General features: G+C 68.2%; 44 protein-coding genes and 1 tRNA gene (2 of these 45 cut by a window edge). 20 read left to right on the top strand and 25 right to left on the bottom strand.

From position 1 onward, the window contains the following. From AC1DBX_RS08415 to AC1DBX_RS08405, 3 genes are all read left to right on the top strand, one after another. Nucleotides 1-1,221: the 3' portion of a molybdopterin oxidoreductase family protein gene (locus AC1DBX_RS08415; RefSeq protein WP_476931521.1), read on the top strand. Its footprint begins 1,071 nt before the window's first position; only the last 1,221 of its 2,292 coding nucleotides appear in the window; its start codon lies off the left edge, out of view; it ends in the stop codon at nt 1,219-1,221. Next, complete coding sequence (locus AC1DBX_RS08410; RefSeq protein ID WP_230007967.1) at nt 1,218-2,777, top strand: FAD-dependent oxidoreductase; 1,560 nt, start codon at nt 1,218-1,220, stop codon at nt 2,775-2,777. The genes AC1DBX_RS08415 and AC1DBX_RS08410 overlap by 4 nt, the downstream gene beginning before the upstream one ends. Before the next feature lie 91 nt (nt 2,778-2,868). Further along, complete coding sequence (locus tag AC1DBX_RS08405) at nt 2,869-3,582, top strand: hypothetical protein (RefSeq protein ID WP_476931520.1); 714 nt, start codon at nt 2,869-2,871, stop codon at nt 3,580-3,582. A 305-nt stretch (nt 3,583-3,887) separates the two neighbouring features. On the opposite strand, the gene AC1DBX_RS08400 is transcribed toward AC1DBX_RS08405, so the two are convergent. Beyond that, the gene (locus AC1DBX_RS08400) at nt 3,888-4,241 is read right to left on the bottom strand and encodes a hypothetical protein (RefSeq protein WP_476849025.1); all 354 of its coding nucleotides are present in this window, start codon (nt 4,239-4,241) and stop codon (nt 3,888-3,890) included. A gap of 606 nt (nt 4,242-4,847) precedes the next feature. Between AC1DBX_RS08400 and AC1DBX_RS08395 the strand changes: the two genes are divergently transcribed. From AC1DBX_RS08395 to AC1DBX_RS08385, 3 genes are all read left to right on the top strand, one after another. Continuing rightward, nucleotides 4,848-5,069, top strand: a complete 222-nt coding sequence (locus AC1DBX_RS08395; RefSeq protein WP_230009052.1) for a hypothetical protein — start codon at nt 4,848-4,850, stop codon at nt 5,067-5,069. A gap of 337 nt (nt 5,070-5,406) precedes the next feature. Further along, the gene (locus tag AC1DBX_RS08390; protein ID WP_476872726.1) at nt 5,407-6,045 is read left to right on the top strand and encodes a hypothetical protein; all 639 of its coding nucleotides are present in this window, start codon (nt 5,407-5,409) and stop codon (nt 6,043-6,045) included. A gap of 76 nt (nt 6,046-6,121) precedes the next feature. After that, nucleotides 6,122-6,814, top strand: a complete 693-nt coding sequence (locus AC1DBX_RS08385) for a hypothetical protein (protein ID WP_476849027.1) — start codon at nt 6,122-6,124, stop codon at nt 6,812-6,814. Nucleotides 6,815-6,817: 3 nt separating this feature from the next. Here the strand turns inward: AC1DBX_RS08385 and AC1DBX_RS08380 are convergent, their stop codons facing one another. After that, nucleotides 6,818-7,363: a flavodoxin domain-containing protein gene (locus tag AC1DBX_RS08380; RefSeq protein WP_223914120.1), complete on the bottom strand. Its 546-nt coding sequence runs from the start codon at nt 7,361-7,363 to the stop codon at nt 6,818-6,820. Nucleotides 7,364-7,551: 188 nt separating this feature from the next. On the opposite strand from AC1DBX_RS08380, the gene AC1DBX_RS08375 reads away from it, so the two are divergent. Beyond that, entirely contained in the window at nt 7,552-9,009 is a 1,458-nt protein-coding gene (locus AC1DBX_RS08375) for a benzaldehyde dehydrogenase (protein ID WP_476872725.1), read from the top strand. 451 nt (nt 9,010-9,460) lie between these two features. Here AC1DBX_RS08375 and AC1DBX_RS08370 read toward each other — a convergent pair whose 3' ends face one another. The 3 genes from AC1DBX_RS08370 to AC1DBX_RS08360 form a co-directional block, all read right to left on the bottom strand. Continuing rightward, nucleotides 9,461-9,934: a DUF805 domain-containing protein gene (locus AC1DBX_RS08370; protein WP_476856537.1), complete on the bottom strand. Its 474-nt coding sequence runs from the start codon at nt 9,932-9,934 to the stop codon at nt 9,461-9,463. A 174-nt stretch (nt 9,935-10,108) separates the two neighbouring features. Continuing rightward, nucleotides 10,109-10,834: a hypothetical protein gene (locus AC1DBX_RS08365; protein ID WP_476849031.1), complete on the bottom strand. Its 726-nt coding sequence runs from the start codon at nt 10,832-10,834 to the stop codon at nt 10,109-10,111. A gap of 53 nt (nt 10,835-10,887) precedes the next feature. Continuing rightward, on the bottom strand, nt 10,888-12,303 hold the full coding sequence (locus AC1DBX_RS08360) for an NAD(P)H-quinone dehydrogenase (RefSeq protein WP_028278354.1): 1,416 nt from the start codon (nt 12,301-12,303) through the stop codon (nt 10,888-10,890). 108 nt (nt 12,304-12,411) lie between these two features. On the opposite strand from AC1DBX_RS08360, the gene AC1DBX_RS08355 reads away from it, so the two are divergent. Then, nucleotides 12,412-13,230: a purine-nucleoside phosphorylase gene (locus tag AC1DBX_RS08355; protein WP_028278355.1), complete on the top strand. Its 819-nt coding sequence runs from the start codon at nt 12,412-12,414 to the stop codon at nt 13,228-13,230. Nucleotides 13,231-13,281: 51 nt separating this feature from the next. Here the strand turns inward: AC1DBX_RS08355 and AC1DBX_RS08350 are convergent, their stop codons facing one another. Next, a complete protein-coding gene (locus tag AC1DBX_RS08350) occupies nt 13,282-13,761 on the bottom strand; it encodes an RrF2 family transcriptional regulator (protein WP_028278356.1) in 480 nt (159 codons plus the stop codon). Between the two features lie 128 nt (nt 13,762-13,889). Here AC1DBX_RS08350 and AC1DBX_RS08345 point away from each other — a divergent pair, with 128 nt between their 5' ends. After that, a complete protein-coding gene (locus AC1DBX_RS08345; protein WP_476931519.1) occupies nt 13,890-15,629 on the top strand; it encodes a phospho-sugar mutase in 1,740 nt (579 codons plus the stop codon). On the opposite strand, the gene nirD is transcribed toward AC1DBX_RS08345, so the two are convergent. Further along, nucleotides 15,626-16,006: a nitrite reductase small subunit NirD gene (nirD, locus tag AC1DBX_RS08340; RefSeq protein WP_476931518.1), complete on the bottom strand. Its 381-nt coding sequence runs from the start codon at nt 16,004-16,006 to the stop codon at nt 15,626-15,628. The genes AC1DBX_RS08345 and nirD overlap by 4 nt on opposite strands. Before the next feature lie 256 nt (nt 16,007-16,262). Between nirD and nirB the strand changes: the two genes are divergently transcribed. From nirB to AC1DBX_RS08310, 6 genes are all read left to right on the top strand, one after another. Then, a complete protein-coding gene (gene nirB / locus AC1DBX_RS08335; RefSeq protein WP_476931517.1) occupies nt 16,263-18,971 on the top strand; it encodes a nitrite reductase large subunit NirB in 2,709 nt (902 codons plus the stop codon). A 2-nt stretch (nt 18,972-18,973) separates the two neighbouring features. Further along, nucleotides 18,974-20,008, top strand: a complete 1,035-nt coding sequence (cobA, locus tag AC1DBX_RS08330) for a uroporphyrinogen-III C-methyltransferase (RefSeq protein WP_476931516.1) — start codon at nt 18,974-18,976, stop codon at nt 20,006-20,008. A gap of 92 nt (nt 20,009-20,100) precedes the next feature. Next, nucleotides 20,101-21,255 (top strand): uroporphyrinogen-III synthase, encoded by a 1,155-nt coding sequence (locus tag AC1DBX_RS08325; RefSeq protein ID WP_476856642.1) that lies wholly within the window; start codon nt 20,101-20,103, stop codon nt 21,253-21,255. A gap of 243 nt (nt 21,256-21,498) precedes the next feature. Beyond that, nucleotides 21,499-22,398, top strand: coding sequence for an FAD-dependent oxidoreductase (locus AC1DBX_RS08320; RefSeq protein ID WP_476931515.1), 900 nt, complete (start codon nt 21,499-21,501; stop codon nt 22,396-22,398). Nucleotides 22,399-22,558: 160 nt separating this feature from the next. Continuing rightward, complete coding sequence (deoC, locus tag AC1DBX_RS08315) at nt 22,559-23,257, top strand: deoxyribose-phosphate aldolase (RefSeq protein ID WP_476849037.1); 699 nt, start codon at nt 22,559-22,561, stop codon at nt 23,255-23,257. A 52-nt stretch (nt 23,258-23,309) separates the two neighbouring features. Further along, entirely contained in the window at nt 23,310-23,534 is a 225-nt protein-coding gene (locus tag AC1DBX_RS08310) for a hypothetical protein (protein ID WP_230010712.1), read from the top strand. Between the two features lie 71 nt (nt 23,535-23,605). Here AC1DBX_RS08310 and AC1DBX_RS08305 read toward each other — a convergent pair whose 3' ends face one another. Continuing rightward, entirely contained in the window at nt 23,606-24,436 is an 831-nt protein-coding gene (locus AC1DBX_RS08305) for a metal-dependent hydrolase (RefSeq protein ID WP_018774647.1), read from the bottom strand. Nucleotides 24,437-24,440: 4 nt separating this feature from the next. Further along, nucleotides 24,441-28,112 carry a transcription-repair coupling factor gene (gene mfd, locus AC1DBX_RS08300; RefSeq protein WP_476931514.1) on the bottom strand — a complete coding sequence of 1,224 codons (3,672 nt, stop codon included), beginning with the start codon at nt 28,110-28,112 and terminating at the stop codon, nt 24,441-24,443. A gap of 247 nt (nt 28,113-28,359) precedes the next feature. Here mfd and AC1DBX_RS08295 point away from each other — a divergent pair, with 247 nt between their 5' ends. The 5 genes from AC1DBX_RS08295 to AC1DBX_RS08275 all read left to right on the top strand — a co-directional run bounded on the left by AC1DBX_RS08295 (nt 28,360) and on the right by AC1DBX_RS08275 (nt 32,579). Then, entirely contained in the window at nt 28,360-29,925 is a 1,566-nt protein-coding gene (locus AC1DBX_RS08295; protein WP_476931513.1) for an SDR family oxidoreductase, read from the top strand. 48 nt (nt 29,926-29,973) lie between these two features. After that, a complete protein-coding gene (locus AC1DBX_RS08290; protein ID WP_223914131.1) occupies nt 29,974-30,471 on the top strand; it encodes a DUF2505 domain-containing protein in 498 nt (165 codons plus the stop codon). Between the two features lie 4 nt (nt 30,472-30,475). Continuing rightward, the gene (locus AC1DBX_RS08285) at nt 30,476-30,697 is read left to right on the top strand and encodes an SCO4848 family membrane protein (RefSeq protein ID WP_018774651.1); all 222 of its coding nucleotides are present in this window, start codon (nt 30,476-30,478) and stop codon (nt 30,695-30,697) included. A 95-nt stretch (nt 30,698-30,792) separates the two neighbouring features. Continuing rightward, a complete protein-coding gene (locus tag AC1DBX_RS08280; protein ID WP_230009621.1) occupies nt 30,793-31,236 on the top strand; it encodes a VanZ family protein in 444 nt (147 codons plus the stop codon). Nucleotides 31,237-31,265: 29 nt separating this feature from the next. Continuing rightward, nucleotides 31,266-32,579, top strand: coding sequence for a UDP-glucose dehydrogenase family protein (locus tag AC1DBX_RS08275; RefSeq protein ID WP_476931512.1), 1,314 nt, complete (start codon nt 31,266-31,268; stop codon nt 32,577-32,579). A 10-nt stretch (nt 32,580-32,589) separates the two neighbouring features. Here AC1DBX_RS08275 and sufU read toward each other — a convergent pair whose 3' ends face one another. The 16 genes from sufU to AC1DBX_RS08195 form a co-directional block, all read right to left on the bottom strand. After that, nucleotides 32,590-33,045, bottom strand: coding sequence for a Fe-S cluster assembly sulfur transfer protein SufU (gene sufU / locus AC1DBX_RS08270; RefSeq protein ID WP_230009833.1), 456 nt, complete (start codon nt 33,043-33,045; stop codon nt 32,590-32,592). Nucleotides 33,046-33,056: 11 nt separating this feature from the next. After that, nucleotides 33,057-34,364 (bottom strand): aminotransferase class V-fold PLP-dependent enzyme, encoded by a 1,308-nt coding sequence (locus AC1DBX_RS08265; RefSeq protein WP_476931511.1) that lies wholly within the window; start codon nt 34,362-34,364, stop codon nt 33,057-33,059. A 1,133-nt stretch (nt 34,365-35,497) separates the two neighbouring features. Continuing rightward, nucleotides 35,498-38,221, bottom strand: a complete 2,724-nt coding sequence (locus AC1DBX_RS08260) for a helix-turn-helix transcriptional regulator (RefSeq protein WP_476931510.1) — start codon at nt 38,219-38,221, stop codon at nt 35,498-35,500. Nucleotides 38,222-38,292: 71 nt separating this feature from the next. After that, nucleotides 38,293-41,034, bottom strand: a complete 2,742-nt coding sequence (locus tag AC1DBX_RS08255) for a LuxR C-terminal-related transcriptional regulator (protein ID WP_476859125.1) — start codon at nt 41,032-41,034, stop codon at nt 38,293-38,295. Between the two features lie 284 nt (nt 41,035-41,318). Next, entirely contained in the window at nt 41,319-44,057 is a 2,739-nt protein-coding gene (locus AC1DBX_RS08250; RefSeq protein WP_476931509.1) for a LuxR C-terminal-related transcriptional regulator, read from the bottom strand. After that, entirely contained in the window at nt 44,035-46,779 is a 2,745-nt protein-coding gene (locus AC1DBX_RS08245; RefSeq protein WP_476849061.1) for a helix-turn-helix transcriptional regulator, read from the bottom strand. The genes AC1DBX_RS08250 and AC1DBX_RS08245 overlap by 23 nt, the downstream gene beginning before the upstream one ends. Nucleotides 46,780-47,018: 239 nt before the next feature. Continuing rightward, nucleotides 47,019-47,606: an aminoacyl-tRNA hydrolase gene (pth, locus tag AC1DBX_RS08240; protein WP_026537746.1), complete on the bottom strand. Its 588-nt coding sequence runs from the start codon at nt 47,604-47,606 to the stop codon at nt 47,019-47,021. 193 nt (nt 47,607-47,799) lie between these two features. Then, nucleotides 47,800-48,399: a 50S ribosomal protein L25/general stress protein Ctc gene (locus AC1DBX_RS08235; RefSeq protein ID WP_028276489.1), complete on the bottom strand. Its 600-nt coding sequence runs from the start codon at nt 48,397-48,399 to the stop codon at nt 47,800-47,802. A 277-nt stretch (nt 48,400-48,676) separates the two neighbouring features. Continuing rightward, nucleotides 48,677-49,657 (bottom strand): ribose-phosphate diphosphokinase, encoded by a 981-nt coding sequence (locus AC1DBX_RS08230; RefSeq protein WP_018774662.1) that lies wholly within the window; start codon nt 49,655-49,657, stop codon nt 48,677-48,679. A 5-nt stretch (nt 49,658-49,662) separates the two neighbouring features. Beyond that, a complete protein-coding gene (glmU, locus tag AC1DBX_RS08225; protein ID WP_476931508.1) occupies nt 49,663-51,189 on the bottom strand; it encodes a bifunctional UDP-N-acetylglucosamine diphosphorylase/glucosamine-1-phosphate N-acetyltransferase GlmU in 1,527 nt (508 codons plus the stop codon). Between the two features lie 43 nt (nt 51,190-51,232). Then, nucleotides 51,233-51,304, bottom strand: a tRNA-Gln gene (locus AC1DBX_RS08220). Between the two features lie 745 nt (nt 51,305-52,049). After that, on the bottom strand, nt 52,050-53,879 hold the full coding sequence (locus tag AC1DBX_RS08215) for an ABC-F family ATP-binding cassette domain-containing protein (protein ID WP_028276491.1): 1,830 nt from the start codon (nt 53,877-53,879) through the stop codon (nt 52,050-52,052). A gap of 72 nt (nt 53,880-53,951) precedes the next feature. Next, nucleotides 53,952-54,914: a 4-(cytidine 5'-diphospho)-2-C-methyl-D-erythritol kinase gene (locus tag AC1DBX_RS08210; RefSeq protein WP_028276492.1), complete on the bottom strand. Its 963-nt coding sequence runs from the start codon at nt 54,912-54,914 to the stop codon at nt 53,952-53,954. Nucleotides 54,915-54,995: 81 nt separating this feature from the next. Then, entirely contained in the window at nt 54,996-55,835 is an 840-nt protein-coding gene (gene rsmA, locus AC1DBX_RS08205) for a 16S rRNA (adenine(1518)-N(6)/adenine(1519)-N(6))-dimethyltransferase RsmA (protein WP_476871292.1), read from the bottom strand. 217 nt (nt 55,836-56,052) lie between these two features. After that, entirely contained in the window at nt 56,053-57,198 is a 1,146-nt protein-coding gene (locus tag AC1DBX_RS08200) for a ubiquitin-like domain-containing protein (protein ID WP_476849065.1), read from the bottom strand. A gap of 304 nt (nt 57,199-57,502) precedes the next feature. Beyond that, nucleotides 57,503-57,671, bottom strand: the 3' end of a protein-coding gene (locus AC1DBX_RS08195; RefSeq protein WP_476931507.1) for a TatD family hydrolase. Its footprint extends 719 nt past the window's final position; 169 of the gene's 888 nt are visible here — the last part of the coding sequence; its start codon lies beyond the right edge, outside the window — the gene reads right to left on this strand; its stop codon occupies nt 57,503-57,505.

Raw genomic sequence — 57,671 nt, 5'->3', positions numbered from 1 at the left:
ACGCTCACCGGCCAGGGCAACGGCCAGGGCGGCCGCGAACACGGCCAGAAGGCGGACCAGCTCCCCGGCTACCGGAAGATCACCGATCCCGCCGCCCGCGCCCACATGGCCAGGGTCTGGGGCGTGCCCGAACCCCTGATTCCCGGCCCCGGCCTTCTCGCCGTCGAACTGCTCAAGTCGCTGGGACAGCCCGACGGCGTCCGGTGCCTCTTCGTGCACGGCGCCAACGTGGCGGTGTCCGCCCCGGATGCGAATGCCGTGATCGCGGGCCTGCGCAGCCTGGACTTCCTGGTGGTGTGCGACTTCTTCCTCTCCGAGACCGCCGCCGAGGCGGACCTGGTCCTGCCGGTGACCCAGTGGGCCGAGGAAGAAGGAACCCTCACCAACCTCGAGGGCCGCGTGCTCCGCCGCCGCCGGGCCCTCACTCCCCCGCCCGGTGTCCGCAGCGAGCTGTGGATCATGACCCGGCTGGCCGAAATGCTGCACGCGCCGTCCACCTTCAGCGAGGATCCGGAAACAGTGTTCGAGGAGCTCCGGCTCGCGTCCTCCGGCGGCCTGGCCGACTACTCCGGGATCGACTACGCCATGCTGGACCGCGGCGAGGCCGCCTACTGGCCCTACCCCGCCGGGAGCGCGGGCACGCCGCGGCTCTTCCTGGACGCCTTCGCCCATGCGGGCGGCCGGGCAGTGTTCACGCCGGTGACGCCCCGGCGTCGTTCTACTTCTGCGGGCGTCCCGTCCGCGGCGGACCGCCGGGAGGACCAGCGGGCCGACCGGGCCGGCGACGATCGTCCCGGCACGCCGATGACCCTTATTACCGGCCGCCTGATGGAGCACTACCAATCCGGCGCGCAAACCCGCCGGGTGGCCGCCCTGGCCGAGGCACAGCCGGAGGCGCGGCTCCAGCTCCACCCCGCCGCGGCCGCCGCCCAGGGCATCGCCGACGGCGACTACGTCTCGATTTCCAACGAACGCGGCGTGGTCAGCTGCCGCGCCGAACTGAGCACGGACATCCGGCCGGAGACGGTGTTCCTGCCGTTCCACTTCCCGGAGCTCGAGAGCGCCAACCGGCTCACGGAGGCGGCCACGGACCCCATTTCCGGGATGCCCGAGTTCAAGACCAGCAAAGTGTGGATCCGCCCGGCAGCTTCCCTGGATGCCCTGGCCGGCAAGCACAGCGGCGTTCCAGCCCGCGTTCTTCAAGCAGAGGAGACCTCATGACTGAGCGGATTGTGGTGGTGGGCTTCGGGCCCGTCGCCGCGAGGCTGATCGACGAGCTGCTGCCGGCCGTGCGCAGCGGCATCGCACACCTGACCGTGGTCGGCGAAGAGTCCGAGGCGGCGTACAACCGAGTGCTGGTGGCGGATCTTGGCGTCGGCCGGACGACGCCGGCCGCGCTCGCCCTCGCGGACGCGGCGGCACTGGTGGCCGACGGCGTCGATGTCCGGCTGGGCGTCCGCGTCCGCCGCGTGGACCGCGCCCGGCAGCAGGTCTTGTTGAGCGACGGCACCTCCCCCGGCTACGAGCGGCTCGTCTTCGCCACCGGTTCACGGCCGGTCATCCCCAACCTGACCGGGCTCAATCCGGACCCGGCCGCGCCGGTGCTGCCGCCGGGCGTGACCGCCCTGCGCGATCTCCGCGACGCGTCCGTGCTGCACTCTGCCGTGGCCGGCGGCAAGCGCGTGGTGGTCCTGGGCGGCGGTGTGCTGGGCCTGGAGACGGCCCTCGCCGCGGCCGAGGAAGGCGCCACGGTGACCGTGGTGCACAACGGCCCGCATCCCTTGGGCCGGAACATCGACCGCGGCGGCGGCGCCGTGCTCGCGGCGTCCCTGCGGAACTGCGGCGTGCGGGTGGCCGGCAACGCCCGCTCGGTCGGCGTCGAACACAACGCGCCCGACGGCGGTTTCTCCGCCTTGTTGCTGGATGACGGCTCCGCGATCGACGGCGACCTCCTGGTCCTCTCCTGCGGTGTCCGGCCGCGGACCGAACTGGCGGAGGGCTGCGGGCTCTCCACCGGTGCCGGGATCCTGGTGGACCACAAGCTCCGCGCCCACCACGAGCCCCACATCTTCGCGATCGGCGACTGCGCCGAGGTCCGCTGCCCGGACCCCGAATGCGTTCAGTGCCGGACTGCGAGGGGACCCTCCGGGCTGGTCGGCCCGGGCTGGCGGCAGGCCGAATGGCTCGCCGACTATCTGACCCTGCTGGCGTCCGGGCCCGAGGCGGAGGCCGAGGCTTTGCCGTCCCTGCCGGCGGAACTGCCGGGCGTGATCGTGCTCAAGGCCCGCGGCATGAACATGGCCGTGGCCGGGGACGTGTCCGCAGATCCCTGGGACGAGGAAGCCTTGAACTCAGGGGCCGTGAACGGCCGACCCCGGCTGCAGATCGCCCAGTGGGCCGATCCCGAGCACGGCCGCTACGTCAAGATGACCACCCGCGCCGGCGTGCTGGAAGGGCTCGTGGCCGTGGGCATGCCGCGAACCTCGGCCGAGCTGGTGCAGCTCTTCGAACGCGGCGCGGAACTGCCCGCCGACAGGTCACTGCTGCTGCGCCTGGACGGGCCGGACCAGATCGCTTCCGCGGGTGCCGCCGACCCCGCCCGGACCGTCTGCCGGTGCGCCGGCGTCAGCGGCACGGCGATTGCTACGGCCGTGTCCGAGGGCTGCGGAACGGTGCCCGAGGTATCGGCGTCCACCCGCGCCGGCACGGGCTGCGGCGGCTGCCACGAGGACATCAAGGGCATCATCGAGGCCCACTTTCAGGGGGCGGCTGCCTGATCATCCGGCCACTGCTGCGCCCCAACACCGACGAAGGCCGTCAGCATCTTGTGTCTGGCGTCCGCCCGACAATGCGACACATGTCGCAACGATGGCCGCGGTAGTCGATCTCGGCGATGATGGTCCGGTGAACAGCGCTGAGGAATCAATTTTAAAGATCGTGACGGTACCGGACTCCGCAGATGCTCGGTTGTTCGTCGAGTTGTCGAGCTACGGGGCGGATCTTGCTGAAGCTCGCCATGCGCTCGATCTCGCGATCAAGTCCCGTGGGGAGGGCTCTCAGCTCGAGGACGCGGGCGCCTATCTGATCGCCTTCGCCGTCGTCGCATACTGCCGCACCTACTTCCACTCGAACGTGCGCAAGCCACTGACCGACCACATCGCCATCCCCGATGAGCTCTTAGACATTCACCAGCTGGTGGGGGCATTCAGGAACACCACGATTGCGCACTCGCAATCAAACGTGGCGACAACTTTTCCGGTGGGTGTCCTCGATGCCTCAACCCTTCGAGTGCGGGATGTGTCGGCAATGACCGCGTCGCAGACGCTGCCGCCTCCGCTCGTGGAGCTTTTCCGCGAACTCGTCGAAACAGTGGACGATCGCCTCTTCGAGGTGACCGAGGCAGTCCGGCAGAGGCTGGCCGAGCAGTTGAGCAGGGCCGACCTTGCGAGGATGGTTGACGAGGGCGGCCAGCTAAAGATAGTCGACGCCACGGACGAGGACTTCACCCCACGAACGAGGCGGCGTCCTTATCCCGCCTCACACACGTGGTACTGGTCGGCAACGTCGCAGATGGGCGACTGACTCCGCGTGCGCAACAACAATGTTGCCGGTACCAGGTGTGGGTCGTACGTTTACCACCTACAGCTAATCGGGCGTGTGGTCGGCAAGGTCGAACAAGCCTGAGGCCCAGTTCAGAAACGTTGCCCGCGTATCGGTGAACGGGCAGCCGTGTTGGGCGTGGCGGCGAACTATATCCGCGGGGTTTCCGCCATCGGTGCCCGCGAGGCACAGCTGGACCGGGCCATGGTTCCGGCGCCCCGGAATACGCTCTCCGCCGGACACCGATGCGGCCCCGCTACCCCTTTTAGACCCCGGGCCGGCGGGGTTTACTGCGCTGCGTTGTCGAAATTCTTCTGCCACTGGGCATGCTCGCGGGCGGCATCCAGCCGGCGGCTGGCAGTCCACCTGGGCAGATAGTCGGGCCGTGGCAACTCGAGGGCAGGCCTGGGCTTGGCCGCTGGCCGGGTCTGGATGGACTTGGCAACAGGGCGAGCCTGGACGGGCCTGGCCACAGGCCGGGTCTGAACGTGCTCCCGGCGGTAGTTCGGCTTGGGGTCGGCGATCGTCCAATTGATCAAGGTGCGCATGATCAGCACGAGCACCCACAGGCCGATCCCAGCCACGATGTATTGCCAAAACAAGACCAGCAGCAAAATGGCTACTAGCACGAATAGGAACATGACGCCATTATGCATTTTCGACGCACCAGGAGGTAGAGGTCTTTTTTCCTGATCGCCCCGCAGGTGAGTTGTCGTCCTCATGGTCATCACAATGTCGGGCCGGATGATGAGAAGGAACTGAGGAGAGGCCCGACCACCGTGAGTGCTCTGGCGTGGACCCTCCGCTTGGGGTACGCCGCCTACCAAACCACACCGGAACGAACACGTACAGGGCAGCCCGGACATAGTCAGCGTGGGAATATCGATCGCTACTTCGAAGCGGTCATGCTCTACCAATGCAATCCCCGTCCTGGTCTTGACGTCGTGCGTGAATTGGGGAGCCCGGACCTTGTTGAAACGCAGTGCACCAACCTCCCGCCAGCTGTAACCGCACGTCGGGCAAGTCCGAGTCCGAGTCCGGCCATTGTCAGTCAGACGCACGCTTGCGACACTTGGGGGCTTAGAAGGACGAAGGTCTCACCTGTTTTCCCTACCGGCGAACAGAACTCCTGTTCGTGCGACAACGGTACGGGCAGTGGCACTGCCGGTGGGAAGCGGCATGCTTCGTTATCCGGCGCTACTTGGATTAAACTGGGGGCATTAAACCCCTTCGAGGACTGGTTGCCCGTGGAGACAGTATTCTTCCTGGTCGTAATTCTCATCGCAGTGTGGATCCTGCTCGGCCTCTTGCTGAGACTCAAGAAGAGAACCCACCGCAAGGGCTCCAATTACTACGTGCCCACCTTCAAGGCCAACTTCGACACATGGGAGAGTAAATGGACCATGGACCGAAAGCTGCAGGAGAGGTGGGATAAGGCACGGTGGCAGCAGGAGTTTAACCGTCCGTAACTTTGGAGCAGGCGGTCACCATTCCCCCGAAGAGGAACATTAAAGCCGCGGATGCTGTGAAGCGCATTCATGACCGCACGGGTCACCCTGCGGACGAGGTGCATCCCATTCCCCTCTCGGTATAGTGCGTCCGGCCACCCCGGACTGCGGGGCAGGCCAAGTTGCCACATACGGTTCGGCTGTCCCACGCCATCTGGGTTGAACAATAATCGGGAAGCCCGGAGTTCAGGGCACTCAGCAACTCCACTAGCTCCGAAGCGGGCCTTTCTCCCCTTGGCACGGCCGAGGGGCGGGGCTGCAATGAACGTAGGTTCCGTTCAGCCGCAGGAGGCATCCCATGAACGTCCCGGTCATTTTGGCGCTCGGCGCGATCATTGTGTTCGCCGTCGTGATGGGCGTTGTCATGTCGCGCGAAAAGGATCCGCAACGTCGGGCGGCCGCGCTGACGCGCACGGGAGCGGCCGTCATGGCGGCGTTCACCATCATCGGGGGAATCTTCATCGGCGGCTTCGCGATGCAGGACCCGGGCGGATCATCCGGAACGCTGATCACGCTCGCCTGGGTGGTTCCGATGCTCATCCTCGCGGTCTCGGCCTGGTTCTGGCCGGCGGCAACCGCTCCCCTGCTGCTCGCCCTCGCCTCGGCCTTCATTGCCGCGTGCGTGTGGCTCGCCTTCGACCCCGCTGCCCTCAGCGCCTTCCTCAACGACAACGGCCCCCTCATCGCCGTCAGCGTTCTCGCGCTGGCGTTCCCGGCCGCAATCCTCGGCCTGAAAGTTACCGCACTGGCCGGCTGGCTGTTAGTGGGCTTGGGGGTGTTGCCGCTGTTGATCACGATCATCGGAAGGTCGGGTGCGGTCGGATCGCTGATCGCGGCCAGCCTGGTTCCCCTGGCCTGCGGGATCGCCTATCTGCTGTCCGTCCGGATGGCCAGGGCGGGTTCGACGTCGGGAACCATCCACCCCGCGGCCGCCTAAGGCTGCCGCACCGCCGCCAAACCCGGCCGCGTAACGCAAATCGGGCCGCGGGCCAACGGCGGGTAGCATCGGGGCCATGAGCGCCGACGACGACGACATCACCGAAGAACTGCTGGCCGACGCCCGGAAGCTGACCGGGTTGAGCCTGGAACTGCTTGGGCTCGACCCCCACCCGGACGACATGACAGCCGAGCAGCGGCTCCAGTTTGATCCCGAGGACCTGGCCGAAATGGCCTCCGTCTCCTCCGAAGACCGGCGCAAAGCCGTGGGCCAGACCCGTCTGCTGGCCGGACTCCTGTGGAACTCGTCCAGCATTCTGATCGACCAGTTGTTCCGCGATCTCGGAACGCTCAGCACGCTGGATGTTCTCACGCCGGCCGACATCGCCGGGACCTCCGTCCTGTCCTCGCTGCCGCCACAGTTCGCCGCCAGCTACGACGCGAAGTTCACCCAGAAGTTCATCGTGGTCGCGGCCGACGTCACCGCGTCGCTGGTCCGGGGCTGGACCGCCCCCGGCTGCCTTGCAGCGGAACTAGCCGTCCGCTGCCTGCTCGATCAGGCGGAAATCACCGAGGACATCTACGAACTGGATCTTCCGGAGGACTGGCGGGCCGACGTCGAGGAAGTCCTGTTGGAGGATGCCGACAGTGACGCGCTCTACTCCGACAACCTTGACGTTCTCGAGGACGACGCCGCAAGTCTGGATTTCGAGCAGTGGTTCATACCCTTCACCCCCGGCGACACGGTTCCGCCGTACGCCTACTCCTGAGCCCTACGGCTGGGCGGGCGGCTCGGCGAACCGGGCCAGGAAGTCCTCCGTGAAGCGCCGGACGCCGTCCCACTCGGTGTACACGTAATCACGGGACGTGTCCGTGTCCGGGGATCCCTTGTCGCTGGCGATCTTCTTCATGACGTGCTTCTTGATGAACCCGTAGTGGGTATAGAGCACGGCGCCGGCGAACAACCCGACGTGGGCGGGCCGCCAGCCCGTGTCCTGCTCGAACTTCTCCACGTAGCCCTCCGCGGTCTGCTCGTCTCCGTGTGCGGCCATGCTCACCGAAACCAGGGCCGACGGCAAGCGTTCGAGCTCAGCGCGGTTCTTCTTCACGAAGTCTGCGACGTACCCCTCGTGTTTTCCCACGTGCACCGAGGCCGCCACGATCACGCCGTCATAGCCGCCCGGAAGAGGGTCCGGGGAATGCTTGAGGTCCGCCGTCTCCGCCTGGTGCCCGTTCGCCCGGACCACCTCGGCGATGTACTCCACGATCTGCGCGGTTTGTCCTTCGACAGTCCCGTAGGGGATATAGATTTTGGCCATGTGCCAAGTTGACCTCGCCCGGCTGTGACGCACTACGGCCGAAGGTCCCGCGGGCGGCGACGCACGGCCCTCTTGACGCCCGCACTCTTGACGGCGGCGGCCTACCGACATGAGATGGACGAAGGCCCGGTGCGGTTCTGTTTCGACCGGCCGGTACACAAGCAGAACCCTCGATGAAAGGACGCAACATGTCCCTGCTCGACTCCGCCCTCTGGGACGGCAAGATCTACCTCAGCGGCTGGCGGCCCGGGCGCGGCGGGACCGGTGACGCCGTCGAACCAGCCACCGGAGAAACGCTGGGCCGCTATGGCGTGGCCTCCGTGGAGGATGTCCGCGAAGCCGCCGCGGTAGCCGCGAAAGCGCAAAAGGACTGGGCCGCCCGCAACCCGGAAGACCGCGCCGCCGTGCTCCGCCGCGCGGGACAACTCTGGGAGGAACACTCGGCGGAAATCCAGGCCTGGATCGTCCGCGAATCCGGCGGCATCCCGCCCAAAGCCGGGCTGGAAACCCACATCGCGGCCAACGAATGCTACGACGCCTCCGCCCTGCCCTCACTCCCGGCTGGCGACGTGCTGACCTCAAACGAGAGCCGCTGGTCCTTCGCCCGGCGCCGGCCCGTCGGCGTCGTTTCGGTGATTGCACCCTTCAACTTCCCGCTGATCCTCTCCATCCGCGCAGTCGCCCCGGCGCTGGCCCTTGGCAACGCCGTCCTGCTCAAACCGGACCCGCGCACTGCGGTCTGTGGTGGCGTCACCTTGGTCCGGGTGTTCGAGGAGGCGGGTCTTCCGCCCGGCCTGCTCTCCCTGCTGCCCGGCGGCGCCGAGATCGGCTCGGCCGTCGTAGAGGCACCCGAGGTCCGCGTCATCGCCTTCACGGGGTCGACGGCGGCAGGGCGCAAAGTGGGCGAGGCGGCCGGCCGGCTGCTCAAGCGCGCCCACCTGGAACTCGGTGGGAACAACGCAATGATCGTGCTGCCCGGCGTCGACCTCCCCAAAGCTGTCTCCGCCGCCGCGTTTGGCTCCTTCATGCACCAGGGTCAGATCTGCATGGCGTCCGGCCGGCATATCGTGCACGAGGACATCTACGAGGACTACGTCAGCGCCCTGGCGGAAAAGGCCCGCCATCTACCGGTAGGCGACCCAAAGAGCGGAACAGTGGCGCTGGGCCCGGTAATCGACGAGAAGCAGCTCCACCGGGTGGACACGATCGTTCAGGACGCGGTGCAGGGCGGCGCGCGCCTGGCCGCCGGCGGCAGCCACGACGGCCGCTTCTACCAGCCCACCGTGCTCGCCGACCTCGACCTCGCCAGCCCTGCGTGGAAGGACGAAATCTTCGGCCCCGTGGCGCCGGTGATGAAGTTCTCCACCGTGGACGAGGCCGTGGCCCTGGCCAACGACAACGAATACGGGCTCTCCATCGGGATTCTTGGCGACGTCGGCATGGCCATGACGATCGCCGACCGGCTCGACTCCGGCAAGGTCCACATCAACGAACAGACCGTATCCGACGAGGCCAACTCGCCCTTCGGCGGGGTCAAGAACTCGGGCAACGGCTCGCGGATCGGCGGCCATCACGCCAACATGGAATCCTTCACGGAAATCCAGTGGCTGACCGTGCGGCCGGACATCGCGCCGTACCCGTTTTAGGCCGGGTAAATGCGGGAGTTCCACGCCGCAGATGGCGCGGAGCCGGACTCCGCGGGCAGATCGGGGCGAATGTCCGGCGGTCATTCGCCCCGATCTGCCCGCACGATGGCCGGAGCCGGTCCGCCCGTCAGCCCGAAGTGCACCGCCCCCAGCGCCGGGCCGGCTACGGCTCCCTGTGTTCCGGCTGGTCCCGAGGATCCTTCATGCCGCTAAGTTCGAATGCCCGCCTTTCATGAGCTGAACATATCCGGGCCGCTTATCAAGCAGGCCCGGTGGTCCCATTTTCCGCAAACTACGCGCCGAACGTCCCATAAAACAGCACCCTTCCCAGTTAGGTGTTGCGACGTTGACGCGAAACCGCGGCCCCCGCACGGCGGTGCGCCCGACTGCCGAAAACGAAGAATCCCTGCCCGGATTCCCGGCCAGGGATTCTTCGCTCAGCGGAAGCGCACTAGTAGCCGGAGGGCTGGTCGAACCGCTGGCCGGCAGGGTTGGAGGGCAGAATTGTCATCACCAACAGCGCCAGGCCGCCGAGGAACGGCACCAGGACCAGCAGGATCAGCCAGGCGCTCAGGTTCACGTCGTGGAGGCGCCGTGCCAGCAGGGCAACGGACGGAACGATTGTCCCGAGCCCCCAAATGACAGCAAGGATCAAGCCGACAATGGCACCCGGTCCCGTCACGGCGGTTCCGGACGCATTAGTCGTCGTGCCGGTGCTGGTGATGATGTTGATGACTATCCCGACGATGAGGGACACCAGTGCCCACCACCAGTACTCACTGCGGCTTGCCCGGCCGGAGAAGATGGCGTATTTCTTGAAGAATCGCTGGACGGCCTGCTTGAGGGTAGCCCCATAGAGCGGCGCCCAAAGCGGAGTCTCTCCGGTCTGGGGCGGAAATGCATTCGGTTGCTGCGGATAACTCATGTAGTCCCCTTGAATGAGTGCGAATGACGAGATTCATCCTAGGGCCGCCGTCGGACATGAATGCCTGTTGGGCGGCGAGAATTTACACTGCGTTCACCCGCGCATGTGTGCGGCGCAGGAGGCTAGACCCGGATCAGTGGACGCGGAACCTCAGGCGCCGGTCAACCGTCGTGCTTAATCTCCCGGCTCGAACACCGCGGTTCCCATCATCAGGATGCCGCGCCGGGGTATCCAGAAGTCCCCCAACCTGTCCTGGACTGGCAAGGCAGCGGGTTCTCCCAAGTCGCGTCCCTTGAGCACGGCCCGGCTGTCTGCGACGAACCACATGCGCCGAGGGTGGACGGCAAATCGTTGGCCGTTGGGGGCGAGGCCAGTCAGGCCCAGGTGGCCCGCCCCGAGGAGCGGTCCGGCAACGGCACCCATGGCGCGCAGGAACGCCCGGCTGCGCCACAGCCGGTCCGGAACGGCACCGGACACCACCGTCATGAATCTGGTGATCGTCGTGGAGCGCAGCGTGAGCTGCCAGTGCAGCGCAGCGCCGCCGTCGACGTCGACCGTGAAAGCGTGGCTGCCGCTCCACGTGAGGGAAATGCGGGAGGTTGACGCCGAATCGAGGGCGGCGCCGAAGTACCGGGGGCACGAGAGTCCTGGGGCCACGGTGCCATGCATTGACCATGCTCCGGCGGGGTCGCGGATCCAGACCGAGGTGTACCCCGGCCCGATCGATGACCCGGCGAAGCGCCGCAACGCCAGTACGTAGCCTGAACTGAACGGAACCCCGGTGACGCCGAACCCGGTGAAGGTTTCTTCTTCCCCCGCGACGTCCCCCGCGGCGCCGTGCGCAGTAGAGCGCGCGGCGGCCCGCTCGGCGGCTTCAACCAGCGCCTGGGGACTCTGCATGGCATCAGCCTCCGGATTGCGGCGGGCCCGCTCTGTAACTCTACGTGCGCAATCTACATGTGGACGTGGAGCCGCCGGGCTGCTTCGGAGATGGAGCCACTCAGGGACGGGTACACGGTGAAAGTGCTGGCGATGTCGTCGACGTGCAGCTTCTGGGTCACGGCGATCGAGATCGCGAAGATGAGCTCGGAGGCGTTCGGGCCCACCACCACCCCGCCGATCACGGTGCCGGAGCCCTTGCGGGCGAAGATTTTGATGAAACCGTCGCGGTGGTTGCGCATCTTGGCGCGGGCGTTGCTGCGCAGGGACAGCTTGATGACGTCGGCCTGGTACTTGCCCGAATCAATCTCGGCCTCGGAGACGCCCACGTTCGCAATCTCGGGCGAGGTGAAGATGTTGGATGCCACCTGGTGCAGCTTAAGGGGCATGACACTGTCGCCCAGGAAGTGCGCGATCGCGATCCGGCCCTGCATCGCGGCGACGGAGGCGAGCGCCAGCACGCCGGTGCAGTCGCCCGCGGCGTAGATGTTCGGCGCAGTGGTGCGCGAGACGCCGTCGACCTTGATGTGGCCGCTCTCGGTCAGCGCGACGCCGGCTTCCTCCAGGCCGATGCCGGCCGTGTTGGGGATGGAGCCGACGCAGACCAGGCAGTGGCTGCCGGTCACCTTCGAACCGTCGCCGAGGGTGACCACGACGCCGTCGTCCGTGCGTTCGACGGTCTCGGCGCGGGCGCGGGAGAGGACCTTGAGCCCGCGGCGTTCGAAGACGCCCTCGAGGACCTCGGCGGCGTCGGTGTCCGAGCCCGGCAGCACGCGGTCGCGGCTGGAAATCAGGGTGACCTTGGAACCCAGGCCGTTGTAGGCCGAGGCGAATTCCGCGCCCGTGACGCCGGAACCCACCACGATCAGCTCTTCGGGGAGCACGTCCATGTTGTAGATCTGGGCCCAGTTGAGGATGCGCTCACCGTCCGGGCGGGCCGTGGGCAGCTCGCGCGGGTGGGCGCCGACCGCCAGCAGGATGGTGTCTGCTTCCACCGTCTCGGTGCCGTTGGCGGTGAGGACCTCGATGGTGTGGTTGTCCAGCAGCCTGCCGGAACCGATCAGGATGCGGACGTTCTGGTGTTCCAGCCCGACTTGGATGTCCTCCGACTGCTTCCGCGCCAGCCGCAGCAGGCGGTCGTTGATGTGCTTGAGGTCCGCGCGCATCGTGGGGGTGCAGTCGCCGCCGTCGAGGTCGAATTTAACCCCGAGCTCGCCGGCCTCGCCGACGCGGGTCATCAGATCTGCCGTCGCGATCAGGGTTTTGGACGGAACGACGTCGGTCAGCACCGCCGAGCCGCCGAGCCCCGCACGCTCGATGATGGTGACCTGCGCCCCCAGCGAGGCGGCGACCATGGCGGCCTCGTAGCCGCCAGGCCCTCCGCCGAGAATTGCGATGCGGGGTGAGCTGAAGTCAGGATGCGTAGTCACAATCAACCATTGTCCACCATCCGAACCGGAGCCACCAAGAATCCGGGCCGCGCGCGGGTCCGGCCGTGCATGCTGGGCAGCGGGCCCCGGCCGCGATAACTTGTACCGGTGAGTACAACAGAATTCCTGAACACGGACCCTTTCGACGCCGCCCGCGCCGCCGCCGACTACATCGCTGCAGAGACGGGCGTCGACTCCCATGACGTCGCCCTGGTCCTCGGCTCGGGCTGGGGCGACGCCGCCGAGCTCATCGGCGAGACGACCGCCACCTTGTCCGCCGCCGAAATCCCCGGCTTCTCCGCACCGTCCGTGGTGGGGCACGTGGGCACCATCCGCTCGGTCCTGACCAAAGAGGGCAAGCGCGCCCTGGTACTGGGCGCACGCACGCACTACTACGAGGGCAAGGGCGTCCGAGCCGTGGTGCACGGGGTGCGCACCGCCGCCGCGGCCGGCTGCAAGACCCTCGTGCTGACCAACGGCTGCGGCGGGCTCAACGAGAACTGGACGCCCGGCACACCGGTGCTCATCAGCGACCACATCAACCTCACCGCCACCTCTCCGTTGGAAGGGGCAACGTTCGTGGACCTGACGGACCTGTACTCCTCCCGGATCCGCGGGCTGGCCCGCGAGGTGGACCCGTCGCTGGACGAGGGCGTCTACGCCCAGTTCACCGGCCCGCACTATGAGACGCCCGCCGAGGTGCAGTACGCCAAGCGGATCGGCGCCGACCTGGTGGGCATGTCCACGGCGCTTGAGGCGATCGCCGGCCGTCACGCCGGCATGGAGGTCTTCGGCATCTCGCTGGTGACCAACCTCGCCGCCGGGATCAGCCCCGTGCCGCTCAGCCACGGGGAAGTCCTCGAGGCCGGCGAGGCCGCCGGCCCGCGGATTTCCAAGCTGCTGGCAGACATCATCGCCAAGCTCTGATCCTGGTTCTGGGCTAGGCCCCGCGACAGGTCCTGGGCCACCCGGCTGCGGCTATTCCGCGGCCAGGTAGTCCAGGACCTTTGCTTTATCCGCCGGGAACCGCCGCTCCATCGAGTCCGCGATCCCGGCGATGCTCTGGCGGGCCAGCGCCTGCCGCCAGGCGAGTTCGGCCTGGCGCATAGTCTGGGAAATCAGGCACGTCCGCGCGAAGTTCTCCTGCCGGTCCGGTTCCGGAACATTTCCGAGGATCGCCTCGCACCGGAACGCCGGGTCCTGGCCCTCCAGCGCCAGCACGATGTCCAGCACGGTGATGTTTTCGGGCCGGCGCGCCAAGAGAAAGCCGCCGCGGGGACCCGACACCGAGTCCAGGACGCCGGCCCGGACCAGGGACTGAAACTGCTTATTGAGATAGGCCGCCGGGAGTTTGTAGAACTCGGCCAGCCGGGCACTGTTCACCGGCTCACCGGGCGGTGTCCAGGCCATGTTGACGCAACTGTGCACGGCCCATTCGACGCCACGGCCCATCTTCATATTCCAGACGTTACGTGTCCGGAAATTTGGGTGTCAAGGTCCCCGCGAAAGGCCTCGAGATGGAACTGAAACCCGAACTCTCGATTGTCTGGGCAGGAATCGCCCACGATTGGCGATAGTTTGGTTCCATGACGTCTTCTGATGCCGAACTCGCCCGCCTCCTGAGCGATGCCCGCGATTGGGCCAGCCAGGACCCGGACCCCGCCACCGCCGCCGCCCTCTCCGAACTGGTCCGCCTCACCGACGGGGGCGACGCCGCGGCCCGCCAGGAACTGGCCGACAGCTTCAGCGGCACCCTGCAGTTCGGCACCGCGGGACTGCGGGCAGCCCTCGGCCCGGGTCCGAACCGGATGAACCGTGTGGTGGTCCGCCGCGCCGCCGCCGGCTTCACCGCCTTCCTCACCAACGCGGTCGGGCAGGCCTCCCCCGGCACCCGGCCGCGCGCCGTCGTCGGCTATGACGCCCGTTACAACTCCGACATTTTCGCCGAGGAAACAGCGGCGATCCTCACCGCGGCCGGGGTTGAGACCTTCCTGATGCCGGCAGCGCTGCCCACCCCGCTGCTCGCCTACGCGGTGCGGGCACTGGACTGCGACGGCGGCGTCATGGTCACCGCCAGCCACAACCCGCCGCAGGACAACGGCTACAAGGTGTACCTCGGCCGTCACGCGGTGGAGGAAAGCGGCCGCGGCGCCCAGATCGTGGCACCCTACGACGCCCTGATAGCGGCGAAGATCGACGCCGTCGGCGCCCTGGACTCGATCGTCCTGGCCGCGGACGGGTGGACCGTGCTGGAGCCCTCCATCGCGGCCGACTACCAGCGCGCCGTCGCGGCCCTGGCAGTCCCTGCGCACTTCCCGGCCCGCGGGCTGAAGATCGTCCTGACCCCCATGCACGGTGTGGGCGGGGAAACGGCCGTGGCGGTGCTGAACGCCGCCGGATTCGACGACGTCACGCTCGTCACCGAACAGGCGCAGCCGGATCCGGACTTCCCCACGGTAAACTTCCCGAACCCGGAGGAGCCCGGGGCGCTGGATCTCGCCCTCGAGGCGGCGACGCGCGAGGACGCCGACATCGTGATCGCCAACGATCCCGACGCCGACCGGGCAGCGGTGGCGGCGAAGGATCCTGATACCGGCGCGTGGCGCATGCTGCGCGGCGACGAGGTAGGCGCATTGCTAGGTGCCCACGTCGTGGCGCGGCAGGCCGCCAGTGGCGAAGCACCGGCCGGCGTGTTCGCCAACTCGATCGTGTCCTCCCGGCTGCTGGCGCGAATCGCGGCCGCGGCAGGCTATGCGCACGAGGAAACCCTGACCGGTTTCAAGTGGATTGCCCGGGTGCCGGGGCTGGTCTACGGCTACGAGGAAGCGCTGGGCTACTGCGTTGCTCCGTCGCTGGTGCGCGACAAGGACGGCATTTCGGCTGCGGTCCTCATTGCCGAACTCGCGGCGGCCGCAAAGGCCGAGGGCAAGACGATCTTTGACACCCTGGACGAGCTGTACCTGGTGCACGGGCTGCACGCGAGCGACCAGCTCAGCATCCGGGTGGCGGACCTCGGCCTGCTGGACGCGATGATGAACCGGCTGCGCGTGAGCCCGCCGGAATCGTTTGGCGGCTCCGGCGTCGAGGCCGTCACGGACCTTGCCGAGGGCAGCGAACTCCTCCCGCCCACCGAGGGCCTGCTGTACCTGACCCGGGACCTCAGCCGTGTGATCATCCGCCCCAGCGGTACGGAACCGAAGCTCAAGTGCTACCTGGAAGTCATCCGCAGTGTCGGCTCGGCCGCCGAGCTTCCGGCAGCCCGGGACGAGGCCCGCACGGCCTTGGACGGCGTCCTTGCGGACGTCCGCGAGGCACTGGGCCTCTAGAGCTGCACCTCAATGTACCCGCCCACAATCCGGGTACCGAAGGTGGCGAGGCGGAGTTCCGGGCTGCCGAGGCATTCTCCGGTGCCGAGGTCGTAGACCTCCTTGTGCAACGGAGATGCCACCGTGGGCCGGTCCCCGCGGGATCCGGTGATGCCGCGTGCCATGACGTTCGCCCCGGTGGCCGGGTCCTCCTGCGCGACGGCGAAAACCTCACTGGACAGGGTGCGGAACAGAGCCACCTGGCGGCCCGCAATCAGTGCCGCCTCGCCCCAGGCGGGTTCCAGGTCCGCCACGGCGCACACCCGGTGCCAGCCGGCTGCGGCTTCAGTAATTTGGTCCTCAACGTCGTGTACGGCGGTTTCAAGTACGGCGGTCATCCCGGCCCCTCTCTGATACATCCCTTACGGGTTCAACCGCTGCTGCGGCCACATATTCAAGCTAGGCGCGCGGTGTTTCATCCGGACGCGCCGGATGTGTCCGGCGCGTAAAAGAGAGCTCACACGGCGGGAAATGCATTCGTGATGCAGAAGTTAAGATCACGAAACATAAGGGAAACTGAAGCGAAATTCCGGTTGCCTAGTCTGGGACGACAAGCTGCAGAGCACCGTCTGCGGCCCATGCGAAAGGCCCACCGTGACCGGACACCCCTCAAGCCACCCGAACCAGGGCGCAACCAGCGCCGCCCCGCGCCGTATTGTGGTGGCCGGCGGCGGCCCCGCGGCGCACCGTTTCGCCGATGCCATGCACGCCCGCGGACTCGATGGCTGGCACGTGACCGTCCTCACCGAGGAAGCCCACCTCCCCTATGACCGCGTCGCGCTGAGCAAGGCACTCACCGACAGCGACGTCGACCTCACCCTGGGCAGCGCTTCCATGTGGGACCACACGGCCCTGAACCTCAAGACCGGCGAGCGCGTCACCAGCATCGACGCCGCCGGCAAGACCGTCCGGACCGCGGCGGGAACCATTTATCCCTATGACGAGCTGGTGGTCGCGACGGGCTCGGACGCTGCCCGCCTGCCCATCCCGGGCGCCGAACTCACCCATGTGTACCGCACCCTTGAGGACGTCTGGTCCATCAACAAGGCCATCGCGGACCTCACCGCGAAGCTGGGCCGGAAGGTCAAGGCGGTCACGATCGGCGGCGGTCTGCTGGGCCTGGAATCAGCCGCCGGCACCGAACAGCTCGGCGCCACCCCGATCGTCATCAACGGCTCGCCGTGGCTCATGAACACCCAGCTGGACGAGGGCGCCGGGCAGGCGCTCGGCCGGCTGATCGAGGCCAAGGGCTTCACCGTCCACGGCGGGGTGTTCCCCTCCGAGGTCCTCTCCGACGACGACGGCCAGGTCACCGGCGTCCTCATGGCCGACGGCCGGATCATCGACGCCGACATCGTGATCGTCGCGATCGGCGTGCGGCCCCGCGACGAACTGTTCCGGGCGGCGGATGGCCCGGATGGGCAAAAGGGACCGCAGCAGTTCCAGCTCGGCCAGCGCGGCGGCGTCGTCATCTCCGACGACTGTTCCACGGAGGTTCCCGGCATCTGGGCGATCGGCGAGGTCGCCAACTTCGGCGGCATGTGCCTGGGACTCGTGGCCCCGGCCAACACGATGGCCGAAATCGTCGCGGACCGGCTGCACGGCGGCGACGCGACCTTCCCCGGCTTCGACACCGCCACCAAGCTCAAGCTCTCCGGCGTCGACGTCGCCAGCTTCGGTGACGCCTTCGCCCGCACGGAACACGCGCTCGAGATCGTCTACGCCGACCCCGCCCGCGGCGTCTACCAGAAGATCGTCACCACCGACGATGCCAAGACCCTGCTCGGCGGCATCTTCGTCGGCGACGCCTCGCCCTACACCTCCCTGCGCCCCATGCTGGGCCGCGAACTGGCCGCCGAACCCGGCGCCTACCTCACCGCGGCCGGCGGCGGTGACGCCGGGGACGGAGTCTTGGAGATCCAACTGCCGGATGACGCGATCCTGTGTTCCTGCAACAACGTCTCGGCCGGAACCATCCGTGACACCGTCAACGGCTGCGGGAGCTGCGACGGCAACGCGCCGGTCCGGGAACTCGGCGAGCTCAAGGGCTGCACCCGCGCCGGCACCAGCTGCGGTTCCTGCGTGCCGATGCTCAAGAAGCTGCTCGAAACCGAACTGACCAAGTCCGGCGTCGAAGTCTCCAAGGCCCTGTGCGAACACATCGAGCTCTCCCGCCAGGAACTCTTCGACGCCATCCGGGTCCTGGAGCTGACCTCCTTCGAGGAGATCATGGCCAAGTACGGCACCGGCGCCGGCTGCGATATCTGCAAGCCGACCATCGCCAACATCCTCGCCAGCCAGAACAGCGCCTACGTCCTGGACGCCGGCCGCGGCACCCTGCAGGACACCAACGACCGCGCCCTGGCCAACATGCAAAAGGACGGCACCTACTCGGTGGTCCCGCGGATCGCCGGCGGCGAGATCACCCCGAAGAAACTCGGCGTGATCGCCGCGGTCGCCGAGCAGTACGGCCTCTACACCAAGATCACCGGTGGGCAGCGGATCGACATGTTCGGCGCCCGGCTGGAGCAGCTGCCCGAAATCTGGAAGGTCCTGGTCGATGCCGGCTTCGAATCCGGCCAGGCCTACGGCAAGAGCCTGCGCACGGTGAAGTCCTGCGTCGGCTCCACCTGGTGCCGCTTCGGGGTCCAGGATTCGGTGGCCATGGCCATCGCGCTCGAGCTGCGCTACCGCGGTCTCCGCAGCCCGCACAAGCTGAAGATGGGCGTCTCCGGCTGCGCCCGCGAATGTGCGGAGGCCCGGGGTAAGGACGTCGGCGTCATCGCCACCGCCGACGGCTGGAACCTGTACGTCGGCGGCAACGGCGGCGCCACTCCGGCGCACGCCCAGCTGCTGGCCAAGGACCTCGACGACGAAACCCTGATCAGGTACATCGACCGCTACTTCATGTACTACATCCGCACGGCCGACCGGCTGCAGCGCACCGCGCGCTGGCAGGAAGAGCTCGACGGCGGCATCAAGCACGTCGAGGACGTGGTGGTCCACGACACCCTGGGCATTGCCGAGGACCTCGAAGCCGCCATGGCCAAGCACGTTGACACCTACGTCGACGAATGGGCCGACACCCTGAAGGATCCCGAGCGCCTCCGCCGCTTCCGCTCCTTCGTCAACGCCCCGGACCAGAAAGACGATTCGATCACCTTCGTCTCCGACGAGCGCGGCCAGATGCGCCCCGCGACAGCGGAGGAGAAGGCGCGGGCCGGGCAGCAGCCGGTCCTGATCGGGGCTTCCATTCCGGTCCGGGCCACCACCCCGGGACTGCCTGACGAGAACGAGGTATAGCCATGCAGCTCACCATTGACCTCACCGGACGCGAAGTCCTGGTCACGGGCGCGGACCACGCCGCCCGTCAGGCCGTGCGGCGCTATGAGGCGGCCGGCGCCGTCGTGTTCCGCCTCAGCACCCCGCAGGGCGCCGGCATTGACGGCCCGCTGCCCGAGCGCCCGTTCCTGGTCGCGGCGGTCGACGACGGCCAGCCCGGCTGGGAGGCCCTCCTCGGCCGGTGCCGTGCCACCGGCATCCCGGTGGCGGCCGAGCCCCCGGCCGGCGCGGCGGGCCACGTCACGCTGGTCGGCGGCGGACCCGGGACCACCGAGCTGCTCACGGTCGCCGCCGTCGCCGCGCTGCGCGATGCCGACGTCGTCTTCTACGACCGGCTCGCCCCGTACCAGGACCTGCCGTCCCTGACCACGGCAGAGCTAGTAAATGTGGGCAAGAAGCCCGGCCACCACAAGGTCAGCCAGGCCGACATCGAAAAGCTCATGGTGGAAAGCGCGCTGGCCGGCAACAACGTGGTCCGCCTCAAGGGCGGGGACCCCTATGTGTTCGGCCGCGGCGGCGAGGAAGTCGCGTCCTGCGTCGCGGCCGGGGTTCCGGTCCGCGTCATCTCCGGAGTCACCAGCGCCATCTCGGTTCCGGCCGCCGCCGGCATCCCGGTCACGCACCGCGAAGTCAGCCACATGTTCACCGTGGTCTCCGGCCATGCTCCGCTGACCGAGAACGAACTGACGCACCTCGCCGGGCTCGGCGGAACCATTGTGGTCCTGATGGGCATCGGCACCCTGCACCACCTCGCGGCCGGACTCCGCCGGTCCGGAATGCGGGCCGACATGCCGATGGCGGTCGTCGAACGCGGCTACCGCCCCGGCCAGCGGACCACGATCGCCGAGCTGGGCACCATCACCTCAGCAGCCGCGGGCTGCAGCAACCCCGCCGTCCTGGTGATCGGGGACGTTGTCCGGGTGGCCGAAGCCAACCGGGGCTGTGCCGGTGCCACGGCAGAGCTCGACCGTCTGGCCGCATCACTGATGGAGGCGTAAGGATTCCCATGAGCGCACTGAACGCCGTCGCCGCAGCCCTCCCGGAGCCCGGCGCACCACTGTCCTCCTTGAACCCCGCCCTCGCCTCCGCACTGACCGCCGGGGCGACCGCCGGCGCCCCCGCGCCCGAACCCGCCGAGGACGCGACCGACCGGGACCTTCCCCTGGACGGCTTCCGGATCGGCGTCACCTCGCACCGCCGTTCGCAGGACCTCATCGAGGCCCTGGAACGCCGCGGTGCCGAGGTGCTTCACGCCCCGGCCCTGAAGATCGCCCCGGTCCGGGAGGACCAGAGCCTGATCGAGGACACCCGGGCGATCATCGCCGCCCGGCCCGATCTTTGCATCGCGACCACCGCCTACGGCATGCGCCGCTGGTGCGAGGCCGCGGACACGTTTGGCATTGGCGACCAGCTGCTGGAGACCCTCTCCGCCACCCGGATGTTCGTCCGCGGGCCCAAAGCCCGCGGCGCCGTGCGCGCCGCCGGGCTCGCCGACGTCGGAATCAGCAGCGACGAAACCACGTCCACGCTCGTGGACATGCTCCTGGCCGAGGGTGTGCGCGGCAAGACAGTCGCGGTGCAGCTGCACGGCTACACCGATGTCCGCCAGCTCGAGCGCCTGCGCATGTCCGGCGCCACCGTCCTGACGGTCACCCCGTACCGCTGGGTCAAGCCCGACGGCGCCGACCGGCTGCCCAAGCTGATCGAAGCGGCGTGCAGCGGCAACCTGGATGTCCTGACGTTCACCAGCGCGCCCGCCGTGGACGCGATGTGGAGCACGGCGCACGAGATGGGCGTCTACAAACAGCTCGTAGAGAGCCTGAAGACCACCGTGGCGACCGCCGTCGTCGGGCCCATCACCGCGCAGCCGCTGCTCGATGCCGGGCTGCATCCGCTGATCCCGGAACGGTTCCGGATGGGCGCCCTGATCCGGCTGGTCTGCGAGCACCTGGCGCTGAACCACGTCCGCCGGCTCGACACCGTTTCCGGCAGGGTGGAGCTGCGCGGCCGGTCGCTGCGCATCAACGGCGAGCCGGTCGAAATGGCGCCCGCACCGCTGTTGCTGCTGCGCGCGCTCATCGGCGCCGGCGGGGCAGTGCTGTCCCGCGAGGCGCTCTCGGACCTGCTGGAGCTGCGCGGTTCCGTGCATGCCCTGGACATGACCGTCAGCCGGCTGCGGTCCGCGCTGCCGGACACCCGGCTGGTGGAAACCGTGGTGAAACGCGGCTACCGGATCCGGGTCTAACCCAACGCGGGGTCACATAGCGCCCATCCCACCGCTATCTATAGGCGCTAAGTGACCCCGCGTTGCTTTGCTGCCGGCCTTCGCGACGGTGTGACCCACGGCATTACCGGCCGGTAAATACTGGCGAACGGGCAGGGCAGAAGCGGCAACACCCGGGAAACACCCCGGAAAAATCGGACGCCTACGCTGGGGTTCATCAAGCACACCGGCCACACGATGGCCACCCAGCGAAAGGGCCAGCACATGTCCGCTCCGGCAATGTCTCCCATCTCCACTTCCTCCCTGACAGGCGCTCCGGCTGCCGCCGCCACCACGGCCGCCCGGCCCAGGATCGTCATCGCCGGCGCCGGCCGGGCCGCCCAGGCGCTCGTCCGGCAGCTCACCCGGACCCCGTTCGCCGGCGCCATCACGGTCCTCAGCAACCGGGACGACGCCCCCGAGGAATTGCTGGAGCTCGCCGTCCTGCCCCAGGTATCCGTCCGCTTCGGCCAGCCGGCCAGCTATATCGACGCGGAAAACCGCCGCGTGACCACCGCCGACGGCATGGAGTTCGACTACGACGAGCTCGTCATCGCCACCGGTTCCGCCCCCGCCGAGGCTCCGGTGGAAGGTGCCGCCCGCTGCCTGAGCTATTCCACGATCGACGACGCCGCCGGGCTGGGCGAGGCCGTCAAGGACGTCACCCGGGTCCTGGGCCGCCGCCCCCTCGGCATCCTGGTCGGCACGGGTTCGGCCGCCGGCCAGGCCGAGGCCGTGCTCCGGTCCCGCGGCGTCCGCCCGGTCCGCACCACCGTCCGTCCCGCCGCCGTCGTTCCCACCGCCGCCGGGTCCGCCCTGCCGGCGTCGGGCATCGTCTTCGAGGACGGCTCCAGCATGAACGGTGACCTCGTGATCCTCGCCGAGGAGCGCATCGCCCGCGACGAGCTGGCCGCCACGGCCGGGCTCGCGACCGCTGCCGGCGGCGGGATCGTCATCGGCCAGGACTTCCGCACCTCCGTGCCGGGCATCTGGGCGATCGGTGACGCGGCAGCCTACGACGGCGTCCGGCTGGGGCTGCTCGTGGCCTCCGGTTCCGCGGCGTCGGTGTGCGCTTCCCAGTTGCTTCAGGCCACCATGGGCCGGCCGCTGGCGGCCGCCGCCTGACGTGCCGGGGAGGCCCGGCCGGGGGCATCCGCCGGGCACATTCCTATGGCAAGATGGTTCCCTGATAAGCCGCGCACCACGCGGCGCCGCCAGGGCCCGCAGGCCCACAAGGCCCGGGAAGGGACCGCCGCGTCCCAGGCCCGCCACGAAAGGGACCACCATGAGCCAAGAAGCCGCCACCGGGGGGACGCCCAACATCGCCTCCTACATCGACCACACCCTGCTCAAGCCGGAGGCCAGCGAGGCGGAGATCCTCAAGGTCTGCGCCGAGGCGGCGGAGTACCACTTCAAGTCGGTCTGCGTGAACCCGGTCTGGGTCAAGACCGTCAAGAAAGCGCTCAAGGGATCCGGCGTCCTGACGTGCTCCGTGGTGGGATTCCCGCTGGGCGCCACGCCGAGCGACGTCAAGGCCTTCGAGGCCCGCGGCGCGGTCCTGGACGGTGCCGAAGAAGTGGACATGGTCATCAACATCGCCGCGGCCCGTGCCAATGACAAGGGCGCGCTGGTGGACGACATCGCCGCCGTCGCGGCCGCCGTGCACGAGGGCGGAGCCATCCTGAAGGTCATCATCGAAACGGCGCTGCTGGGCGATGACCAGAAGGTGCTCGCCTGCGAGGCCGCGGTGGAAGCCGGGGCGGACTTCGTGAAGACCTCCACGGGCTTCAACGGCGGCGGGGCCACTGCCGAGGACGTCGCTCTCATGCGCCGCGCCGTCGGCCCGGACCTGGGTGTCAAGGCCTCCGGCGGCGTGCGTTCCCTGGCCGATGCTCAGGCTATGATTGCTGCAGGTGCAACACGTATTGGCGCCAGCTCCGGTATCGCGATCGTCAAGGGTGAACAGGGTTCGTCCGCGTACTGACCGTGCCGGCACCGCCCACAGTTTTGAGCCCCCCGGGGCCGAGGAGGAACGAATGTCCAGCAACACCACCCCGTCCCGGCGCGTCGAGAACAGCCTCGGATCCAGCATCGCCCTGTTCGTGCCGATGATGGTCCTGTTCCTCGGTGCGATCTACTCGCTGTCCTTCCTGACGCTGGAAAACACCTGGCCGATGGCCGTCTGCCTGATTCTCTTCGCGGCCGCGTTCTGGATCCCGCAGACCCTGCTGGGCCGCTCGGATTCGGCCGGCGAAAACTAGGCCTCTCCTGACCCTTAAATGACTGAAGCTCCGGTTCATCCGGAGCTTCAGTCATTTAACCGGTGGCAGTCCTAGCCGGGCACCAGCGCGAACAGGCCCTTGACCAGCCCCGTGCCGAGGGCCAGGGCCGCGGGGAAGTGCGCTTTGGCCACCGCCAGGCCGGCGCCAAACATCCCCACCATGGCGTAGCCGCTTACCGGGATCAGGACGAACCATTCCCGCCGCGAACCCGCCCGGCCCAGCAGCGGGATGGAGAACGCCCCGTTGGCCCTCCAGATGTTCTTCAGCAGCGGCAGTTTCCGCAGGACCTTGGGCGGCTTGATCACAAGTGGCCAGAGCAGCGGCACTCCCCCGGTGGTGATCATGTCCCCCACAATGTGCACCAGCACCCCGGTAAGCATCGAAACCGGCAGCCAGGTCCACTGGTGCGGCGCGAACCACGTCACGAGTCCGGCCATGAGCAGCCCGACGATCCAGTTGCTGATCCAGCCGAATTTCGGGAAGAGTTTCAGTGCCTTCGCGGCGATGTTGATCATGAACATGCACAGCAGGCCGGCTCCGACGGACAGCAGCCCCCACTGGGTCTGCACCTGCCACTGCCCGGCGATCGTGGCCAGCAGCACGAAGAACGCCGCGCCCAGCACCGAATGAGTGCCCTGCCGGTGGCCCCCGCTGGCGTTCTCAATGCCGCGCGCCACCAGGTTGGACAGCGGCGGCAGCGCGTGCGCCACCGTGCTGGCACGGTGGTCCCAGTCGCAGACCAGCGCGGTCCCCGCCGTCGCCATCGCGCCGATCACGATTCCGGTGGGATCCAGCGGGTACCAGCCGAGCGCATACGGGCCGGTCGAGGCAATGGCTACCCACGCCGCGGCTCCCGACGCGGCGTGATGTCCTCCCATCATTCTTTTATTTCACCGCCGGTGTGGCAGAGACAGGGGCGTCGGAGAAGATGTTGCGGATCACGCCGTTGGCCCACTCCAGGATCTCGGCGTCCTGCAGGTCCCGGCCGCCGATCCTGGCCGTCTTGGGCTTCGGAACGAGCACGGCGTCCAGAGCCGGCTTCGCCTGCGCGCCGGGGTACATCCGGGTCAGGCGCATGAGCTTGGACTCGGGCAGTTGCGCCGGGGAGAACTTGATGAAGTTGCCCTGCAGCGCGACGTCGGACAATCCGGCCTCGCGGGCGCCCACCCGGAACCGGGCGACGTCGATCAGGTTGGTGGCCGGCAGCGGCAGCTCGCCGTAACGGTCCACGAGCTCCGCGAGGACCTCCTCGATCGCCTCGTAGGTGATGGCGCTGGCGAGTTTGCGGTAAGCCTCCAGGCGCAGCCGTTCGCCCGGCACGTAGTCGTGCGGCAGGTGCGCGTTGACCGGCAGTTCGATCTTCATTTCGGCGGCCTTCTCCTCCGCCTCGCCCCGGTATTCGGCTACGGCCTCGCCGACCAGCCGGATGTAGAGGTCGAAGCCGACGCCTTGGATGTGGCCGGACTGCTCGCCGCCGAGCAGGTTGCCGGCGCCGCGGATCTCCAGGTCCTTCATGGCCAGCTGCATGCCGGCGCCGAGCTCATTGTGCGTTGCGACGGCCTTGAGCCGTTCCAGCGCCACCTCGCCCAGCGGCTTTTCCGAAGGGTAGAGGAAGTAGGCGTAGGCGCGTTCACGGCCGCGTCCCACACGTCCGCGCAGCTGGTGCAGCTGGGAGAGGCCGTACTTGTCCGCGCCGTCCACGATCAGGGTGTTGGCGTTGGAGATGTCCAGGCCGGTCTCGATGATGGTGGTGCAGACCAGGACGTCGAAGCGCTTTTCCCAGAAGTCCACGATGATCTGCTCCAGCCGGCTCTCGGACATCTGCCCGTGCGCCACCTCCACCCGGGCCTCAGGGACCAGTTCGCGGATCTTCGCCGCGGTGCGGTCGATCGTGGACACCCGGTTGTGGACGAAGAACACCTGGCCTTCGCGCATCAGCTCACGGCGGATCGCGGCGGAAGTCTGCTTGTCCGTGTACGGGCCCACATACGTCAGCACGGGGTGCCGTTCCTCCGGCGGGGTGGCCAGGGTGGAGGTTTCGCGGATGCCGGTCAGGGACATTTCCAGTGTGCGCGGAATCGGGGTGGCGCTCATGGCCAGGACGTCGACGTTGGTGCGCATCTTCTTCAGCGCTTCCTTGTGTTCGACGCCGAAGCGCTGCTCCTCGTCCACGATCACCAGGCCGAGGTCCTTGAAGCCGAAGTCCTTGGACAGCAGCCGGTGCGTGCCGATCACGACGTCCACGGAACCGGCCTTGACGCCGTCGGCGGTTTCCTTGGCCTCCTTGCCGGTCTGGAAGCGGGACAGCGGCTTGACGACGAGGGGAAAGCCGGAAAACCGTTCGGTGAACGTCTCGTAGTGCTGCTGGGCGAGCAGCGTGGTGGGCACCAGCACGGCGACCTGCTTGCCGTCCTGGACCGCTTTGAACGCGGCCCGGACAGCGATCTCTGTCTTGCCGTAGCCGACGTCGCCCGAGATCAGCCGGTCCATCGGGATCTCCCGCTCCATGTCGGCCTTGACCTCGTTGATGGTGGTCAGCTGGTCCGGGGTCTCCACGTACGGGAAGGCCTCCTCCAGTTCCCGCTGCCACGGGGTGTCCGGGCCGAAGGCGTAGCCGCGGGAGGCCATCCGGGCCGAGTACAGCCGGATCAGCTCGCCGGCGATCTCCTTGACCGCCTTGCGGGCCTTGGACTTGGTGCTCGCCCAGTCCGCGCCACCCATCTTGCTCAGCGCCGGAGTGTCGCCGCCCACGTACCGGGTGACCTGGTCCAGCTGGTCGGTGGGCACGAAGAGCCGGTCGCCCGGGGCTCCGCGCTTGGACGGGGCGTACTCCAGGACCAGGTATTCGCGCACGCCCTCGCCGCCACCGGCAACCTTGCGCTGGATCAGCTCCACGAACCGGCCGATGCCGTGCTGTTCGTGCACCACGGAGTCCCCGGCCACGAGCTGCAGCGGATCCACGGCATTCCGCCGCTTGGACGGCATCCTGCGCATGTCCTTCGTGGAACCGGCCGAGGTCCGGCCCAGCAGGTCAGCCTCGGTCAGCAGCGCCAGCTTGAGCGGATCCAGGACAAAACCGCGGCCGACGGCGGCGGTGGTCACCTCGATCAGCCCGGCCTGCGGATCGGCCTCGAGCGTGTCAACCCGCGCGCACGGGATGTCGTTGTCGTGGAAGAGTTCGGCGAGGCGCTGCGCCGGGCCCGGGCCCTCGGTGACCACGACGATCCGCCACTGGTCCCGGACGCGGGAGCCGATGAAGTCCATCATTTCCGCCACGTCGCCCTGGTAGCCGCGGGGTTCCCGGGCGTGCAGGTTCAGCACGTCGACGTCGGGCAGCAGCTCCTCGTCGCCGGCCAGCGAGGTGATGGACCACCAGGAGACGCCGTGCTCGAGGGCCGCGGTGCGGGTTTCGGTCAGCGAGCGGAAGCTGGCCGAGTGCAGCGCTTCGGACGCCGCAGAGGTCAGATCAAGAGGTGCGGTGCCGCCGTCGGACGCCGTGGACCAGGCGGCCTCGAGGAATTCCTCGTTCGTGGCGGCGAGGTCGTGGGCCCGGGTGCGGACCTTCTCCGGCTCGATCACCACCGCGATGGAACCCGCCGGGAGCTGGTCCAGGAACGGCACCATGGCGTCCACCAGCACGGGGGCCAGCGATTCCATGCCCTCGACGGCGATGCCGCCGGCGATTTTCTCCAGCATGTCCGCGGCGGCCGGGAGCTGGGACTTCAGGGTCGCGGCGCGGGACATGACGGAGGGTGTGATCAGGATTTCGCGGCACGGCGGGGCATGGAGTTCGGTGGGATGGTGCAGGCCGGGCGCGGTCAGCGAGCGCTGGTCGGCGACGGCGAACCAGCGCATCTGGTCCACCTCGTCACCAAAGAACTCGACCCGGATGGGGTGGTCCTCGGTGGGCGGGAAGACGTCCAGCATGCCGCCGCGGACGGCGAATTCGCCGCGGCGGGTCACCATGTCCACCCGGGCGTAGGCGGCGTCGGCCAGGCTCTTGACGACACCGCTGAAGGGGGCCTCCTGGCCGACTTTCAGGGTGACCGGCACCAGTTCGCCGAGGCCGGCGACGATCGGCTGCACGACGGCGCGGACGGGGGCCACGACGACGCGCAGCGCACCGGCGGTGGACGATTCGGGGTGCGCGAGCCGCCGCAGCACGGACAGCCGCCGGCCCACGGTGTCCGAGCGCGGGGAGAGCCGCTCATGCGGCAGCGTCTCCCAGCTGGGGAACTCCGCGATCGTCTCGGCCGGCAGGAAGGCGCGCAGGGCCTCGGTCAGGTCCTCGGCCTCGCGGCCGGTCGCGGTGACGGCCAGGACCACGGGCACTCCCCGGCCAGCCCCTGCAGAGCCGGTTTCGTTTCCCGCCAGGGTCGCGAGTCCGTCCGCCATTTCCGCGAGCAGCGTGGACCGCATTCCGGCCGGGGCGCTGATCTGGTAATCCTCGCTGCGGGCGGCGAACCCGCGGGCGGCCTCGGCCTGGATCCGGGCGTAGTTCCGGTCTTCGGCGAGGACGCGGCGCAAACCGGTGAGAGAGGGGCCGTTGAGGCTCATAGCTGTTGCTCCTGATGGGATCACGGGGTGCAGGCAACACGAATAGCCGAAATTCGCGAGAATCCCGGGTCCTCCAAGCCTACCGCGGAGCCTCGGGGCCCGCCGACGGGCCCGGCCGGCGGGGCCTGCCCGGGGCGCCGCCGACGGGGCTAGGCTGGCTTCAGGAGCGGGCGGCCCATCCAACGCGGGCCGCGCACCGAATGGCTTGGTAGGCCACCCGCCAACTGCTGGCTGACAAGGAGTCACCATGAACGCCACAACCGCAACCCCCGAACCCGCTGGAACTCCTGCTCCAGCCCCGCAGGCAGCCACCGCGAAGGCCGCATCCCCTAAGACCGTGCTCGTCACCGGGGCCACCGGCTACATCGGCGGCCGGCTTGTCCCCCGGCTCCTGGAAGCCGGGCACAGGGTCAAAGTCGTGGTCCGCACCCCGGCCAAGATCGCCGGCGTGCCCTGGCTGGACGACGTCGAGGTGATCCACAGCAGCCTCGACGACGGGGACGCCCTGCAGGCGGCGCTCGACGGCGTCGACGTCCTGTACTACCTGGTCCATTCCATGGCGGCGGGGGCCGGCTTCGAGGCCAAGGAAAAGACGATGGCCGGGACGGCCGCCCGGGCCGCGGCCGCCGCCGGTGTGGACAGGATCGTCTACCTCGGCGGCCTGCACCCGGCCGGGGCCGAACTGTCCACCCACATGCGCTCCCGCGAGGCGGTGGGGAAGGTGTTCCTGGACAGCCCGGTGGACGCGGTGGTGTTCCAGGCCGGCGTCGTGATCGGCTCGGGTTCGGCGTCGTTCGAAATGATCCGGCATTTGTCCGAGACGCTGCCGCTGATGCCCGCCCCGAGCTGGGTGCGCAACAAGATCGAGGCGATCGCGGTCCGTGACGTCCTGTACTACCTCGTGGCGGCAGCATCGCTGGAAGGACCCATCAACCGGACCTTCGACATCGGCTGCCGCCAGGTGCTCAGTTACGCCGGAATGATGCAGGAATACGCCGCAGAGGCCCGCCTGCCGCACCGGGTGGTGCTGGCGCTGCCGGTGCCGGCCCCCAAACTGGCCGGTCTGTGGGTGGCACTGACCACCCCCATCCCGCTCTCCATGTCCCTGCCGCTCGTCGAATCACTCCAGCACGACGCCGTCGCCGCCGAGCACGACATCGACGCGTACATCCCTGCGCCGGAGGGCGGCCTGACCCCTTACCGGCGGGCCGTGGCCCTCGCCCTGGGCAAGGAACGCGACGGCCAGGTGGAGACCACGTGGGCCAGCGCCGGCGTCGACGCCGATCCCCTGCCGAGCGACCCGGACTGGTCCGGACACGCCGTGTACGTGGACGAGCGAAGCTTCCAAAGCGACGTGGACCCCAAATATGTGTGGACCGTCATCGAAGGAATCGGCGGCCGGAACGGCTGGTACTCCCTGCCACTGGCCTGGCAGGTGCGCGGCTGGCTGGACAAGCTCACCGGCGGGGCGGGGCTGCTGCGCGGCCGCCGGCACCCGCACCTGCTGGCCGAGGGCGAGGTGGTGGACTGGTGGCGGGTCGAGCGGATCGACCGTGGCCGGCTGCTGCGGCTGCGTGCCGAAATGCGGGCCCCGGGCCGGGCCTGGCTCGAACTTTCCGTGGAGCCGGAGGGGACGGGCAGCCGCTACCGCCAGCGCGCCATCTTCTTCCCCAAGGGCCTCAGCGGCCGCCTCTACTGGCTCGCAGTGCTGCCGTTCCACAGTGTCATTTTTCCCGCCATGTCGCGGAATATCACCGCCGCCGCCCGGGATCTGGAAAACCTCGAATCGGAGCCAGCCCGGCACACCACGTAGGATGTTGGAGCCCGAAACGTCCACTTCCACATCACGGAGGACCCCCCTATGGCCCTGAGTGCATCCACCACCGTTCCGCACAGCGTCGACCGCGTTACCGCGGTTTTCGTCAATGAAGACTTCCTGCGCCACACGAGCGAACTCGTCGGCGGCACCCTGGAATCCTTCGCCATCGACGGTGACACCGCCGGCGCTTTCAACACCACCACCGTGCGGACCATCCCCACCACCCGGATGCCCGACATTGCCCGGAAATTTGTTGGCGAAAGCCTGAAGGTGACGCAGCTGGAGGCCTGGGAGGCCCCCGCCGCCGACGGCTCCCGGCAGAGCAAGATCTCCCTGAAGGTCTCCGGCGCCCCGCTGGACGTGAAGGCTGTCCAGCGTCTTGTGTCCGACGGCGGCAGCACCCGGATCGAGCTCGAGGGCGACGTGACCTCCTCGGTGCCGTTCCTTGGCGGCAAGATCGCCGACGCCGCAGAACCGATGGTCGGCAAGGCCCTGAACCTGCAGTCCCAGCAGGCCCAGGCCTGGCTCGAAAGCCACTGACCCCGTGGAACTGCCCGCGGTCCTCGCCGTCGTCCTGATCGTCGCCGGCGTCTGGTCCCTTGTTGTCTGGCCGCAGTTCCTGCGCCGGGTCATGAAGGATCCGCGTGCCCGCGACGCCAACGGCAAGGCCACGCGCTTCCTGACCGTCCATGTGGTCCTGGTCAGCATCTCCATGCTGCTGGGGGCCGCGACGGCGGCGATTGGCGTGGCCGGGCTGCTCAGCTAGCATCCGGCACACCGGCGGCGGCATGCGCACCCTGCGCCTGCCGCCGCCGGCCGCTAGAATCAGCAAAAAGGTGGACCGCTGAAAGGGGACGCCAGTTGCTACCCCGCCGCGTCGCCATCTGGGGCCTGTGCGCCTGTGTTCCGGTCCTCGGCCTGATTGCCTTCTGGCCGGTGCCCGTTGACCGGGGCGCGGCCACCTACCTCATGCGGTGGCTCCGGCAACTGCACAGCTGGGGCGTCCCTCCCTGGTTCGACTACGGGGTGGTGGAATTTTCCTCAAACGTGATCCTGTTTATTCCGCTGGGCGCCCTGGTCGCCATCATCCTGGGCCTGCGGCTCTGGTGGGGCGGGGCCGTTGCCGGGTTCATCCTCTCCGTCGTGATCGAACTCGGCCAGATGGCGTTCCTGCCGGCGCGCTTTCCGTCCGTCGCCGACGTCGCCGCAAACACGATCGGCGCCATGGCCGGCGCGCTCGTGGCCAGGCTGTTCATGGCGCGCCGTGAGGCTGTGCGATCCCGACGTCCACCACGTACCCTGTGAACAGGGCCCGACGGGAGGAGATCGGAACTATGCGGATCTCGGTTATTGGTTGCGGTTACCTGGGCGCGGTCCATGCCGCATGCATGGCAAAGCTGGGTCACGACGTCGTCGGAATCGACGTCGACGAACACAAAGTGGCACAGCTTTCAGCAGGCCACGCCCCCTTTTACGAACCCGTGCTCGACGAACTCTTGTCCCAACTTGAGGAATCGGGCCGGCTGCGGTTCACCACCGACATGGCGGCCGCCCGCGGCGCCGAGGTCCACTTCATCTGCGTCGGAACGCCGCAGAAACGCGGCGAAAACGGCGCCGACCTGCGCTATGTCGACGCCGCCGTCGCCTCGCTCGCTGAATACGTCTCCCCCGGCGACGTCGTCGCCGGCAAATCCACGGTGCCTGTGGGAACCGCCGCGGGCCTGGCCGAGGTGCTGGCGGAGGCAGAGCCCGGCGCCTCGCTGGTCTGGAATCCCGAGTTCCTGCGCGAAGGCCATGCCGTGACAGACACCCTGAACCCGGACCGGTTTGTCTACGGCACGCCGGACGGCAGCGAAGACCATCCCGCGGTGGCCGTCCTCGACAGGGTCTACGAGACTCCCCTGGCGGGCGGGACACCCCGGCTGGTGACGGACTACGCCACGGCGGAACTGGTGAAGACGGCAGCCAACTCGTTCCTCGCGACCAAGATCTCCTTCATCAACGCCATGGCCGAGGTCTGCGAAGCCACCGGCGCCGACGTCACCCGGCTGGCCGATGCGATCGGGCTCGACGAGCGGATCGGGCGGAAGTTCCTGAACGCAGGCATCGGATTCGGCGGCGGGTGCCTGCCCAAGGACATCCGTGCCTTCATGGCCCGCGCCGGCGAGCTGGGGGCGGACCAGGCTCTGACCTTCCTGCGGGAAGTGGATGCGATTAACATGCGGCGCCGGACCCGGGTGGTGGAGCTGACACGCGAACTGTGCGGCGGGTCCCTGTTGGGCCAGCGGGTCGCCGTCCTGGGCGCGGCGTTCAAGCCCGAAAGCGACGACGTCCGGGACTCCCCCGCGTTGAGCGCCGCCGCGCAGCTGCAGCTGCAGGGCGCCGTGGTGACGGTCACCGATCCCCAGGCCCTGCCCAATGCCGCCAAGCGCTTCCCCGAACTCCAGCTGGAACCGGACCTGGAGACGACGCTGTACCGGGCCGATGCCGTGCTGCTGCTGACCGAGTGGCAGGCGTACCGGGAGCTGGATCCGCACGCCGCCAAAGCGCTCGTGTCCGCGCCGCGCATCCTGGATGGCCGCAACGTCCTGGACCCTGCCAAGTGGCGGGCGGCCGGCTGGACCTACAAGGGCCTGGGCCGGCCCTGATGTGTTGCCGTCAGGCCGTCAGCGCCTGGCCGAGGGCGTCCTCCGCGGCCACCCAGGAGAGCATGGCGCATTTGACCCGGGCAGCATAACGGGACACGCCCTCAAACGCCGCGGCGTCGCCCAGCACCTCCGGGTCGGCCGGCACCTTCCCGCGCGAGCGCAGCACCTCGCGGAAGCTGTCAATGACGGCGCTGAGTTCCTCGACTGTCATGCCCTCGGCGAGGTCTGTCAGCACGGACGCCGAGGCCATCGAGATCGAGCAGCCGTCGCCGTCCCAGCGCAGCTCACTGACCTTCCCGCCGGCCACGGACACCCGGACCGTGATTTCGTCGCCGCAGGTCGGATTCAGCTGGTGGGATTGGCCGCAGCTGGCCTCCTTGGGCGCGTCCGCGGCGGCGAGGCCGCTGCCGTGCCGGGCCTTGGCATGTTCGAGGATGATCTGCTGGTAAAGCTGGTCAAGACTCATGGATGTCCGTCCTAGGCTTGGAAGTAGGCACGGACATCGGCGACCGCGTTCAGGAACGCGTCCACATCGTCCGTGGTGTTGTAAAGGTACGTACTGGCGCGCGTCGTCGCCGTCAGCCCGAGCCGGCGGTGCAGGGGCTGGGCACAGTGGTGGCCGACCCGCACGGCGATGCCGCGGCTGTCCAGGAACTGGCCGACGTCGTGCGCGTGGACGCCCGCGACGTCGAATGCCGCCAGGCCAATCCGCTCCTGCCCGGCCGCCGGACCCAGCACTCGGATCCCGGGGATGGACTCCAAGCCGCGCACGAGGCGCTGGCCGAGTTCGGCTTCCCAGGCGTGGATGCGGTCCATCCCGGTTTCGCTGAGGTAATTTACCGCCGCGGAGAGTGCCACGGCCTGCGAAATGCGCTGGGTGCCGGCTTCGAAGCGTTGCGGGCTGGGCAGGAAACCCGCCCGTTCCATCGTGACGGTGGTGATCATGGAGCCGCCGGTCAGGAACGGCGGCATCGCGTTGAGCAGCTCCGAGCGGCCATAGAGGGCGCCGATGCCGGTGGGGGCAAGCATCTTGTGGCCGGAGAACACCGCGAAGTCGACGTCGAGCGCCTTCACGTCCAGGGGCAGGTGCGGTGCGGACTGGCAGGCGTCGAGCACCACGAGGGCTCCCGCGGACCGGGCCAGGGCCACCAGGGCGGCCACCGGGTTGATGGTGCCGAGGACGTTTGACGCGTGCGTGAACGCCAGGACGCGGGTGCGCGGGCCGATGATGCCGGCAGCGGCCTCCATGTCAAGGGCGCCGGCGTCGTCGATCGGGATGAACTTCACGACGGCGCCGGTCCGGGCCGCCAGCTCCTGCCAGGGGATCAGGTTGGCGTGGTGCTCCATCTCCGTGACCACGAGCTCGTCGCCCGGGGCCAGGGCGAACCGGGCCGCTCCGGGTCCGGCGCCCGGCAGGGAAGCGTTGAGGAAGGAATAGGTGAGCAGGTTCAGGCCCTCCGTGGCGTTGGAGGTCCAGATCAGCTCATCCCACTCCGCCCCGACGAAGTCCGCCACCGTTTCCCGGGCGTTTTCGAACGCCTCGGTGGCCTCGACGGCGAGGTGGTGTGCCCCACGGTGGACCGCGGAGTTCCGCTGCTCATAGAATTCCTGCTCGGCCTCGAGCACGCTGAGCGGGTTCTGCGAGGTGGCACCGGAGTCCAGGTAGACGAGCGGCCTGCCGTTGACGTGCTGCTGCAGAATCGGGAAGTCGTTGCGGATCCTCAGGACCTCCTCGTTTCCGAGCGCGGCGGCAGAGCGGCGGAGATGGGCTGGGGTGGCAACCATGGCGGAGACTCCTGGATCGGCGTTCGCTGCGGCGTACACCGCGCCGGCCGGGCGGCCAGCGTGCAAAATACGTCACACAGATTAAACCTAATTATCCCACGTTCCTGCAGCCCTCCTGCGCGCCCACCGCGCGGCCACCGCGCGGACCCGCACACCGCGGAACCCGGGCGGAGGTCCGCGCCCCGTTAGCCGGCTCCGGCGGCCATCGGCTCCCGCGGCGGTGCCCTTCGGCGGCCAAGACCCGGACCGCGACAGGAGCATTGCCCAAGGGCAGCCGCAATCAACCCCCAGCCAGGCGGGTTGGGCTGGTGCTGCCCAAGAATGGCGAACGACGACCGATAGCGGCCGCGGCGATGATCGCAGGGGCCGCGGGTGTGCGTCGCCGGGACCCATTGGCGGGAGCCGTGGGCCGACGGGATCCAGCAGCGGCATCCAACAGGGGCGCCGGAACATCCGGCCGGATCTCACTGCTACGGCGCAAGGCCTGCGCGGCGCAAGGGTCGCCCGACATGCCGGCGCGTGACGCCAGGGCCGGCGAGGGCTCGCACACAAGACGTCGTCACGCGCCGCTACCCCCTGCGGCGATGCCCGACGGCGCCGGTGTCAGGGCCGCGCTTCTCGATGGCGCGGACCCGCGTGTAGACCGATTAAGGGAGCCGGCGGCGGCTGGGGGGAGAGCCTCGGTCTCAGAAGGCTCTGACGCCGCCGGCTCCGACCTTGGCGCGCGGCTGCCCGTTGAGGCACCGCACGATTCCAATGAAGGAGTTAGTGGGAAAGATTACGGCCCGATCACCTCTAATGGTGGCAGTGGCCGCATCCGCAAGCAAGGAATTTGAGACCACACTTTCCTCGGGCCATGCTTGCGGTTGCTGACCGCCCTCAAGTTCCTCATTTTGAGACCTTTGTGAGCTGTTCGGGGTGGAGCTGTTCGGGATGGAGCTGTTCGGGATGGAGCTGTTCGTGGGACTGGCTTAAGTCAATCGCCCGAACGGACTCTGCACACGAGTAGCGTTTACCCGATTTCTGACGCCCTACTCGCCATGGCACTACTTGGAGCTACTCCCGCTGGTCCCGCAGGCCACCCGTGCTGTACGCACGCCACAGCCAGGTCACGCCATGCCGGGCCGGGCCGGTCAGGAGGGCAGCGGGCCGAGGTCCAGGAGGTCCGCCCGCCGGCCCACGCCGAGCTTGGCGAAGATCCGGGACAGGTGCCCCTCCACTGTCCGAAGTGACACACAGAGCGCGGTGGCGATCTCGGCGTTCGTGGCCCCGCCCGACACCAGTTCCAGGACTTCGGTCTCGCGGGCAGTCAACGGGGCGCCGTGATCGCTGCGGACGACCTCCAATTGCGACAACATTCCGGCCTCCACCAGGCGGTGATGGACCCGGCGCTGGACCGCGGTAAGCCGCCACCGCTCCGGGTCGTCTGCCAGGATCCGCTCGGCCTGCTGGGCGGCCTCAAGGGCAAGGAGCCCGTGCCCTGCATTGAGCGCGTCGTCGCTGATGCCAATGAGGTCGGACGCATCGGACGCCGACACCGCTCGCGCGTAGGACTCCACCAGCCTGGCTTCCGGGCCGTCGACTGCGCCGCTGCTGAGGGCGAGGGCTTCGGCGCCCGAGGTGTCACCGCCGCGGAGCGCGAGCCGCCTGATATCGGTTTCAACGCCCCGCAGGCTCTCGTGCAGGGCCTCGTCCGCCAGCCGCGCCAAAGCTCCGGCACCGCTCCCTCCGGGCCCTTCTCCGGGTTCAGCCGCCCGGCAGTACGCCTCTGCCAGCAGGTGAAGGGTTTTCGGCTCCCGGTACTCCGAGAGCCGGTAGGCCAGCACATGCTGGCTGGCCTCATGGTGGCGTCCGACGGCGCCTGCGGCGTAGGCCGCAACGGCGCGCGCAAAAGGCAACAGACCTAACGGGTCGGCGATAGTAAGCTCTTCGACACTCAGCCGAAGTTCGGCCAAGCTTTCACGCATCCTGCCCTGGCGCAACCGCGAGTAGCCCCGCATGAGGTGCAGCATGCCGCCGCTGTACAGCAGACGCCCAGGCTCACGGGCCGCGTAATCGTCCAGGACATTTCCGAGCCGGTCCCAATCGCCGGCCCAGATCAGATTCAGGCAGTGGCGCACCACGAGGTCCTCGTAGACCAAGGGAAGTTCCAGGCTTGCGGTTCGGGCGCCGCCCCATGCCTCTCCGTCCAATCGCAGCCCTGCGCGGAGTTGACCTTGGGCGGTCAAGAGTTCGGCGAGGAGGGAAACTGCCGGGACCCGGATTTCGGGATAGGCGCCGGCCGCGGCGATGAGTTCGCGCAGCACGGTTCCAACTGCCATGAACTTCCCGTCCCACGAGTGACTCAGAAGCTCTGTGGCCAGTCCCCCGGCAGCTGTCACGTCCGACGGCCGTCCCGCCGGAGCGCGCCCGGAAAGGTCGGTGCACGTTGCGAAATCCGCAGACAGTGAATCCCGGGCCCGCGATTCCAGGAGCCCTGGTTCCATGGACAGTCCAAAGGCCGGGCGGTGCGGCCCGGCGTCGGCTTGCTGTTGCCGGGCCGGCGTTGCGGACCCGAGCCGGGCTGCGAGGAGGGCAGCCAGGTAGGACGGCCGTCCGGCGGGCACCGGCTGTGCGGCCTCCAGACACGCCACAGCGGCCTCGGTGTGCCCCGCGATGAAGTGCGAATAAGCCAACTGGATCCGGGCCTCGGGGAGGAACCGGGCGTCCCGGATGGCGCCAGCCATCCGGGACGCGGTCGCAGGGTCCAGGTCCGTGTTCGCGGCGACAGCGGCCTGCAGGAGCTGGATCGGAGGGATCTCTACGCCGCAGTCCATGGACCAGCGCAGCCGGTTGAGGGCCGCTCCCGGCGCCGCGGCACGCGCTGACGGAAGCGACAACACACTCGAACGCAGGGCCGAACTGCGGCCGGCCGGGACCCGCTGGCGGATAATTTCGCCAAGGATCGGGCTGGCGGGCCGTACCAGCCGGTCATGTCCCGTGGAGACGGCAATAATGCCCGCGGTGTCCAGGGCATCGACGGCCTTGGGACCACTGATCCGCAGAATCTGGGACAGGGATAGCGGTCCGGCCATGGCAACGATCGTGGCGGCGGTCTTTTCCTCCGGTGTCATGGAGCGCAACTGCCGGTCCACAACGTCGGCGGCCGGAACTTGGGCCATGTCGGGGTTGGCCAGCAGGAACCACACGCCGTGCCGGAGGCCCAAGGCGCCGCTGGCCCGGGCATGCTGGATCAGGGACATCAGCATGAGCGGATTGCCGTCGGCCGCCTTATGGAACAACGCACTAACCCACGGAGAGACGTCGGCCCGCAGGACCTGCTCGCACAGTTGGTGGGTTCCGATCCGGCTCAGCGGGTAAAGGTCGAACTTGGCAATTATCCCGTCGTCCCAGAGCGCGAGGAACTCTTCCGGAATCATCGGCCCGGGACGGCAGGCCACGAGGATTCCCGCGGCGCCGGTCGCCGCCGCCTGAGCCAACTGCCGGACGGTCCCATGATCGAGGCAATGCGCGTCGTCGACCACAAACAGAGGGCGGTCCGCCTCGGATTTCAGGCTGCGCGCCATCGCTTCCACGACGGCTGCGTAGGAGTCGAGTTCCCGGTCAGGAAGCCGGGACAAGTACGGCGCCAAGGCACCGAAAGGAACGCTGGCCAGGGCCGGAGTGGCGGTCAGCCGAATCAGGTGGCGGTGGGGCTCGAGTTCGCGGATGGCGGCCTTGAGGACGGCGGTCTTGCCCGCGCCCGCGCCGCCGACGATGAGCGCACCTGATCGGGTGTCGTCACGCAGGCAACGCACCAGGTCCTTGACCAGCGCCGAGCGCTCGATCAGTGCCGAGGTCTCAGCCAGGCTTTCCATCGCCGGTTCTTCCTGCCAGTTTCTGCCCGTCTTGAATAGCCGTCCGGGTTGCCGCCTGCAGTCTGCCGGGCTCAGCCGAGCCTGGCGCTGTCTGCCGGAGTCGAGATGACATCTTTGAGTTCCGATCGGCTGGCGACGTGCAGCTTCGAATACACCTGATAGAGGTGTCCCTCCACAGTGCGGACGGACACGTGCATCTGTTCCGCGATCTTGCGGTTGGACGTACCGGCAGCGGCCCGGACCGCCACTTCACATTCCCTCGCCGTCAGGGTTGAGGTTGTAAGCGACCGCAGCCCGTTCTTCGGACTGCCGAACTTGTCATCGAGGGACTGCTGCGCCCGCTGGGCGATCCGCAGCGCGATGCGGTTGCCGGCGTCGTTCGCGCAGCCGACGGCTTTCCGCACCGCGTCCCGGGCGAACACGGTGTTGCCGCATGCCTCAGCTTCCTTGGATGCTGCCAGTAACTGCTCGCTGTCAGCCTCGCGCATGCCTTCGGCCAGCCGCGAGCACAGGGCCGCGAATTGTCCGGTCACCCTCCCGCTCAGGCTGCCGAGCTTCTGGCCAGTCTGGCGGTCTCCCAGCCGGGCCGCGGCGGACTGGAACAGGAGCGCGGGGGCCAGTGCTGACGTTTCGGCGTCGTTGCCCGCTTCGGCCGAGAGCGCACGGATGGACATTGCCCTCTGGCCGAGCTCGGCCTGGGCCGACAGTTCGAAATAGCGTGTGAGCCGTTCCACCAGCCAGGCCGCGGGCGGCCTGGCCTGGGCAAGATCGTCCAGTAGCAGGCCGGCCATTTCCTCTTCGCCCTGGAGTGCGGCGGCATAGGCACACACGGCCGCGGCCAGGCCGCCCAAAGCGTCGGGGTCCTGCGCCCTGAGCTGCCACCGGCCCGCCTGGAGCCGGGACAAGGCGTCGTCGAGGTGTCCGGCATGCAGGTCCATGACGCCGTGCCCGATCTCAAACATCCCGCCCAGCCTGGTCTGGGGCTCTGCGCCGCTGTACGTCTCCTCAAGATAGACGGACGTTTCCCTGAACTTGCCGGAGAGCAAAAGGAGGAGGAGGAACCTGCCCCTGATCTCACGAACCGCATGGTCCGGGAGCTGCACGCCGGCTGTGGCCGCCAGGATCTGCTTTCCAAGGGCGAGCGCCCGCACCACGTTGCCGGTGACGGCCAGGGCCTCGCTGCGCACGCTGGCGGTCAGGATCCTTGGTTCGCTGCCCAGGTCCCCCGCGTCCACGCCGTCGGTTATGGCCAGGACTTCGTCGTAGCGTCCACGGAAAGCGGCGAGCCCAGCCTCCGCCAGGCGCAGCCGCTCCCGGGCTGCAACTGCAACTGAACTCTGTGCGGCGGGCTCGGCAGCCAGCCGCTCGGCGAACTCCTGTATCCGGGCTTCGGGGTCGGCGCCCGGGGCGGTGCTGCGTTTGTCCAGTTCCACGCGCAGCAGCTGCAAAGCGGTCCACTCGGTCAGGGGAAGCTTGGCGCACGCGCCGTCATCCAGTGCCTCCAGAACCCGGCGTGCGGAGTCCTCGTTGTTCACCGAGATGTGGGCATTGACTGTTTCGATGGCCATCAGGGCAGCGGGTTCGCTTCCTTCGACCTCCTGGACAAATCGCAAGGCGGCCGCGTGGTCGGATGCACCGTTCGCGGCGCGTGCGGCGGCCAGGGCGACCTGGGAGCTCACCTCTTCCCCGCAATCCAGCGCCCAGGCGACGCCGGCCGAGCCGCCGGTGTCCAGCGCGTCCGATTCCTGGAGAACGGCCGTGAGCCGGCGGCGGAGTTCGGCGCTGCGCCCGGGCGGGACCACGTTGGCGACAATTCCGGCGGTCACCGGATTGGCGATGCTGACCATCGGCGGATGGTCATGGGTGACCCGGATCAGGGCCCGCTCCTGGAGCGCGTCCATATCCTGCGGGTTGGCGATGAGCATGAGGGTCTGCAGCGGGACTGCCCCGGCGAGTGCCAGCAGTTCAAAGACGTCGCGCTGGCCGTTGCCGAGCCGGTTGAGGCGTGCCTTCACGACGTCCCGGATCTCTCCGGTCAAGGCGATGGGGCCGTTGCCCAGGAACCATACACCGTCCTGGCGGATCACTGTGCCCAGCTTGATCTGCTCCCGGGCCAGGGAATGGAGGAACAAGGCATTGCCCCCGCTCGCACTCCAAAGCGCCCGGGCAGCGGTCAGGGAGAACCGGCCGCCGTATTCGTGGTGCAACGTTGTTGCCGTCTCTGCGAAGTCGAACGGTCCGAGGTCCACCCGTCGGAGCAGGTCATCCTTCCACAGGCCCATGATGTCCCCGCCAATGTGCGGCATGTCAACGCACGCCGCCAGCAACGTGACATGGGACCCGGCGCTCAACTGGGCCACCATCATGCTGGAGAGCTCGTCGAGGTCATGGGCGTTGTCCACGAAGAGGACGATTCGCCGGCCTTCGGATTTGTTGTGGAGCAGCTGGGTCAGTCCGCGCAACACCATCAGCGGGTGCTCGAGGTGGGAGGCGTCGAGGTCGTTGAGCAGGACGCTCAAGGCCCCGTAGGGAAGCTTGGAGGATATGGAGCTGCCCCTGACCTGGACTACCAGGTACTCGTCGCCGAGCTGCTCCAGGGCGCGCTGGGCGATAAAGGACTTGCCGGCCCCGTGGTCGCCCACGAGCACGATGCCGCAGCCGGAACCCGACGTCAGGGTCTCAACGATGTCGGCAACGACCTCCTGGCGGGTGAAGGGTCTGTCCTTACTGCGGCCATGACCGTTTCTTTGCGCCGGAAACACTATTTCTGTCTGGCCGCTGCCCGTTGGCAAGCCGGCGTCTTGCTGGAACATATGAGAGACCTTCGCAATCAAAGTGTGAGCGGTGATACCTCAACGGTAGGGACTAGGCGTATTTTCGGTATGCGTAAGTAGTACTCGATTACCTAGCGAGTATTCCGCCCGCTCTACGTAGCTGTACTCAGTTGGACCGGCGCTGCCGCAAGGCCCAAACCAAGTAGTCGCCATCCCGCCGCACGTGTCCGGCGCCGGTAGCGGCCCGGACACCGGGGAAGCGGCCCCGCCACGGCGGGCCGGCCGGCGGACACGGGCCCACGCGGCCTCTCCCTTGCTTGCCGCTAGTGCCCGCCGATACCGGGAAGCTGCTCACGGCCCTTGACGTTGAGCTTCGCGTAGCTGCGGTAGAGATGGCCTTCAACCGTGCGCACGGACACCTGGAGCTCTGCGGCAATCTGCCGGTCAGTGAGGCCGCGTACCGCCAGCGCCACAATGTCGCGCTCGCGGCGGGTCAGTATGCCGAGCGAGTCATCGTTCTTGGCCGCTTCGTCGCCGGGAAGGTCATCGGCCCGGTCCAGGCACCGCTTCCGCTGGGAATTGGCCATGCGCTCCCTGAGGGTGTCGCCCGCGGCCCGGTAGGCGTGCGCCGCGGCGTCGTAGGCGAGGGCGGCAAAGGCCCACAATTCCGCCGCTTCACAGGCTTTCGCGGCCTCAAGGAGGTCTGCGGCGTTGTCCGCGCTGATGGCTGCGGCGTAGGCGCAGATCGCGGCGGGCCTTGGCCCCTCGAGCCCGGCCCGGAGTTCGAGCAGCCTCGGCGCCGAGTCCGTGTCCCCCAGGGCCAGGCAGAAGGCCAGCGCGTCGAGTTCGAGCCCGGCGGTGTCCACGTCCGGGTAAGGTCGGCCGAGCCGCTTCAGTTCCGCGATGGCACCCGGGTAGTTCCCGAGCCGGGCCTTTCCATAGACCACGGCCATCGCGGCCAGTGAGCGCATGTACCGCGGCAGGGCCGCGGGTGCTGCCTCGAAGTCGGCGAGGAGTAGCTCCGCCTTCGTCTGGGCACCGACTTCGGCGGCTGCCGCGAAGGCCATGGCCGCCGTGAGCGCGAACAGCTGCTGGGGGTCGGTCAACCGCAGCGCTTCGAGCGCGGCACTTAGCGTGTTCAGAGCCTGGGCGGCCTTGCCCTGGTAGAGCAGAATGATGCCGTGCGCCGCGTGCACTCCCCCGCCGAAGGAAATCAGGTTGGGCCCGGATCCGGCGACGAAGCCGGTCAGGAGGCTTTCCGCCCCCTGCCAGTCGCCGGAGTGGATTGCGGCGGCCGCGGATCGGACGACGAGGAAGTCGGTGAGGAAGTAGAGCTCATCGTGATCGGCCCCGGCGGCCTCTATGGCCCGGGTCATCGCGGCGAGGGCGCTCAGTCCCTTGCCGCCGGCAAGGAGCCGCTCCGCGTCGAGGCAGAGCCGGAACGCCTGTACGAGGGTGTTCGACTGTGGGGTGTTCGAGTGTGGGGTGCCGGCAGCCGCGTCCTCGCCGGACGCCGCCGCGGCCGGGGCTGCCGCGTACTCGCCCGCCAGCGCCAGGACCATGGCTTCCAGAATCTCCAGCCGCTCTTCCGTGGCCCGGTGAATGGCTTCGGCGTCGTCGGGCCGGGCCGCGGCGAGGCGTTCGGCGGCGCGTCGGAGCACCTGTGCCCGCTTGATGATCTCTGCCGGTGTGTGGCCCAGCGCTGACATCGTTGCGGCCCACAGGAGGGATCCGGCCAGGAGCCCGGGGATGCTGTTTCCCTGCCCGAAATCGGCGTCGAGGATGTCCCGGGCCGCCATGTAGTCGGAGGCGTTGTAGCGGGTCCGTGCTATCACGGCGCGGGCCGCCATCTGCAGTTCCGGATCCTTGACCAGGACGGCAGCCTTGCGGGCGAGCTCGTCCTCGTAAAGCCGGCTCGCCAGCACGGCCGCCCTCAGGAGCTGCCGGTCCTCGACCTCCGCGCCGCATTCGATCGACCAGCTCACTTGCCGCAGCAGTCCCTCGGCAGACGTCGGCTCGCTGTCCATCTTGCGCAGCAGGCTCTGCCGAAGCTGCAGGCTCCTGGCCGGTGAAATCAGGTTCCGCAAGGTGTCGCCGTACACGGTATGCCACAGCCGCAGCTCACCCGTCCCGGTGTCCGTGACCCGGATCAGTTCGCTGTCGATCAGTGATCCCACGGCCTCTTCGCCGGCCACCGACTCGATCAGTTCCCGGGACACGGGTTCGGCCAGCGCCACGAGGTTCAGGGCCTGCCGTTCTTCCGGCGAGCGCAGCAGCAACTGGCGGCGCACGACGTCGGTCAGCCGGTCACCGTGGCTGTTCAGGTGCCGGGTGAACAACCAGACACCGTTGCGCCGCAGCAGCGTCCCGTCGTTCCTGGCGTCGTCCAGGAGCCCGTTGAGGAGCATCGGGTTGCCGCCGGAGGCCTCCCAGAGGATCTCGGCGACGTTTGGCAGCACTTGCGAGCCGAGCTCGCCCTCCAGCATCTCTGTGGTCTGCGCGAGGGTGAGCGGGCGCAGGTCGTGCCGCTCGGCGATGCCTTCAAACCAGAGCTGCAGGAGCGGTTCCGGCAGTCCGGGCCGGGCCGCCGCGCCCACAAGCAGTTTCGCCCAGCCGGCCGCCGCCAGCTCCGCGAGGATTCCGGCCGTCGCCTCGTCGAGATCGTGTGCGTCGTCAACGACCAGCAGGAGGGGCTTCTGGGTGGCCCGCTTTTGCTCTTCCAGATGCGCCCACAGCGTCCTCAGCACGGCCAGCTGCGATGTTGCTTCCTGGACCGGCAGTCCGACGATGAAGGGACCCAGGACACCGTAGGGCACCTTGGTCAGCGACGCGCTGCCGTGGATCGGCACCGGCGTCACCTCGGGGCCCAGTTCCCCGACGACGGCATCGATGAGCCTTGATTTGCCCATCCCGCTGTCGCCGAGGACGAACACGGCCACATGGCTGCCGCCCTGGAGGGCTTCCACTGCCGACATCAAATCTTCCGACCTCCCGGTCAAGGCGCGGGCCGGCGCCGTGCCGGGGTTTCCCGCCGGCCCCCTAGATGAGTCCAAGCAGATCACTTCGCGAAGAAACGCCGAGCTTCGTGAACACCTGGTACAAGTGGCCCTCCACGGTCCTGACGGAAATGCCCACTTCCAGGGCGATGTCCTTGTTGGAGACCCCGTTCCCGGCCAGGGTGGCGATTTGCCGCTCCCGGTCTGTCAGCAGCGGGCCCTTGTTGCGCGGCATGACGGGCAGCGCCGGTACGGACTCCGAGAGGCTCTCCAGCATGCTGTAGGCGGCGTTGGCGCTGGCGGTCAGTCCGGCGCCCTTCGCGAAGTCGAATGCGAGCGCGGCGCACCGGGCCTGGACGGCGTCCAGTTCGAGGCCCGCGGCCTGCCCGGCGGCTTCGAGCATGATCGCGGCGTCCTTCTTCCGGCTGCCGACGGCGACCGTCCGGGACAGCTCGGCCAGCGGCCCCTGCCGCAGCCCGGCGATTTCCTCCATGAAAAGAAAATCCTTGACGGTGCCGTTGACGGTGGCCCCGAGCATGCAGATGCCGGCCAGGGTGTAGCGGCCCTTCCGGAAATGCTCCTCCGCGGTCCGTATCAGCCGGTCCTTGGCTTCCGGGTCACCGAGCCACCGCGACGCCATATCCATGCAGAACTCGGTGGAACTGCCGACCGTGAAGCGGGCCGGGCCGTCAGCCGAGCGGGCCCGGTCCAGGTAGATCGTGGCCTGGACCGAGTTGCCGGTCTGGGCGTAGGCAAACGCAGTAGCGGCGTAGGCCTGGCGCAGGGACTGCAGGCTCGCCCGCACCTCCAGCTGGGCGATCGCGGCCAGCAACGGATCCAGAGCCATGTACCCGCGGCCGGCATAGACATAGGCGAGTCCGACGGCGAGGTCCGTTGCGGCGCTGCCGGAATGCAGCCCGTGCCCGGCCCGGCCGCTCGCGTCCTTGAGCATGTCGATGGCTTGGCGCCACAGGCCCGAGAGGAGCAGCACGTTGAAAGAGCGCCAGGCGAAGTTTTCCCGGATGCGCGGCACGTTGGACCACTCGCCCAGCTGTCCGCCGATTTCCCGCATGAGTTTGCGGGCGTCGAGTTCGTGGCCGGTCATGGACCAGGCCTCCATCAGGATGATGGCCGACCTGAGCCGGTGCACGGGATCGGCGCCGGGCACGTCCGTGGTGGCCGCGGTGGTAAGCCGCTGCATCATGGGCTCGAAATCCCCGATGAAAGAGAAATAGTTGAACTCGCACAGATCCAGGCAGAGCCCCGCCCGGGCAAGCGCCGCAGGGGCGGGGGACGGCTCGTCCAGGCTCAGGTCCTGGAGCCGTACCCTGGCCTGCCCAAGCAGTTCGGGGACCTGGCCGGAGCGGTCGTCCAGCCACGCCATGCAGTCAGCCTTCGCCGCGATGAATTCGGCAAAGTTCTCGGCCGCAAGGCCGTTGACCTGCCGTTCGGAGACGTCGTCCAGCGCGGACATGGCCTGCAGCGGCAGGCCGAGCTGGAGGTAGGCAGCCGATTTCTGGAGCTGCCCTTCGGCCCATTCAGGGTCCGAGGGAGAGAGGCTGCCGGCGCATTTGAGGGCAAATTTCGGGTCGAAGAGCTTGACGGCGGCACTGGCAGCCGCCACGGCGTGCGCGGGGGCCAGCTGGGCGTGGCAGTCGTGGGTCCACGCCGCGTAGGCCAGCAGGTCTTCGACTGTCAGCTCGTCCAGTTCATGTTCCTGGTGCCCGGGGACCTTGTCCCGGAGCTCCAGCCGGCGCTCCACGCTGAGCCAGTTGCGGACAATGTCGCCGAGGTAGCGGTCGCCCAGCGTGACGAGGTGCCGGTCCGCGCGGTCGACCACGATCTGGCCGGCCTCTTCCATGTCGGCGATGACACCGGGGCTGTACATCCTGGCGAGCCGGGACAGGGGCAGGGTCCGAGCGCAGGAGAGGACGTCGATGACCTCCCGGGCCTCGGGTGTTTCCCTGGCATACCTGGCCCGGACAATATCCTCCAGCGCCGTGCGGCCATCCAGCACAACCTCATCGAGCAGTGTCCACACGGATCCGGACAGGACAAGGTTTCCGCGTTCGATTTGTTCGGAGACGACGGCCTGCAGGAGCGTGGGGCTGCCGCCGACCAGCTGGTGCAGCTGGCTTGCCAGGGCGGTCGAGACCCGATGGCCCAAAGCTGACTGCAGGACCTCCAGCGTCTCGAGCTCGGTCAGGTTGGCGAGCCGGACCTCGGCGAGCTGGCCGGAAGTGATGAGCCAGTAGAAATCGGGCGGAAGGTCAGTGGTGCGCTGGGCCGTTGCGATCAACCGGGCGGTCCGGGTCTGGAGCAGGTTGAGCAGGACCCCGGTGCTGAGTTCATCGAGGGCGCCGGCGTTGTCGAGCAGGATCACGCACTGGCGCCCGGCGGCGTCGTCGCGGATCAGCGAGGTAATGCCGTGCAGGATGGCGGTCGGCGAGCCCAGGGAACTCTGCGGGAGCCGCGCAAGGGTGAAGGCGAGGCAGCCGTACGGCGTTGCCGACCCCGGCCCTGAACTGCGGAGCTGGATGGTGTACACCTCGGGGCCGAAGCCCGCGAGGGCGGTCCGGCCGACAAGCGTTTTGCCCACGCCGCGGTCGCCGGTGATGACGACGCCCATCCGGTCCTGGGCAAGCAGTTCCTGGCGGACACGCTCGGCATCAGCGTTCCGCGCCAAACCGGACCAGCCGTGTCTCGCGACCTGGCCGGCAGCATGTTCTTCTTCGGCGGGTGCCAATGTAGTGGAAACATTCCCCCAGCCCAGCGAATCCCTCGACATGTAGTTTCCTTCGTACCGCTTTGCAGACAGCAACCCCGGACTGCCCACTTAGAAGTAGCGTATCCCTATCCCCCGACGTGAGAGTAGACAGATCATAGCTGGAATGCGGAAAGCTTGGAAAGGAAACACGCAATCCGCATGCAACTTAGTCGCCGGCCGCCCGCCGCGGGCCCGGGCCGGCCCGCGGTCGGGGCGTTTCGGCTGCGTGCTGTTTTGCCTGCGTTTACGTCCGGGAGGGGCTACGTCGCCTTGGCGGGGTGGAACTTTTGTTGGGCGGCGGTGAGGCCGTCCCGGACCAGGACTTCGACGGCGTCGGCAGCTGAGTCGATGAGGAAGGGCAGTTCCTTTTTCTCCGGCGCGGAAAAGTCACGCAGGACAAAGTCCGCGGTCTCCATCCGTCCGGGCGGACGCCCGACGCCCACCCGCACGCGCAGGTAGTCCTTGGTGGCCAGGGCCTTGGAGATGTCGCGCAGTCCGTTGTGGCCGCCTTCGCCGCCGCCGATCTTGAGCCGCACGGTGTCGAAGGGGATGTCGATCTCGTCATGGACGGCAATGACATGGGCCGGATCGATGCCGTAGAACTGGGCCAGGGCAGACACCGGGCCGCCGGAGACGTTCATGTATGACAGCGGCTTGGCCAGCACGATCCGGGGTCCGCCGATGCCCAGGCGCCCTTCGAGGACCTGGGCACGCGATTTGTGCGATTTGAAGCCACCGCCGACGCGCGAGGCGAGTTCGTCCAGGACCATCTGGCCGACGTTGTGCCGGTTGTGGCTGTACTCGGATCCGGGGTTGCCAAGGCCTACGATCAGCCAGGTGTCGGTCATGGGTCAGTCCTTCGGTGGGACGCAGCCGGGGGCGCGGCCAGTGGGGCGGGTCAGGTGGGACGGGTCAAGTGGGTCGGGCCAGGTGGGTCGGGGCAGGCAGCCGGCTACGGGGCGCGTACGGCGCGGGATACGGCATCAGAGACGACGGCGGCCGGGCCCCTGAGGGACCCGGCCGCCGTAAAATTCAACGGAATTACTCGGCTGCTGCTTCGGCCGACGGTGCGGCTGCTTCGCCCTCTTCGCCCTCTTCGACGTTTTCGGTGGCCTCGGAGATGTTGACGACGAGCGCTTCGGGGTCGGCCAGCAGGGTGGAACCCTTCGGCAGGACAAGGTCGGAAGCGTGGATGTGCTCGCCGGCGCTACGGCCTTCGATGCTGACCTCGATGGCGGTCGGCAGGTGGGTTGCCTCGGCCTCGACGGAAACGACCGTCATTTCCAGGTTGTGGACGTTGCCCGGAGCCAGCTCGCCGCTGAGGTGAACGGGCACGTCAACGGTGACCTTCTCGCCGGTGCGGACGGTCAGCAGGTCGAGGTGCTCGATGATCTGCTTGATCGGGTTGCGCTGGATGTCCTTGACGAGGGCCAGGTGCTGCTCGCCGTCGATGTCCAGGGTCAGCAGGGCGTTGGCGGTGCGGACGGCCAGGGTGGTGGCCTTCGCCGGCAGGGTGATGTGGATCGGCTCGGCACCGTGGCCGTAGATGACAGCCGGGATCAGGTTGGCCATGCGGGCGCGGCGGGCGAAGCCCTTGCCGAATTCGGTGCGGACTTCTGCTGCGAGCTTCTGCTCAGACATGGATATCTCCTCGTGGGATTTCAAGCTGTGGGACTAAACGGTGTTCAGCAAGGGCGGAGGTCTGTTTACGACCTTCAACGCCGGGCTGCCGTGCGGCTGCCCTTCAGAAGGAGATTCAGACCCAGTCGATTACGGAGACCAGCAGTCCGGGTTCCGATTAATTTCCCGTCAATAAGGAATTCAATACGGAATGCCGGCGCTCTCCCTCGCCAAGGTTTCGGTACAAGGCTACCAGCGGAGGGACCGGTTTCTGAAACCGGGCCCTCCGCCGGCCGGCTTAGGCCTGGCCGTCGAACAGGCTGGTGACGGAGCCGTCGTCGAACACTTCACGGATGGCGCGGGCGATCAGCGGCGCGATGGAGAGCACGGTCAGCTGCGGGAACCGCTTGTCCGCGGTGATCGGCAGAGTGTTGGTGACCACCACTTCGCGGGCGCCGGACTCGGAGAGCCGGCGGGCCGCCGGATCGGAGAACACGGCATGGGTCGCCGCGATGATGACATCCTTGGCGCCGGCGTTCTTGAGCACCTGGACGGCGCCGGAGATGGTTCCGCCGGTATCGATCATGTCGTCGATCAGGACGCAGGTGCGGCCTTCAATCTGGCCCACGACCGTCTTGGAGACGGCCTGGTTGGGCACGGTGAGGTCACGGCTCTTGTGCACGAACGCCAGCGGCGCGCCGCCGAGGCGCTCGGCCCACTGCTCGGCCACGCGGACGCGGCCGGTGTCCGGCGAGACGACCGTGACCTTGTCCGAGCCGACCCGGGTGCGGATGTAGTCGGCCAGGAGCGGAATGGCCATCAGGTGGTCCACGGGGCCATCGAAGAAGCCCTGGATCTGGGAAGTGTGCAGGTCCACACTCATAATGCGGTCGGCGCCGGCGGTCTTGTACAGATCGGCGACGAGGCGTGCCGAGATCGGCTCGCGGCCACGGCCCTTCTTGTCCTGCCGGGCGTAGGGGTAGAACGGGGACACCACAGTGATGCGCTTGGCGGAGGCCCGCTTGAGCGAATCGATCATGATCAGCTGTTCCATGAGCCAGTTGTTCAACGGGGCCGGGTGGGCCTGGATCACGAAGGCGTCGGTGCCTCGGACGCTCTCGCCGGCCCGCACGTAGATCTCGCCGTTGGCGAAGTCGTAGGCGTCCAGGGGCAGCAGCTCGGTGCCGAGCTCCTTCGCGATCTCCTTCGCCAGCTCAGGGTGCGCGCGCCCCGCGGCCAGCACCAGCTTCTTCTCGCCGTGTGCCGTAATTTCGCTCATGATTGCTAGCCCTCTTCTGTCGGTGCCGGAGTAGTGGAGGATGTTGGGGCGGCGCCCGCGGCGGAATCCACCGCGGCAGCGGATTCGGCCAGGGCGGACTCGGCCAGGCCGGCGGAAACGGAACCGGGGCGGTTGGCCGCAACCCAGCCGTCCGAGTTCCGCTGCTTGGCCAGGGTGACGGCGAGGGCGCCGGCCGGGACGTCCTTGCGGATGATCGCCCCGGCGCCGCTGTAGGCGCCGTCGCCCACGCGCACGGGGGCCACGAACACGGTGTTCGAACCGGTGCGCACACCCGAGCCGATCACCGTACGGTGCTTCTTCTCGCCGTCGTAGTTGGCCGTGATGTTGCCGCAGCCGATGTTGGTGTCCTCGCCGATCTCCGCGTCCCCGGCGTAGCCGAGATGGGACAGCTTCGAGCCGCGGCCGATCGTGACGTTCTTGGTTTCGTAGAACGCGCCGATCTTGCCGGTCTCGCCCAGGACGGTGCCCGGGCGCAGGTAGGTGAAGGGGCCGACGCTGGCGCGCGCCCCGATCGTGGAGCCGGAGCCATGGGTGCGGATCACCGTGGCGCCCTCCCCCACCGTGACGTCGGTCAACGTGGTGTCCGGGCCGACGACGGCGTCGCGCGCCACCGTGGTGCTGCCGTGCAGCTGGGTGTTGGGCAGGAGCCGGACGTCCTCGTCGAGCGTCACCGTGGCGTCGATCCACGTCGTGGCGGGATCCACGACGGTCACGCCGGCGCGCATCCAGGCTTCGAGGGTGCGGCGGTTGAGTTCAGCGCCGAGCGCCGAGAGCTGGACGCGGTCGTTGGCGCCCTCCACCTGCCAGCGGTCATCGGTGACGACGGCGGCGACGCGGCCGCCCGCGGTGCGGGCCAGGGCCAGGACATCGGTGAGGTACTTTTCGCCCTGGGCGTTGTCCGTGGTGACGTGGACCAGCGCGTCGCGCAGGACGGCGGCGTCGAAGGCGTAGATGCCGGAGTTAACCTCACGGATTTCGCGTTCGGCGCTGGTGGCGTCCTTGTGTTCGCGGATTCCCGTGACGGTTCCGTCTTCTGCGCGGAGGATGCGACCGTAGCCGGTGGCGTCCTCGAGCACGGCGGTGAGGACGGTGACGGAGTTGCCCTCGGCCTCGTGGGCGGCGACGAGCTCGCCGAGCAGGCCACCGGTGAGCAGCGGGACGTCGCCGTACGTGACCACGACCGTTCCGCCCAGCGGGCCTTGGGGGTCGAGGGTGTCGAGCGCTTCCAGTGCCGCCTCGACCGCGCGGCCGGTGCCGGGCACATCGTCCTGGTCCACAATCAGGGCTTTCGGATCGAGGGCGGAGACGTGGGCGGCCACGAGGTCGCGTTCATGCCGGACCACCAGGGCCAGCTCGCGGGGGCTGATACTGCGGGCCGCCTGGAGCGCGTGGCCGACCAGCGAGCGGCCGCCGATCTCATGGAGAATTTTGGGGGTACGGGATTTCATCCGGGTACCGGCCCCTGCAGCTAGGACGATCACGGCGGCCGGGCCAGTATTCTCGGGGCTCACGTATTGGCTCTCCTTGCTTGGTTGCGCGGTGTGTCTCGCCAAGTTCCGCCCATAGGACTCGAACCTATACTCCACGGCTCCAAAGGCCGGGGTGCTGCCATTACACCAGAGCGGACCGTGCCCAGGCTTGACCTGTGGCACGAGAATCAATTCTGCCACGAAGGTTGATGCTCGTGCGACTCAGCGCCGCGGAAGGAGCGGGCAGGCGCGGGTGGGCGGTGCAGCCGTCGCCACGGGACATGCCCATTCTTGGTCCGCGCGGCGGGACATGTGCCGCGGGATTCACGAGCTCCGCGGAACGTGCCTATTTGGGCGCGCAGAGACCTCGGCCCCTACGCGGGATGAGCCCAGTGTTGGTCCCGAGCAATGGACATGATGCCAATATGTCCAGTGCTCGGCCCGCGCCGAGGGACATGCCCGGCGGGAATTGAGCCCTCCAAGGGACATGCCCTGCGGGAATTGAGCCCTCCAAGGGACATGCCCTGCGGGATTTGAGCCCTCCAAGGGACATGTCCAGTGCTGGCCCGCGCCAAGTGACATGTGCCGCAGGATTCACGCACTCCGCGGGACGTGCGTTCCCGGGCGTGCGCAGAGACCTCGGTCCCTATGCGGGATATGCCCAGTGTTGGTCCCGGACAATGGACATAACGCCAATATGCCCATCCCTGGCCCGCTCCGTGGGACATGCCCGGCGGGAATTGAGCCCTCCAAGGGACATGTCCAGTGCTGGCCCGCGCCGAGGGACATGCCCGGCGGGATTTGAGCCCTCCAAGGGACATGTCCCGTGGGTTTTGAGGGCTGCGAGGGACATGTCCAGCGGTGGGTGCTCACGCTGGGCATGTCCCGGGAAGGGCAGGAGGCTACTCCCCCAGCACTTCCAGGGCCTCGAGCCATTCGAGTTCAAGGGCTTCGCGTTCCCCGGCCAGTTCCTGGAGTTTCGCGTTAAGCCCGGCGAGCTGGTCGAACTTGCTGGCGTCCCCGGCCCCGGCGGTCATCTGGGCGTGGATCTTGTCTTCCTGCTGCTTGAGTTTGCCCAGCTGGCGGTCGATCCGGTTCTTGGCCTTGCGGGCGTCGCGCTTTTCGGCCTCAGAAGGGCCGCTGGCGGCGGGAGCGGATCCACCGCCCGCGGAGGTGACGGGGTTGCCGCCGCCTGTGATCGTGGAGCCGGCCAGGGCCCCTTCCCGCAGTTCGAGGTACTGGTCCACGCCGCGCGGCAGGGCACGGATCTTGCCATCGCCAAGGAGCGCCATCTGGTGGTCCGTGACGCGCTCGAGCAGGTAGCGGTCGTGGCTGACGACGACGAGCGTGCCCGGCCAGCCGTCGAGCACATCTTCGACGGCGGCGAGGGTGTCGGTGTCGAGGTCGTTGGTCGGCTCGTCAAGCATCAGCACGTTCGGCTCCCCCACGAGCAGGCGCAGGAGCTGCAGCCGCCGGCGTTCGCCACCGGAGAGGTCCTTGACCGGGGTCCACTGCTTCTCGTTGGTGAAGCCCAGCTGCTCCACGAGCTGGCCGGCGGTGAATTCCTTGCCGCCGACGTTGAAGGAGCGCTTTTCCCGCTCGATCACTTCGATCACGCGCAGGTCGGAGACGTCGTCGAGTTCCTTGACCTCCTGGGTCAGGACCGCGGTGACCACCGTCTTGCCGCGCTTGACCTTCCCGGAGCTGGGCTGGATCTCACCGTTGAGGAGTTTGAGCAGGGTGGTCTTGCCGGCGCCGTTGACGCCCACGAGGCCCAGCCGCTCCCCGGGGGCGAGGCGCAGCGTGATGTTGTCGAAGAGCTTCTGCCCGGGCTCGCCGCCGAGGAAGTCCAGCGAGACGTGCTCGAGGTCCAGGACATCCTTGCCCAGCCGGGCGGTGGCCATCTTGCTCAGCGCCGTCGAGTCGCGCGGCTCGGGGACGTCCGCGATCAGGGCGTTGGCTGCCTCGATCCGGAACTTGGGCTTGGCGGTGCGGGCCGGGGCACCGCGCCGGAGCCAGGCGAGTTCCTTCTTCACGAGCTGCTGGCGCTTGCTTTCCATCACGGAAGCGGACCGGTCGCGCTCGGCGCGGGCCAGGACGTAGGCGGCATAGCCGCCGTCGAACGGGTCCATGATGCCGTCGTGGATTTCCCAGGTCTTGGTACAGACTTCATCGAGGAACCAGCGGTCGTGGGTGACTACCAGGAAGGCTCCCTGGTTGGCCCGCCAGCGGGTCTTCAGGTGCCGGGACAGCCAGGCGACGCCTTCGACGTCGAGGTGGTTGGTGGGCTCGTCGAGCATGATGACGTCGTGGTCCTCGATCAGCAGCTTGGCCAGCGCCACACGCCGCTTCTGCCCGCCGGAGAGCGCGTGGACGTTGGCGTGCCAGTCGACGTCGGACACCAGCCCGCCCATGACTTCGCGGATCTGGGGATTGCGGGCCCACTCGTAGTCGGCCTGGTCCCCCACGATCGCGGCGCCGACGGTGAGGTCGCCGTCGAGCACGTCGCTCTGGTCCAGGTAGCCGATGTTGACCTCGCTGCGCTTGGTCACCCGGCCGGAGTCCGGGGTGGAGCGCATGGCCAGCAACCGCATCAGGGTTGACTTGCCGTCACCGTTGCGGCCCACCATGCCAATCCGGTCGCCCTCTTCAAGGCCGAGGGTAATGCCATCGAGGACGGTACGGGTTGCATACGAGACCGTGAGGTTCTCGCCGCCGAGCAGGTGTGCCACTGGGAACTGCTTTCTTAGGTGTATCGGTGAAGTGAAGCTGTGAAGTCATCGGATGCGATGCGTCAAAAGCTCCTAAAGGAGCGTATCGGAGATGATGCGGGCCCCGTGCACCGGCCCGTGCACCGCCATGGCGTCGAGGCTGTGGTGCCGCAGCTCTTCGGCGAGCCCGGCGGCCGCGGCGGGGCTGTGCGCGAGGAACGCGACGGTGGGTCCGGAGCCGGAGACGATGCCTGCGATCGCGCCGCAGGCCTCGCCGCGGCCCAGGGTCTCGCGCAGGCCCGGGGCCAGTTCGATCGAGGCGCGCTGGAGGTCGTTGACCAGCACGCGGCTCAGGGCGTCGGCATCGCCGCTGCGCAGAGCCGTGAGCACGCCGGGATCCACTGCGTCGGGTTCGTCCACCGCCAGGCCCTCGGCCGCGCGCAGGCGGTCCAGGGTGCGGTAGACCTCAGGGGTGGGCAGGCCGAAGTCCGCGCTGACCAGGACCCAGTCCGTCTGGGCCTTGACCAGGGCCGGCGAGAGGTCATCGCCGAGGCCCAGTCCGACGGCGGTGCCGCCCAGCAGCGCGAAGGGAACATCGGCGCCGAGCTCGGCGGCCAGGTGGGCCAGCTCATCGCGGGACAGTCCACTGTTCCACAACGCGTCGCAGGCCAGCAGGGTGGCGGCGGCGTCGGCTGATCCGCCGCCCATGCCGCCAGCCACGGGCACCCGTTTGGTGATCTCCAGGTGGACACCCGTGGAGTGTTCCGAGACGTCGGCCATGATGGCGGCGGCTTTGTAGGCCAGGTTGCGGTGATCGAGCGGAATGTCCACCCCGTCGAGGTCCACGGTGCTCGCATCGCTGATGCTGACGGTGATCTCGCCGGTATCGGTGCTGGTGGCGGCAATTTCTTCGTAGAGCGAGACAGCCAGGTAGACGCTGGCCACGGAGTGGTAGCCGTCCGGCCGCAGCGGTCCGACATCCAGTGAGACGTTAACCTTGCCTGGAGCTTTCACCCGGACGGTCCTCGCGGCAAAGCGCCCTCTCACTGCGTTCATGGCTCCACGCTATGGCATCGCGGCCCGGGCTCCAAGCACGCAACAGCCCTTGGAGGCGCCCATGCAGAGCTCACAAGGAGCTCAGGAGTCCGGTTGTCCTTGGGCTTCGGCGATTCTGGCGAACGCCGCGATGTCGATCACTTCGCCGCGCGCGGTGGGGTCGACGCCGGCGGCCCGCAGGCAGCGTTCGGCCTCCGCGGCGCTGCCGGCCCAGCCGGCCAGCGCGGCCCTGAGCGTCTTGCGGCGCTGCGCGAAGGCGGCGTCGATCACGGCGAAGACCTGCTCCCTGGTGGCGGTCGTGACGGGGGGCTCCCGGCGCGTGAAGGCGACGAGCCCGGAATGGATCTTGGGCGCTGGCCAGAAGACGTTCATGCCGATCACGCCGGCCTTGCGCATGCTGCTGTACCAGGCGGCTTTGACGGATGGAACGCCGTAGGTCTTGGAGCCGGGCCCGGCCGCGAGCCGGTCGGCGACTTCATCCTGGACCATGACCAGGCCGTGCTGCAGGCTCGGGAAGTGCTGCAGGAGGTGCAGCACCACGGGAACGGCCACGTTGTAGGGAAGATTCGCGACGAGGGCGGTCGGCTCGACGGGAAGTTCGGTGACCCGCATGGCGTCGGCCAGCACGAGGTGGAAGTTCCCGACGGCGTGCGGTCGCCACGCGGCGACAGTGGCCGGCAGGCGCCCGGCAAGGACCGGATCGATTTCGACGGCGACCACGCTGCGGGCGGCGTCCAGCAGGCCAAGGGTCAGTGACCCGAGTCCGGGGCCGACTTCCAGGACGATCTCATCGGCCCGGATGTCGGCGGCGTTCACGATCCGCCGGATGGTGTTGCCGTCGATCACGAAGTTCTGCCCGAGGGTCTTCGTGGGCCGCACGCCGATTTCCTCTGCCAGCCGGCGGATATCGGAGGCACCCATCAGCGGTGCGGGCGCCGCTCCGGGCAGGCTTTCGGGGGCGGAGGGGCTCGGTTCAGTCACCTAGGTATCCTATCCCGGCGCCGGTACGCCGCAGGCCGGGTCCGGAGGGAATCCGGACCCGGCCTGTGCTCTCCCCTGGCTGTGGTCGGCAGCCGCGGGAGTCGGGCGTTTAGTTGCGGGCGTTCAGTGGCGGGCAGTCAGCCGCCGGCCTGGCCTGCTAGCTGGAGGCGGCCCAGCCGCAACCCCAGGGCTGCAGTCCGCGCTGGGCGTAGACCCGGTTGGCGACGGCGATCTGCTGGGCCTTGGTGGCGGCCGCGGCGTTCGGGGCGTAGGCGCCGCCGCCCGAGCTGAGCCAGGTGCCGACGTCGAACTGCAGGCCTCCGTAGTAGCCGTTGCCGGTGTTGGTGGACCAGTTGCCGCCGGATTCGCACTGGGCGATCTTGTCCCACATGCCCTGGTTCATCATGGCGGGGGCGGCCGCACCGGTGTTGGCGGCGGGCTTGGGCTTTTCCTTGGTGCCGACAGTGACCTTTTCGGTGACGGGCTGGACGCTGACAGTCTCGGACACCAGGGTCCGGGAGGCTTCGCGGCCATCCACGAGGACCAGCTTGAAGTTCTTGCTGGTGGTGCCGGCGACGCCGGCCTGGGTGACCTTCTTCTCACCCTTGAACATGTCAGCACTCTCGGTGGTGAGCGTTTCGAAGGCGACGGGCTCGGTGGTGTTGGCGGTCTTGCTGACGTCGACGCGGGAGACCTTGATCACCATGTCATTGACCACCGGGGCGTTCCCGGGCTGGGAGACGCGGTCGCTGGCCCCAAGCGAAAGCCCGGCGTCCTCGAGCACTTTGGCGACCGTGGCCGCCGTCGTGGTGGTCGCTGCCGCCTTGCCGTCCGCAACGAGGCTCACCTTTTTCGGCGTCGAGATGGAGACGAAGGAGCCGGAGACAGCGAGCTGGGCGTCCTTGGGCACGGAGACCTGCGAGGCGCTGGCCACGCCGAGTTCGGTCACGAGACCTTCGACGGTGGGTGCGGTGGTGGAAATGGTCCGTTCGGCGCCGTCCAGGCTGACCTTGACGGCCTTGGCGAGGTTGACGTTGATGACTGACCCGTCCTGCACGTGGGCGTCCGCCGAAGGCGACACCCTGTCAGATGGCTGCAGTTCAACCTTGGCGCTCTTGACGACTTCCCCGACGGTTCCGCCGAAGGTCTGGACGGAGCTGACTTTGCCATCCACGTTGAGTGTGATCGTCTTGTTATTGCCGACGAAGGCCACGAGGCCCAGCACCAGTGCCACCAGCACCACGAGCTGCGTGCCAACCTTGACGAAGCTGAACTTGCCGTCCGATGTGAAGAACTTGACCACAATTGCCCGAATCTCTTGGACCTTCCGGGCACGGGGAAAAGTGCACGTGGCCATCCCCCGCGAGCGCGCCAACGGCGGCTCCGGACAGCGTCCGGAGCGTCACGGAACATGCGTGCACTGCCTCACCCAAAACGAGAGCGCGCATGTGGTTCGTTGGCCACAATGCACGCCCTGCTGGAGTGAAATTATCCGTAGGCCTTCCCCGACCCCGGCTAATAGTTGACCACTGTAATCGAAGCGTTATAAAGGAACCAAGAATTTGTGCATACCCCGTATCTACCCCGGGAGGCTGGATGAGGGCGGTTCAGTCCCAGGATCCGTATGCCCGCACCGTATTTGCGGCGATCTGCGCACACAGCCCGGAAAGCTCCGACCCAGTCACATCGGCCATGGCCCGCACCGTGTACGGAACCATGTAGCTCGCGTTCGCCCGGCCGCGATGCGGGTGCGGGGTGAGGAAGGGTGCGTCGGTC

The organism is Arthrobacter sp. 10N44_2, from assembly GCF_056394385.1.
Note: the sequence above shows the minus strand (reverse complement) of the source record. Positions and strands in the feature narration are given on the sequence as shown.

Coding starts and splice junctions, on each gene's coding strand:
- AC1DBX_RS08410 (WP_230007967.1), top strand. CDS start 1,218: ATGACTGAGCGGATTGTGGTGGTGGGCTTCGGGCCCGTCGCCGCGAGG.
- AC1DBX_RS08405 (WP_476931520.1), top strand. CDS start 2,869: ATGGCCGCGGTAGTCGATCTCGGCGATGATGGTCCGGTGAACAGCGCT.
- AC1DBX_RS08400 (WP_476849025.1), bottom strand. CDS start 4,241: ATGTTCCTATTCGTGCTAGTAGCCATTTTGCTGCTGGTCTTGTTTTGG.
- AC1DBX_RS08390 (WP_476872726.1), top strand. CDS start 5,407: ATGAACGTCCCGGTCATTTTGGCGCTCGGCGCGATCATTGTGTTCGCC.
- AC1DBX_RS08385 (WP_476849027.1), top strand. CDS start 6,122: ATGAGCGCCGACGACGACGACATCACCGAAGAACTGCTGGCCGACGCC.
- AC1DBX_RS08380 (WP_223914120.1), bottom strand. CDS start 7,363: ATGGCCAAAATCTATATCCCCTACGGGACTGTCGAAGGACAAACCGCG.
- AC1DBX_RS08375 (WP_476872725.1), top strand. CDS start 7,552: ATGTCCCTGCTCGACTCCGCCCTCTGGGACGGCAAGATCTACCTCAGC.
- AC1DBX_RS08370 (WP_476856537.1), bottom strand. CDS start 9,934: ATGAGTTATCCGCAGCAACCGAATGCATTTCCGCCCCAGACCGGAGAG.
- AC1DBX_RS08365 (WP_476849031.1), bottom strand. CDS start 10,834: ATGCAGAGTCCCCAGGCGCTGGTTGAAGCCGCCGAGCGGGCCGCCGCG.
- AC1DBX_RS08350 (WP_028278356.1), bottom strand. CDS start 13,761: ATGAAGATGGGCCGTGGCGTCGAATGGGCCGTGCACAGTTGCGTCAAC.
- AC1DBX_RS08345 (WP_476931519.1), top strand. CDS start 13,890: ATGACGTCTTCTGATGCCGAACTCGCCCGCCTCCTGAGCGATGCCCGC.
- nirD (WP_476931518.1), bottom strand. CDS start 16,006: ATGACCGCCGTACTTGAAACCGCCGTACACGACGTTGAGGACCAAATT.
- cobA (WP_476931516.1), top strand. CDS start 18,974: ATGCAGCTCACCATTGACCTCACCGGACGCGAAGTCCTGGTCACGGGC.
- AC1DBX_RS08320 (WP_476931515.1), top strand. CDS start 21,499: ATGTCCGCTCCGGCAATGTCTCCCATCTCCACTTCCTCCCTGACAGGC.
- deoC (WP_476849037.1), top strand. CDS start 22,559: ATGAGCCAAGAAGCCGCCACCGGGGGGACGCCCAACATCGCCTCCTAC.
- AC1DBX_RS08310 (WP_230010712.1), top strand. CDS start 23,310: ATGTCCAGCAACACCACCCCGTCCCGGCGCGTCGAGAACAGCCTCGGA.
- AC1DBX_RS08305 (WP_018774647.1), bottom strand. CDS start 24,436: ATGATGGGAGGACATCACGCCGCGTCGGGAGCCGCGGCGTGGGTAGCC.
- mfd (WP_476931514.1), bottom strand. CDS start 28,112: ATGAGCCTCAACGGCCCCTCTCTCACCGGTTTGCGCCGCGTCCTCGCC.
- AC1DBX_RS08295 (WP_476931513.1), top strand. CDS start 28,360: ATGAACGCCACAACCGCAACCCCCGAACCCGCTGGAACTCCTGCTCCA.
- AC1DBX_RS08290 (WP_223914131.1), top strand. CDS start 29,974: ATGGCCCTGAGTGCATCCACCACCGTTCCGCACAGCGTCGACCGCGTT.
- AC1DBX_RS08275 (WP_476931512.1), top strand. CDS start 31,266: ATGCGGATCTCGGTTATTGGTTGCGGTTACCTGGGCGCGGTCCATGCC.
- sufU (WP_230009833.1), bottom strand. CDS start 33,045: ATGAGTCTTGACCAGCTTTACCAGCAGATCATCCTCGAACATGCCAAG.
- AC1DBX_RS08265 (WP_476931511.1), bottom strand. CDS start 34,364: ATGGTTGCCACCCCAGCCCATCTCCGCCGCTCTGCCGCCGCGCTCGGA.
- AC1DBX_RS08260 (WP_476931510.1), bottom strand. CDS start 38,221: ATGGAAAGCCTGGCTGAGACCTCGGCACTGATCGAGCGCTCGGCGCTG.
- AC1DBX_RS08255 (WP_476859125.1), bottom strand. CDS start 41,034: ATGTTCCAGCAAGACGCCGGCTTGCCAACGGGCAGCGGCCAGACAGAA.
- AC1DBX_RS08245 (WP_476849061.1), bottom strand. CDS start 46,779: ATGTCGAGGGATTCGCTGGGCTGGGGGAATGTTTCCACTACATTGGCA.
- pth (WP_026537746.1), bottom strand. CDS start 47,606: ATGACCGACACCTGGCTGATCGTAGGCCTTGGCAACCCCGGATCCGAG.
- AC1DBX_RS08235 (WP_028276489.1), bottom strand. CDS start 48,399: ATGTCTGAGCAGAAGCTCGCAGCAGAAGTCCGCACCGAATTCGGCAAG.
- AC1DBX_RS08230 (WP_018774662.1), bottom strand. CDS start 49,657: ATGAGCGAAATTACGGCACACGGCGAGAAGAAGCTGGTGCTGGCCGCG.
- AC1DBX_RS08210 (WP_028276492.1), bottom strand. CDS start 54,914: ATGAACGCAGTGAGAGGGCGCTTTGCCGCGAGGACCGTCCGGGTGAAA.
- rsmA (WP_476871292.1), bottom strand. CDS start 55,835: ATGGGTGCCTCCGATATCCGCCGGCTGGCAGAGGAAATCGGCGTGCGG.